59 protein-coding genes and 10 tRNA genes (1 of these 69 running past the window's edge) are annotated in these 55,268 nt (G+C 44.4%); 41 read left to right on the forward strand and 28 right to left on the reverse strand.

Features of this window, described 5'->3' with window-relative positions; translation table 11 throughout:
• Positions 1-322 precede the first annotated feature (322 nt).
• Positions 323-2,362, forward strand: a complete 2,040-nt coding sequence (locus SP90_RS14140; RefSeq protein ID WP_066857684.1) for a methyl-accepting chemotaxis protein — start codon at positions 323-325, stop codon at positions 2,360-2,362.
• 49 nt (positions 2,363-2,411) lie between these two features.
• Here SP90_RS14140 and SP90_RS14145 read toward each other — a convergent pair whose 3' ends face one another.
• The 3 genes from SP90_RS14145 to SP90_RS14155 are packed head-to-tail and all read right to left on the reverse strand — an operon-like array spanning position 2,412 to position 4,311.
• The gene (locus tag SP90_RS14145; protein ID WP_066857686.1) at positions 2,412-2,903 is read right to left on the reverse strand and encodes a phage holin family protein; all 492 of its coding nucleotides are present in this window, start codon (positions 2,901-2,903) and stop codon (positions 2,412-2,414) included.
• Between the two features lie 18 nt (positions 2,904-2,921).
• Positions 2,922-3,233 carry a hypothetical protein gene (locus SP90_RS14150; RefSeq protein ID WP_066857688.1) on the reverse strand — a complete coding sequence of 104 codons (312 nt, stop codon included), beginning with the start codon at positions 3,231-3,233 and terminating at the stop codon, positions 2,922-2,924.
• Between the two features lie 31 nt (positions 3,234-3,264).
• Positions 3,265-4,311: an AI-2E family transporter gene (locus SP90_RS14155; protein ID WP_066857691.1), complete on the reverse strand. Its 1,047-nt coding sequence runs from the start codon at positions 4,309-4,311 to the stop codon at positions 3,265-3,267.
• 287 nt (positions 4,312-4,598) lie between these two features.
• Here SP90_RS14155 and SP90_RS14160 point away from each other — a divergent pair, with 287 nt between their 5' ends.
• The 3 genes from SP90_RS14160 (at position 4,599) to SP90_RS14170 (ending at position 6,971) form a co-directional block, all read left to right on the forward strand.
• The gene (locus SP90_RS14160; RefSeq protein WP_066857694.1) at positions 4,599-5,171 is read left to right on the forward strand and encodes a DNA-3-methyladenine glycosylase I; all 573 of its coding nucleotides are present in this window, start codon (positions 4,599-4,601) and stop codon (positions 5,169-5,171) included.
• Between the two features lie 161 nt (positions 5,172-5,332).
• Positions 5,333-6,523 carry a hypothetical protein gene (locus SP90_RS14165; RefSeq protein WP_066857697.1) on the forward strand — a complete coding sequence of 397 codons (1,191 nt, stop codon included), beginning with the start codon at positions 5,333-5,335 and terminating at the stop codon, positions 6,521-6,523.
• A gap of 1 nt (position 6,524) precedes the next feature.
• The gene (locus SP90_RS14170; RefSeq protein WP_066857700.1) at positions 6,525-6,971 is read left to right on the forward strand and encodes a type III secretion system chaperone; all 447 of its coding nucleotides are present in this window, start codon (positions 6,525-6,527) and stop codon (positions 6,969-6,971) included.
• A 24-nt stretch (positions 6,972-6,995) separates the two neighbouring features.
• Here the strand turns inward: SP90_RS14170 and SP90_RS14175 are convergent, their stop codons facing one another.
• Positions 6,996-7,301 carry a Dabb family protein gene (locus SP90_RS14175; protein WP_066857703.1) on the reverse strand — a complete coding sequence of 102 codons (306 nt, stop codon included), beginning with the start codon at positions 7,299-7,301 and terminating at the stop codon, positions 6,996-6,998.
• A gap of 546 nt (positions 7,302-7,847) precedes the next feature.
• Complete coding sequence (locus SP90_RS14180) at positions 7,848-8,057, reverse strand: helix-turn-helix transcriptional regulator (protein ID WP_066857706.1); 210 nt, start codon at positions 8,055-8,057, stop codon at positions 7,848-7,850.
• 518 nt (positions 8,058-8,575) lie between these two features.
• Here SP90_RS14180 and SP90_RS14185 point away from each other — a divergent pair.
• A complete protein-coding gene (locus SP90_RS14185) occupies positions 8,576-8,827 on the forward strand; it encodes a hypothetical protein (RefSeq protein WP_066857709.1) in 252 nt (83 codons plus the stop codon).
• Between the two features lie 188 nt (positions 8,828-9,015).
• On the opposite strand, the gene SP90_RS14190 is transcribed toward SP90_RS14185, so the two are convergent.
• Positions 9,016-9,273 (reverse strand): hypothetical protein, encoded by a 258-nt coding sequence (locus SP90_RS14190; protein ID WP_157471324.1) that lies wholly within the window; start codon positions 9,271-9,273, stop codon positions 9,016-9,018.
• A 98-nt stretch (positions 9,274-9,371) separates the two neighbouring features.
• Here SP90_RS14190 and SP90_RS14195 point away from each other — a divergent pair, with 98 nt between their 5' ends.
• Positions 9,372-9,656 (forward strand): hypothetical protein, encoded by a 285-nt coding sequence (locus SP90_RS14195; RefSeq protein WP_066857715.1) that lies wholly within the window; start codon positions 9,372-9,374, stop codon positions 9,654-9,656.
• Positions 9,657-9,743: 87 nt separating this feature from the next.
• Here SP90_RS14195 and SP90_RS14200 read toward each other — a convergent pair whose 3' ends face one another.
• On the reverse strand, positions 9,744-10,115 hold the full coding sequence (locus tag SP90_RS14200; RefSeq protein WP_066857718.1) for a DUF6331 family protein: 372 nt from the start codon (positions 10,113-10,115) through the stop codon (positions 9,744-9,746).
• Positions 10,116-10,359: 244 nt separating this feature from the next.
• On the opposite strand from SP90_RS14200, the gene SP90_RS14205 reads away from it, so the two are divergent.
• The 6 genes from SP90_RS14205 to SP90_RS14225 all read left to right on the forward strand — a co-directional run bounded on the left by SP90_RS14205 (position 10,360) and on the right by SP90_RS14225 (position 14,255).
• The gene (locus SP90_RS14205) at positions 10,360-10,701 is read left to right on the forward strand and encodes a hypothetical protein (protein ID WP_066857721.1); all 342 of its coding nucleotides are present in this window, start codon (positions 10,360-10,362) and stop codon (positions 10,699-10,701) included.
• A gap of 157 nt (positions 10,702-10,858) precedes the next feature.
• Complete coding sequence (locus SP90_RS14210; protein ID WP_197498805.1) at positions 10,859-11,200, forward strand: hypothetical protein; 342 nt, start codon at positions 10,859-10,861, stop codon at positions 11,198-11,200.
• A 179-nt stretch (positions 11,201-11,379) separates the two neighbouring features.
• Positions 11,380-12,687 carry a KAP family P-loop NTPase fold protein gene (locus SP90_RS14215; RefSeq protein WP_066857728.1) on the forward strand — a complete coding sequence of 436 codons (1,308 nt, stop codon included), beginning with the start codon at positions 11,380-11,382 and terminating at the stop codon, positions 12,685-12,687.
• 376 nt (positions 12,688-13,063) lie between these two features.
• Positions 13,064-13,273: a hypothetical protein gene (locus SP90_RS14220; RefSeq protein WP_066857731.1), complete on the forward strand. Its 210-nt coding sequence runs from the start codon at positions 13,064-13,066 to the stop codon at positions 13,271-13,273.
• A gap of 282 nt (positions 13,274-13,555) precedes the next feature.
• A complete protein-coding gene (locus SP90_RS16655; protein WP_157471326.1) occupies positions 13,556-13,747 on the forward strand; it encodes a hypothetical protein in 192 nt (63 codons plus the stop codon).
• A complete protein-coding gene (locus tag SP90_RS14225; RefSeq protein WP_066857734.1) occupies positions 13,680-14,255 on the forward strand; it encodes a hypothetical protein in 576 nt (191 codons plus the stop codon). The genes SP90_RS16655 and SP90_RS14225 overlap by 68 nt, the downstream gene beginning before the upstream one ends.
• Positions 14,256-14,315: 60 nt before the next feature.
• Here the strand turns inward: SP90_RS14225 and SP90_RS14230 are convergent, their stop codons facing one another.
• The gene (locus SP90_RS14230; RefSeq protein WP_066857737.1) at positions 14,316-14,957 is read right to left on the reverse strand and encodes a trimeric intracellular cation channel family protein; all 642 of its coding nucleotides are present in this window, start codon (positions 14,955-14,957) and stop codon (positions 14,316-14,318) included.
• A 457-nt stretch (positions 14,958-15,414) separates the two neighbouring features.
• Between SP90_RS14230 and SP90_RS14235 the strand changes: the two genes are divergently transcribed.
• The 3 genes from SP90_RS14235 (at position 15,415) to SP90_RS14245 (ending at position 17,716) form a co-directional block, all read left to right on the forward strand.
• Positions 15,415-15,924, forward strand: a complete 510-nt coding sequence (locus tag SP90_RS14235; protein WP_157471328.1) for a hypothetical protein — start codon at positions 15,415-15,417, stop codon at positions 15,922-15,924.
• Between the two features lie 104 nt (positions 15,925-16,028).
• Positions 16,029-16,373: a hypothetical protein gene (locus SP90_RS14240; RefSeq protein ID WP_157471329.1), complete on the forward strand. Its 345-nt coding sequence runs from the start codon at positions 16,029-16,031 to the stop codon at positions 16,371-16,373.
• 311 nt (positions 16,374-16,684) lie between these two features.
• Positions 16,685-17,716 (forward strand): tetratricopeptide repeat protein, encoded by a 1,032-nt coding sequence (locus SP90_RS14245; RefSeq protein WP_066857746.1) that lies wholly within the window; start codon positions 16,685-16,687, stop codon positions 17,714-17,716.
• 13 nt (positions 17,717-17,729) lie between these two features.
• Here SP90_RS14245 and SP90_RS14250 read toward each other — a convergent pair whose 3' ends face one another.
• The gene (locus SP90_RS14250) at positions 17,730-18,440 is read right to left on the reverse strand and encodes a hypothetical protein (protein ID WP_066857749.1); all 711 of its coding nucleotides are present in this window, start codon (positions 18,438-18,440) and stop codon (positions 17,730-17,732) included.
• The gene (locus tag SP90_RS14255) at positions 18,440-19,432 is read right to left on the reverse strand and encodes a hypothetical protein (protein ID WP_066857752.1); all 993 of its coding nucleotides are present in this window, start codon (positions 19,430-19,432) and stop codon (positions 18,440-18,442) included. Before SP90_RS14255 ends, SP90_RS14250 begins: the two co-directional genes overlap by 1 nt.
• Positions 19,433-19,828: 396 nt before the next feature.
• On the opposite strand from SP90_RS14255, the gene SP90_RS14260 reads away from it, so the two are divergent.
• From SP90_RS14260 to SP90_RS14270, 3 genes are all read left to right on the forward strand, one after another.
• On the forward strand, positions 19,829-20,026 hold the full coding sequence (locus tag SP90_RS14260) for a hypothetical protein (RefSeq protein ID WP_066857755.1): 198 nt from the start codon (positions 19,829-19,831) through the stop codon (positions 20,024-20,026).
• Positions 20,023-20,217 carry a hypothetical protein gene (locus SP90_RS14265; protein WP_066857758.1) on the forward strand — a complete coding sequence of 65 codons (195 nt, stop codon included), beginning with the start codon at positions 20,023-20,025 and terminating at the stop codon, positions 20,215-20,217. The genes SP90_RS14260 and SP90_RS14265 overlap by 4 nt, the downstream gene beginning before the upstream one ends.
• Positions 20,218-20,357: 140 nt before the next feature.
• Positions 20,358-21,374, forward strand: a complete 1,017-nt coding sequence (locus SP90_RS14270; protein ID WP_066857761.1) for a hypothetical protein — start codon at positions 20,358-20,360, stop codon at positions 21,372-21,374.
• 203 nt (positions 21,375-21,577) lie between these two features.
• On the opposite strand, the gene SP90_RS14275 is transcribed toward SP90_RS14270, so the two are convergent.
• From SP90_RS14275 to SP90_RS14285, 3 genes are all read right to left on the reverse strand, one after another.
• Positions 21,578-21,672 (reverse strand) — tRNA-Ser (locus SP90_RS14275).
• 62 nt (positions 21,673-21,734) lie between these two features.
• On the reverse strand, positions 21,735-22,295 hold the full coding sequence (gene tadA, locus SP90_RS14280; protein ID WP_082936469.1) for a tRNA adenosine(34) deaminase TadA: 561 nt from the start codon (positions 22,293-22,295) through the stop codon (positions 21,735-21,737).
• Between the two features lie 3 nt (positions 22,296-22,298).
• Positions 22,299-22,964, reverse strand: a complete 666-nt coding sequence (locus SP90_RS14285) for an LOG family protein (protein WP_066857764.1) — start codon at positions 22,962-22,964, stop codon at positions 22,299-22,301.
• A 195-nt stretch (positions 22,965-23,159) separates the two neighbouring features.
• Between SP90_RS14285 and rsmD the strand changes: the two genes are divergently transcribed.
• The 8 genes from rsmD (at position 23,160) to SP90_RS14325 (ending at position 30,415) form a co-directional block, all read left to right on the forward strand.
• Entirely contained in the window at positions 23,160-23,732 is a 573-nt protein-coding gene (gene rsmD / locus SP90_RS14290; protein WP_066857767.1) for a 16S rRNA (guanine(966)-N(2))-methyltransferase RsmD, read from the forward strand.
• Entirely contained in the window at positions 23,708-24,217 is a 510-nt protein-coding gene (coaD, locus tag SP90_RS14295) for a pantetheine-phosphate adenylyltransferase (protein WP_066857770.1), read from the forward strand. Before rsmD ends, coaD begins: the two co-directional genes overlap by 25 nt.
• Positions 24,218-24,222: 5 nt before the next feature.
• Complete coding sequence (miaA, locus tag SP90_RS14300; RefSeq protein WP_066857773.1) at positions 24,223-25,143, forward strand: tRNA (adenosine(37)-N6)-dimethylallyltransferase MiaA; 921 nt, start codon at positions 24,223-24,225, stop codon at positions 25,141-25,143.
• A 254-nt stretch (positions 25,144-25,397) separates the two neighbouring features.
• On the forward strand, positions 25,398-26,321 hold the full coding sequence (locus SP90_RS14305; RefSeq protein WP_066857776.1) for a hypothetical protein: 924 nt from the start codon (positions 25,398-25,400) through the stop codon (positions 26,319-26,321).
• A gap of 99 nt (positions 26,322-26,420) precedes the next feature.
• Complete coding sequence (locus tag SP90_RS14310) at positions 26,421-27,338, forward strand: hypothetical protein (protein ID WP_157471330.1); 918 nt, start codon at positions 26,421-26,423, stop codon at positions 27,336-27,338.
• Positions 27,339-27,512: 174 nt separating this feature from the next.
• On the forward strand, positions 27,513-28,133 hold the full coding sequence (locus tag SP90_RS14315) for an OmpH family outer membrane protein (protein WP_066857782.1): 621 nt from the start codon (positions 27,513-27,515) through the stop codon (positions 28,131-28,133).
• A gap of 274 nt (positions 28,134-28,407) precedes the next feature.
• Positions 28,408-29,379, forward strand: coding sequence for a class II fructose-bisphosphatase (gene glpX, locus SP90_RS14320; RefSeq protein WP_066857785.1), 972 nt, complete (start codon positions 28,408-28,410; stop codon positions 29,377-29,379).
• Positions 29,380-29,512: 133 nt separating this feature from the next.
• Positions 29,513-30,415, forward strand: a complete 903-nt coding sequence (locus SP90_RS14325) for a DMT family transporter (RefSeq protein ID WP_066857788.1) — start codon at positions 29,513-29,515, stop codon at positions 30,413-30,415.
• A 154-nt stretch (positions 30,416-30,569) separates the two neighbouring features.
• On the opposite strand, the gene SP90_RS14330 is transcribed toward SP90_RS14325, so the two are convergent.
• The 9 genes from SP90_RS14330 to SP90_RS14370 all read right to left on the reverse strand — a co-directional run bounded on the left by SP90_RS14330 (position 30,570) and on the right by SP90_RS14370 (position 33,225).
• Positions 30,570-30,646: transfer RNA gene (locus SP90_RS14330), tRNA-Arg, on the reverse strand.
• Positions 30,647-31,087: 441 nt separating this feature from the next.
• Positions 31,088-31,164, reverse strand: a tRNA-Arg gene (locus SP90_RS14335).
• Between the two features lie 441 nt (positions 31,165-31,605).
• Positions 31,606-31,682, reverse strand: a tRNA-Arg gene (locus tag SP90_RS14340).
• A gap of 206 nt (positions 31,683-31,888) precedes the next feature.
• Positions 31,889-31,965 (reverse strand) — tRNA-Arg (locus SP90_RS14345).
• A gap of 212 nt (positions 31,966-32,177) precedes the next feature.
• Positions 32,178-32,254: transfer RNA gene (locus SP90_RS14350), tRNA-Arg, on the reverse strand.
• Between the two features lie 211 nt (positions 32,255-32,465).
• Positions 32,466-32,542: transfer RNA gene (locus tag SP90_RS14355), tRNA-Arg, on the reverse strand.
• Positions 32,543-32,563: 21 nt separating this feature from the next.
• A tRNA-Arg gene (locus tag SP90_RS14360) sits at positions 32,564-32,640 on the reverse strand.
• A gap of 224 nt (positions 32,641-32,864) precedes the next feature.
• Positions 32,865-32,941 (reverse strand) — tRNA-Arg (locus SP90_RS14365).
• Between the two features lie 207 nt (positions 32,942-33,148).
• Positions 33,149-33,225: transfer RNA gene (locus SP90_RS14370), tRNA-Arg, on the reverse strand.
• Between the two features lie 470 nt (positions 33,226-33,695).
• Between SP90_RS14370 and SP90_RS14375 the strand changes: the two genes are divergently transcribed.
• Positions 33,696-34,361 (forward strand): phosphoadenosine phosphosulfate reductase family protein, encoded by a 666-nt coding sequence (locus SP90_RS14375; RefSeq protein WP_066857791.1) that lies wholly within the window; start codon positions 33,696-33,698, stop codon positions 34,359-34,361.
• On the opposite strand, the gene SP90_RS14380 is transcribed toward SP90_RS14375, so the two are convergent.
• Positions 34,358-34,567: a dual CXXC motif small (seleno)protein gene (locus tag SP90_RS14380; RefSeq protein WP_066857794.1), complete on the reverse strand. Its 210-nt coding sequence runs from the start codon at positions 34,565-34,567 to the stop codon at positions 34,358-34,360. The genes SP90_RS14375 and SP90_RS14380 overlap by 4 nt on opposite strands.
• A gap of 263 nt (positions 34,568-34,830) precedes the next feature.
• On the opposite strand from SP90_RS14380, the gene SP90_RS14385 reads away from it, so the two are divergent.
• Positions 34,831-35,337 (forward strand): ferritin, encoded by a 507-nt coding sequence (locus tag SP90_RS14385; RefSeq protein ID WP_066857797.1) that lies wholly within the window; start codon positions 34,831-34,833, stop codon positions 35,335-35,337.
• 87 nt (positions 35,338-35,424) lie between these two features.
• Here SP90_RS14385 and SP90_RS14390 read toward each other — a convergent pair whose 3' ends face one another.
• Positions 35,425-36,579 (reverse strand): iron-containing alcohol dehydrogenase, encoded by a 1,155-nt coding sequence (locus SP90_RS14390; RefSeq protein ID WP_066857800.1) that lies wholly within the window; start codon positions 36,577-36,579, stop codon positions 35,425-35,427.
• 424 nt (positions 36,580-37,003) lie between these two features.
• Between SP90_RS14390 and SP90_RS14395 the strand changes: the two genes are divergently transcribed.
• The 4 genes from SP90_RS14395 (at position 37,004) to SP90_RS14410 (ending at position 40,866) form a co-directional block, all read left to right on the forward strand.
• Entirely contained in the window at positions 37,004-37,357 is a 354-nt protein-coding gene (locus SP90_RS14395; protein WP_066857803.1) for a winged helix-turn-helix transcriptional regulator, read from the forward strand.
• A 260-nt stretch (positions 37,358-37,617) separates the two neighbouring features.
• On the forward strand, positions 37,618-39,318 hold the full coding sequence (locus SP90_RS14400) for a 2-oxoacid:acceptor oxidoreductase subunit alpha (protein WP_066857806.1): 1,701 nt from the start codon (positions 37,618-37,620) through the stop codon (positions 39,316-39,318).
• The gene (locus SP90_RS14405) at positions 39,311-40,162 is read left to right on the forward strand and encodes a 2-oxoacid:ferredoxin oxidoreductase subunit beta (RefSeq protein ID WP_066857809.1); all 852 of its coding nucleotides are present in this window, start codon (positions 39,311-39,313) and stop codon (positions 40,160-40,162) included. Before SP90_RS14400 ends, SP90_RS14405 begins: the two co-directional genes overlap by 8 nt.
• 212 nt (positions 40,163-40,374) lie before the next feature.
• Positions 40,375-40,866: a nuclear transport factor 2 family protein gene (locus SP90_RS14410; protein ID WP_066857812.1), complete on the forward strand. Its 492-nt coding sequence runs from the start codon at positions 40,375-40,377 to the stop codon at positions 40,864-40,866.
• 872 nt (positions 40,867-41,738) lie between these two features.
• Here SP90_RS14410 and argB read toward each other — a convergent pair.
• The 4 genes from argB to SP90_RS14430 form a co-directional block, all read right to left on the reverse strand.
• Complete coding sequence (gene argB, locus SP90_RS14415) at positions 41,739-42,632, reverse strand: acetylglutamate kinase (RefSeq protein ID WP_066857815.1); 894 nt, start codon at positions 42,630-42,632, stop codon at positions 41,739-41,741.
• 40 nt (positions 42,633-42,672) lie between these two features.
• Entirely contained in the window at positions 42,673-44,028 is a 1,356-nt protein-coding gene (gene hslU / locus SP90_RS14420) for an ATP-dependent protease ATPase subunit HslU (RefSeq protein ID WP_066857817.1), read from the reverse strand.
• 191 nt (positions 44,029-44,219) lie between these two features.
• A complete protein-coding gene (locus SP90_RS14425; RefSeq protein WP_066857821.1) occupies positions 44,220-45,665 on the reverse strand; it encodes a DegQ family serine endoprotease in 1,446 nt (481 codons plus the stop codon).
• Between the two features lie 215 nt (positions 45,666-45,880).
• On the reverse strand, positions 45,881-47,347 hold the full coding sequence (locus SP90_RS14430; RefSeq protein WP_066857824.1) for a 30S ribosomal protein S1: 1,467 nt from the start codon (positions 47,345-47,347) through the stop codon (positions 45,881-45,883).
• Between the two features lie 313 nt (positions 47,348-47,660).
• Here SP90_RS14430 and SP90_RS14435 point away from each other — a divergent pair, with 313 nt between their 5' ends.
• The 9 genes from SP90_RS14435 to SP90_RS14475 all read left to right on the forward strand — a co-directional run.
• Positions 47,661-47,942 carry a peptidylprolyl isomerase gene (locus tag SP90_RS14435; RefSeq protein WP_066857827.1) on the forward strand — a complete coding sequence of 94 codons (282 nt, stop codon included), beginning with the start codon at positions 47,661-47,663 and terminating at the stop codon, positions 47,940-47,942.
• Between the two features lie 262 nt (positions 47,943-48,204).
• Positions 48,205-48,594, forward strand: a complete 390-nt coding sequence (locus SP90_RS14440; protein WP_066857830.1) for a RidA family protein — start codon at positions 48,205-48,207, stop codon at positions 48,592-48,594.
• A 23-nt stretch (positions 48,595-48,617) separates the two neighbouring features.
• Positions 48,618-49,619, forward strand: a complete 1,002-nt coding sequence (gene cuyA, locus SP90_RS14445; RefSeq protein WP_066857833.1) for a D-cysteate sulfo-lyase — start codon at positions 48,618-48,620, stop codon at positions 49,617-49,619.
• An 86-nt stretch (positions 49,620-49,705) separates the two neighbouring features.
• The gene (locus tag SP90_RS14450; protein WP_066857836.1) at positions 49,706-50,698 is read left to right on the forward strand and encodes a TRAP transporter substrate-binding protein; all 993 of its coding nucleotides are present in this window, start codon (positions 49,706-49,708) and stop codon (positions 50,696-50,698) included.
• A gap of 53 nt (positions 50,699-50,751) precedes the next feature.
• Positions 50,752-51,252 (forward strand): TRAP transporter small permease, encoded by a 501-nt coding sequence (locus SP90_RS14455; RefSeq protein ID WP_066857839.1) that lies wholly within the window; start codon positions 50,752-50,754, stop codon positions 51,250-51,252.
• Between the two features lie 11 nt (positions 51,253-51,263).
• The gene (locus SP90_RS14460) at positions 51,264-52,535 is read left to right on the forward strand and encodes a TRAP transporter large permease (RefSeq protein WP_066857842.1); all 1,272 of its coding nucleotides are present in this window, start codon (positions 51,264-51,266) and stop codon (positions 52,533-52,535) included.
• Between the two features lie 57 nt (positions 52,536-52,592).
• Positions 52,593-53,816, forward strand: coding sequence for a hypothetical protein (locus SP90_RS14465; RefSeq protein WP_066857845.1), 1,224 nt, complete (start codon positions 52,593-52,595; stop codon positions 53,814-53,816).
• Between the two features lie 241 nt (positions 53,817-54,057).
• Positions 54,058-54,729 (forward strand): GntR family transcriptional regulator, encoded by a 672-nt coding sequence (locus SP90_RS14470; RefSeq protein ID WP_066857848.1) that lies wholly within the window; start codon positions 54,058-54,060, stop codon positions 54,727-54,729.
• 356 nt (positions 54,730-55,085) lie between these two features.
• Positions 55,086-55,268, forward strand: the start of a protein-coding gene (locus tag SP90_RS14475) for an Hsp20/alpha crystallin family protein (protein WP_066857851.1). 249 nt of this gene lie beyond the right edge of the window; only the first 183 of its 432 coding nucleotides appear in the window; it begins with the start codon at positions 55,086-55,088; the stop codon falls past the right edge of the window.

The raw sequence follows: 55,268 nt of genomic DNA on the forward strand, positions 1-55,268 counted from the left end.
TGAGCAATAAATTAAAAATAAAATTGAAGTTAACAACGTTAATGTTGCATTTGAATAAAAATGTTTTAAAAAAAGTTCATATTCTTAGAGTGTAACTTGAAAAAAATGAAGTACTATCTATTGATGTTTGCAGTTTAACTTTATTTTTTTATACCAAAGTTTAAAGAAAGTGTTGTGTGTCCCGATAAAAGGATATTGGTGCGGTAAATGATTGCTTAATAATGGCATTAAGGAATCATGAAAGTTCAATATTACAATGTGTATTGGTAACTGTATTGTTCGGGGATACGATACTAAATGCATGGGGGAATATGAGGTAAGTATGAAGTGGAATCTACGAAATCGATTTCTTGTTCCAACTGTAGCGGCAATGATTATTGTGTTGGGAGCTGCCACGTATTTATCTTTTACTTTGGCAGAAAATGCATTGACCTTTGCAATGACGAACCAGGCGGAGCAGCTTACAGAAAATGTTACTGCAAAACTGGGTGCATGGTTTGATGACGTTGAAAAAGATGTCAAGGTGATGCAGGACAGGGCTGTGTTTCGGAAGCTCTTTACCGAGGATGGCTCTCGTGAAGAGAATGTTGAAGAAGCTTTACAAGTTTTAAAAATGTTAGAAGATACATATGGGGGATATGAAGGGATAGGTGTCTTTAACGCTGACGGTACTGCGCTTGCGTACTCTGTTCCGGGAACAACGGGGAAGTTGAATATTTCTGGAAGAGAGTATTTTAAAAAAGCAATGCAAGGAAATATTGTAATTTCCGACGCTCTTCTCAGTAAATCTCGTGGCAAGCCAATTGTTGTTGTTGCCATGCCTTACAAGATTGAGGGAGAGATTAAAGGGGTATTTGTTGGGGTGCTGGATTTAAATTCGTTTTCATCTGCTTTTGTAGATTCTGTAAAAGTTGGGGAAACAGGCTATGCATTTGTTATGGCAAAATCCGGCTATCTCTGTGCTCATCCAGATAAGGATAGTATTTTAAAAGTTCGCCTTACTGAAAACGATTGGGCTCGTGAGATGCAAAAGCTTCGCAACGGTACAATTCGATATGAGTGGAGAAATATCCCTAAAATTGTTGTATATCGTACAGAACCGCAATCCGGCTGGGTTGTGGGTGTTTCTGCACCTGAAGAAGATATATTTTCTGCTGTGGTTTCTATTCGCAACAGCAGTGCGTTAGTAGGAATAGCAGGTGTGCTTATTCTTTCTGTAATTGTATTTTTGATTGTACGAAGCATAACCGGAGCACTGGGACAGTGCGTTGTCTTTGCAGAAGAAGTTGCGTCTGGAAATTTAGAGCATAATCTGCATATCGATCGTACCGATGAATTAGGAACGCTTTCTACTGCATTGAATACGATGGTTGCACGTTTGAAAGAGATGATTCTGATGGCTGAGAATAAAACTACACAAGCTGAAGAAGAGTCTGAAAAAGCACAGATTGCAATGCAGGATGCCGAGCAGGCACGATTGCAGGCTGAAAATGCTAAACGCGATGGTATGTTGCAGGCTGCTGGCCAGTTGGAAGGCATTGTTGAAGGCGTAACTGTGGCTAGTGAGGAATTATCCCGCTTGGTTGCGGAAGCGGCAAGTGGATCGCAGATTCAGCGTGAACGAGCCGTAGAATCGGCAACTGCAATTGAAGAGATGAATGCAACTGTACTTGAAGTTGCTAAAAATGCTGGAGAAGCTGCTGAATATGCAACATCAGCACGTGATGAGGCAGAGGGCGGTGCTACTGTTGTTGCGGCGGCAGTGGACGCTATTCATGAAGTAGATGAGCGTGCTGACGTTTTGCAGCAAAGCCTTTCAGATTTGAGTCGACGAGCTGAAGATATCGAATCTGTTATGACCGTGATTACAGATATTGCCGATCAGACAAATCTGCTTGCGTTGAATGCAGCTATTGAAGCTGCACGAGCAGGTGAGGCTGGCAGAGGGTTTGCTGTTGTGGCAGACGAAGTTCGTAAGCTTGCTGAAAAGACCATGCATGCAACAACTGAGGTGGATGAAGCTATTCGTGCAATCCAGACAGCTTCCCGTGAGAATGCTGAGGGAATGGAGCATGCTTCCAACGCGGTTGCGCGTTCAACAGACTATGCGCGACAGTCCGGTGAAGCATTACATTCTATTGTTGGTATTGTTGTGGCTAATGCAGATCAGGTAAGTTCTATTGCGGCAGCAAGTGAAGAACAGTCAGCGGCCTCTGAACAGATTAGTCGTGGTGCGGAAGAGATTAACCGCATTGCCACAGAGACTTCGGAGTCTATGAATCAAGCAGAAACTGCAGTGTCCAGACTGGTAAGTATGACCACTGAATTGCAGGAGCTGATTCATCAGCTTAAGAGTCACTAGGTTGTTTTAGCAAATGAAAGACACCCGGATAATCCGGGTGTCTTTTTTGTTATGATTCTTTTTTTTGCCTGACTGCAGCAGCAATCAGACCGAGTATGGGAGCTACGCTGCTGAGTAGAGAGCTGGAGCCACCAAGAATAGCGGAGAGATTGCTATGTAACTGTTTTACATCATGAGTAACACCGTCGATGCCCGCTTTTACTTTTTCCACATCGGCATGAAGGCTTGTGCAAGCCAGCTCACGAATTTCCCGTACTACTTTTTCCTGTTCGTCATTTTGCTGGATACGACGTGCAATAATCAGAAGGACAAGCGTGATAACAGCTGTAGTGAGTGCCACAGAAAGGGCTGCGCAAGTTGCACCGTATACGTGTTCCAGTGCAACATATTCCGCAAAAATAAGCATGCATAATGTCAGCAGGGCAAACAACGCTGCTGCCAATCTATAACAGGTTTGCCGGGCCGCTCGTCTTGTCTGAATCCGTAATAGTGCCAGTTCTGCCCGCAGGATTATCTGGAGTTTCTGTAGAGAATTGTCCATAGCTTCTCCTCCGTTCTCTTACTTGGAGAGTAACCGGCCGACAACGACTCCAATAATAAATGATCCTGCAATAGTTGCTGTCTGGTTTTTCTTAACTCCTTCACGTACGCCGTGCGCGATGTCACAAAGGTGTTTTTTTATGACTTCAGTATCCGGCATATGCGGGTGCATATGGTTCTTCAAAAACTCCTTATACTCATGAACTGAATGTTCTTTGCCGTGTTCATGCGGTGTTCCGGCGGCTTTTGCTGCGCTGGCATTTTTAGCTTCGCTTATGGCAAGTTGTGTACGCAGGTACTGAATTTCTTGTTGTAATTCTTCGTGTGTCATCGATAAACTCCTTTTGGAAGTTGTTTGTGTATCATTCTTCGCTACTTTCTGTTGTGGCAGGCGCTGAGCTTAGCAGCACTGCCAGCCATCGTGTTTTTTCATTGGTTTCCGCACCGTATTTGATGACCATGGTCAGCGGGACTGAGAGCAGCATTCCTGCCGGCCCCAGCAGCCATCCCCAGAAAAGTAGCGATAAGAAAACTGACAGAGTCGATAAGCCTACCTTTTGTCCCATAATTGCTGGCTCAAGAAAGTTTCCGATAACGATATTAACAGCAAGATATAGGGCAATTACTGTGAGGATCTCAATTGACGAAAGCTGTAGGCAAGCCAGCAGAACAGCAGGGGCAGCTGCTATGACTGAGCCGATGTTGGGGATGAAATTAAGCAGGAAGGCGAGAAAGCCCCAAAGGGATGCAAAGTCTAGCCCGATGATTGTTAAACCCACTGTGACGAGAATCCCCGTAAGAAGGCTGGTGAGTGCTTTGAGAAAGATATATTGTTTTGTGCTTTCAAGAATGTAAGAGCAGTTCTTGAGTAAGGTTCCCTGTTTGCTGTTGTCGATTGAAGAAATTTTAGCAGGCAACTTGTTTGCTTCAAGAAGCATGAAAAGGACGGTGAGCATAATAAGAAGGACATTGCTTAATACGCTCCCGAATCCCGCAAGAAAGTTGTTTGCGAAGCTGAGGACAACATTGGGGTTAAGGATGTCAGAGATTCCTGAGTCAGAAAATTCAATGTGGTGTGCCGCCATCCATTCATTAATGCTGCGCATTATACTGGCTAACTGTTCTTGATATCTAGGTACGGCTCGGCTGAACTGTGCAATGGATTTTCCAAGTAAGAGCGTTAGGAAAAGCTCTAATCCTAATGCTATCAGGATTGAAATGCCGACTGCAAAGGTGTTTGAAACACCGTGCTGTTTAAGCCATCGGAATGGTACAAGAATGATGATAGTAATGAAGATGGAAAGCAGGAACGGAATAACAAGGCTTTGAGCAATGCGCGCAGCAAAGAGAATGATAATGATACCAGCAATGGTGATCACAGAATCACGTAGAGTTGACTGATTGCTCATGGCACTCCCCGATGGTTTTCCTGTTATGGATTTGCGCATTCTATCTGACGCAATACAGAAAAACTATTCCTTGATAGAGACGGGCGGGAAGCATGAAGCGACGCGGTGAGATGTTTTTTTGGAATAAAAATTAATTTTGATGGTGTGTTGCGTATTAACTTACTGTGGCAGTGCCTCATGTGGCCAGAGTTGTATCGCGTGTCTTAATAACAAGGTGGCGATGATAAAAGCGGTCTAGAGTGCGACTTGGTAATCGCGAGCGCATGGAAAGGAAAAAGGAGTAGCAGATGAAACGTTGCAATTGGGTAGAGTCGGATGCAGTGAATATTCCGTATCATGACGAAGAATGGGGTGTTCTGGTTCATGATGACAGGCATCTTTTTGAAATGTTGATCCTTGAAGGGGCACAGGCGGGCTTGAGCTGGACGACAATCTTGAAAAAACGTGAGGCCTATCGTGATGCGTTCGATAATTTTGATGCAGAAAAAATAGCAACATATTCAGATGGGAAGGTTCAGCAGTTACTCCAGAATGCAGGCATTGTGAGAAATAAACTGAAGATTAACGCAGCAATTGTTAATGCAACTTGCTTTCTGGAAGTACAGAAAGAATATGGCAGCTTTGATGCCTATATTTGGTCTTTTGTTGGTGGCAAGCCCATTATGAATGCATGGCAAACTATGGATGAACTTCCGGCAACGTCGCCCGAATCAATTGAAATGAGCAACAGTTTACGCAAAAAAGGATTTAAGTTTGTAGGGCCGACCATCTGTTATGCCTACATGCAGGCAGTTGGTATGGTGAACGATCATCTTGTTTCGTGCTTTCGGTATGAAGCTGTGAAAGCATTACAGACATAATATAGAGATTGATAGTCGTTAGGATGTTTTTGTAAAGCGCAGTGTTGTTCATGGTATTAATTTTGCTCTACCTCTTTATCGTAGTAAGTTTGTGCCAAATACGTTGGCGGTAGAATAGAATAGCATGTTTTCAGTAAGAACTATCTTGCAAGGAATAGAGTATGAAATTTGAAGCGCTTCAAAAGACACTGACGACATTGGGTGTTTATACAGATAACCCAAAAGATTCTCAGATGACGCTTGCTTTGAAAAAAAGTAATTCGCTGCTTTCTTTTAAAAAGAAGCTGACTATTGCCTCATCTGCAGAGCGTAATGAGGCTCCACCGACTTCCAAGGAGTCAAAAGCAGTACGCAAAGAAGTACTTAGTATTTTGAAGGGGCTGGAAAAACATTCTGATAAGATCCATTCTGCAGGTGACTTGCAAAAGATTAACAATCTCAAATCAATTGTGAGTAAGAGTTCCTCACTGTTGCAGAGTCATAAAGATGAGTTGAAAGCGCGGTTTGAAGCACTTGAGCCGGAAAAGCAGCTGCGTATAGATCAGCAATACCTTCGTTGTCGTGAAAGGCGTATGCTTGCGACAAATTCTGATATCACGACTATGAACCATACCCCATATGCGCAGATGATGCAGTACACAACTGAAGGTGCGGGACGAAATCACTCTGAACAAGTTGCTTCAATGTTTTCAACAAAGCAGGACGCTCATATTAAGTCTCAAGTTGAGGTTTTGCAGGAGGTTAAGGCCAAGTTCCAACCGCAAAATGCAGATGAGCAGCGCATGCTGAATTACTTGAACCATCTTGAAAGCGAAGCTGCCAAAGGTAATGAGGTAGCATTGCCAAAGTACTATCATTGTACAAAAGCTGATGGATTACATGCCATTGCTTCTGAGGGAAGAGTTTATGTCCATACTCCGCGAACTGGAACTGGAGCAGGTGGTGCATGGATTTCGACGAATCCTCAAACTGCTTCGTATGGAAAGAATATTGTAGCGTTATCCCACCGAGTTGATTTTACGCATGATTCGGCTATGCGCGGACATTATACTCCCCCGCTTGAGAATGCGAAGGGTGGTATAAATATTGGATTGCAGCAGCATATTTATATTACTCCTCAAGGAGCTTCTGGCGGCAAGACTCCATTGAGTCTGATCGGGATTGATGATGCAGATCCGATGTTTGAAGAAAGGAAAAGTTCATTTCGAGAAATGTTAGGTAGCTCTGTAAGTTTCGCATCCGAGAGCAGAAAAGAGGATGTTGCGATCTTTAAAACGTCTACGGTTCTCAGACTTTATGATGTACTTTCTTCAGTGCAACGCTCTTTAATCCCTAAGCATTTTTGGAAGTAAGATGGATAATTACACAAAGTTATTAACAGAACTGGATCAGCATTACCAAGATAGTATTGTTGTGGTAGATGAGTTCAGCCGAATGGTTCCATGTGCTGAAGAAACGGTACTTTTGCTTGAATATGATACCGTTACCGATGAACTGGTAATTGGAGCCCATGTGCTTGATCTTCCCGTCTCAGTTGATCAGCAGTTTCCGCTGTTGCAGTACGCATTGCGTGCGAATAGTGACTATACAGAAACTCAAGGGCATAGTTTTTCATTGCATGAAGAAGCGTTGTTTCTTCATGCCCGATATAATGCAGCAGTGATGACCATAGAGGACTTATTGAGTGCTATGGGGAACATTACTGCTATTGTTGATCGAACAAAGGAGCAATTGCCAACAGAAAATGTGAGCAGCACTAGTGAGCTTCCAACATCTATGCACACTATGATTAAAATCTAGCATGCAAGGTGTGTGACGAGATTTTTACACCACAAAATCTATAGCCTTTCTTTCATCCCGAACCTTTCTGATGAACTCGCCGATTGCGACATGTTCAGGATGCTCGGCATATGCTTTAAGCCCTTCTTCGTCGTCGTACGTAGCGTACAGTAGTACATGAATTGGCTCTGTCGTGGTTGAAGCAAAGTCTGTTGAAACTTCTAAAGAGCGTAACGAAGGAATTTTGCCTTCAAGGCTTCGGAGCAGCGCTGCTACTTTTTGTGCGTTTTCGTTAGCAGAGGCACCTTCTGCATGTTCTTTCATTGTGAACCATACAATATGCTGAATCATAATTATCCCTTCCGTGCGTTGGGCTTTTGGTGGAAAGCTTTTTTATAAACAAGTACGGCGCTGTTCAACACTCTGTTAACTTCTTGTTGATTTGTCAAATAAGTTAAGATCTTGAATAAAAAAAGGACTGCTTTTGCAGTCCTTTTTTTTGACGAATTCAATGGCTGGAGAATCCTGTCGACAGTGTGAATAACACTCGTAAAAGTGTGCCGATATTTGTTACGTCCTATCGGCTGGACAATGTATCGGTATTGCAGGGTAGGGGGGATGGGATATACGTTGAGCAATACCGATAACTAGTTGTATGAGTAAACAATGTTTATATCAAGCATAAAGTAAGTTTTTACTCATGTATTTTGTAAATAACGTGTGGCTGGTATAGTAATTGAGATGGCTACGGCTTCACTGACTAGTGTTGCAACTGGTATATGCACCATTACTGCTTTTGTGGTTAGCGTAGAGAGCTTAGCCTTTGGTAACAGCTAAAGCCTGTATGAATTTACTCATACAGGCTTTGCATAGGGGTAGCGGTATGCGGAACTGGCGTTACAGTATCAGTTGGCGTACTGCATTTTCGACATCTTCCTTTACCCACAGGGCGCTACGTCCCAGCTTTTTGGGTTTGGGAAGCTTGCCTGCTTGAATGTAACGCCAGATAGTTGATTTGCTGACGGGGAGAATTTCTTGAACCTGAGAGAGTCTGAGCAGCTGAATGGTATATTCAGGTGATGTCGGTGAATCCGTTCGGGCATTCATAGCAGCCTCACTAGGTCAAAAGTGTAGAGGGTAAGTAAGCCCCGCCTAGTCCGCCAGCGGGGCTTATATTGGGTGTTGGCACAGAGTGGCGTTCTATGTGTTAACTGATAGCGAAGATAGGGAATGCCTCCCTATATGTCAATGTCTATTTAGGGAAAAACTCCCGAAGTGTTTGTCGGATTTATGTCAAAAAAATGCACAGTTGCGGCGGGTTGTGTGTCTTGACATATCCTAAGGGTTCTCATAGTTTCAGCGCAGGTGCTTCAAAACGCCTTTACTACTCAGCGATAGCCACTCTCGATAGAAGTGGAATTTTTGTGCCCAATTTTTTTCCTGACATACGTGTATCCAGTGAAAAGAGGGCAGCAAATTTCATATCTATGACCAAATTTGGTCGGGAGTTGGAGGCTATACAATACCCGCAAGGGAAAAACCTCCGGCCGTTCTGAGTACGGTTTTGAAGCTCCCGGCCTTTTTATTTTGAAAAGGTCAATTCAAAGAAAACTCGGAGGTGCCCTATGGCACAAGTTCAATCACACCCGGCTAGTGCAGATACTGTTGCGTGTTTGTATGAGATGTCCGCGCTTATGCGGTTACTGCATGAACATGCAGCGGATGAGTATCCGGAATTAAATTTCATCTGGCGAAGCGTCGGTAGTTCGCTGGAGCAGAGCGCATCATGCCTAGATGAGTTGCTCTCTGAAAAGGATCAATTGCTTTCTGAAAATGAACGGCTGCGGCAGCAACTGGCCGCATGCGCAGAAAATTAAGTATCAAAAAAGCTCGAACCCAAAAGGTTCGAGCTTTTTTTGTATCTACGCTAGCCCGTAACTGGTTTTCGCAAATTGATTTGAATAGACGCATGTATTCGTTTTTAGGACAGGGGAATATTCTCTTGCCTGTAAGGGGCAAGTGTAGCGGGCAGTGCGATTGCCGTGTGTATGTCGTCAGGCTCCCCTTACTTTTGCGAACTGAATTCCTTATCAACTTGCCAGAGCAGTGTAGGCAGATCTGTCCCGAGTACGTGGGCTATGTCGTATGCCTCATGGATTGAAACCTTGCGGGGCTTCTTCTTTCCTTCCACGCCACGGATGCTTCGCCATAGTCTCCCGCCATCCGGCGGGCCGAATGCGCGTCTGCCAAATTCGTTGTGAGAAATATTCATTTCCTCAATTTTCTCACACACTACATCCACAAATTTCTTCTCAAATGCCATGCTGTTCTTCATTTCTGCCTTATATAGGAACTTTTCCCCTATGAGAAGAAGAAAAAACCGCCTTGACCGCTGCGGGGAATATCTCCTAGCTTTGCCATATGAAAACACGAGCTTACGAAAAAAATATTGAGCGTCTCAAGGCAATGTTTGGAACCTACTCCCATGTGGCGCGTTACATGCGGATGGATGTTCGCCACTTTCGCCTCCAGCGACGAACCCCAAACAAATTCGGCATGCACCGCGTTGCTCAGGCTACAAAAATACTGCGCCTTCGCATGCTCCTCCGCGTCTTGAGAGAAGACTACGGTGTTTCCTGTTCCGTTATGGCAAAAGCATTACGTAAGGCAGATGCTCGGATTATGGGAAAGAATTCTATAAAGTGATGTTAGCACAATTTGCTAGCGGTATATCTATTGCGCAACACGGAATTAAGTAATTTTCCTAGGGAAAGTTACTTCGATTTTGGGTGGTTATATTTGAGAATGAACGCATGCTTGAATATGCGACAAGAGAGCCCAGAAGGTCTTTTTGTGTGCGTAGTTGTTTAAACGAGTACTGACAATGGTCGCGGATTCTATGCTTTCGACATCATGAATAGCCTTGGTTAGTGCTGCATGCAGCTCCTGCGGGTTCATTTTAGCCACTGTGGAGGTGATAGCGTCTGGACAGAAATCAAACGCGTCAAAGCCACAACATTCGGCAACGCAATGTAGTTCTAAGGCACCCCAAAGAGGTTCCAAGTTGACCAAAAGTGGATCTACTTCGATTGCCTGTTCATGCGGATCTTCAAGGTCAAGTTTGTCAATCCAGCTGGATTCGCTAATATAAATTTTACCGTCCATTTTGGGGTCTCACTTTGAGTTAGGGAGATGGGGGAGAACAGTGTGGTTAAGAGTCATAATGAATTGTTATCTGCGATACTTGTTACGTAATGCAAAGCCAATTACCTTACTCTTCACCTTTACAACACACTATAAGCCTTTTTCCCCATTTCTTAATATTTCAATTTGCTTATCAATCGTGTAGGAGGAATTCAAGGTCGGTGTGCACTGACTGCCGATTGGAGTTATTTGAAGGGAGGGTGTGATGGAATCGGAATTTACAGGTTCCGCTTATAAAAGTGGAAAGAATGAGTGTATTACTTGTACCTATGGTATCCGTTCTCCAGAATTTCGTGACAAGCTCAGAGAGCGCAGTGGTGTGGTAGGTTCGATAGCGGTTTTGCTCAATGGCATTGAACCAAGTTTTTCTGTGAAGCTGACTGGTGGGTTTTGGCGAAACTGTCCTGAATTAAAAGATGTTAGAATTAGAGAATGGTTGGCTAGCCTTGGTTTTTTAGTATGGAAAAAGGGTAGCCCTCCAAAGTTTAAGCTTATCTTATCTGATGACGGTAAATCAGTAGCTATTTTTCAGCTTGAGGATAATTAGCCGTTGCTTTTCTGGTCGATTGAATAGCGAATTCCCCCGATCTCTTGATGAGTCGGGGATTTTTTTACTTGCAGAAAAAAAGTAAGCACATATTTACAAAATATAGATTATTTTGTAACCCCAAGAAACCTAGAGAAAATTTTAATTGGGGGAAGTTGTGACTAAGTATCAACGTGCGCTCCAGATTTGGAGCATTCTTATTTGTGCTGCAAAAGATCGTAAGACCTATACCTATGGTGGTGTTGCCGACATTTTGGGATTTGAAGGGGCAGGTGTGATGGGAGGTATGCTCGGTCCTATTATGCGTTACTGCGACGAAAATGATTTGCCACCGCTGACCGTGCTTGTTGTTAATCAGGAAACCGGTCTGCCTAGTAGCGGGCTAATTACTGTGACTAAAAAGAACATGCATCAACGCCGTGAAGAAGTTTTTAATTTTGACTGGTTCGGTGAGGAACCACCGCAAACTGAAGATTTTGAAAGAGCAGATAAGGGGTAGGCACTATTAGATGGGAGGGGGAAATGGGTGATGATAAAGCTGTTGCCTAAAACTTCCTCCCCCAATTTAATTAGGTTTTGGGATTTTTTCGTGTTGAAGGACTGTTGCTATGCAAAAAAACTATGTTCACGGGTTGTTGTAGCTTGTTTGAAGTCTAATGAAACTAGTTGGAGATATATATGCGACTTTTTCCACCAGAGCCGGTTATTGGTCTGAATGATGGTTTTAATGAGCACGATATTTTTGGTTATGATAAGTTTGGTGAGCAACTGAAAGATTTTTATGCAAGTTTTGACGATCCGCTTGTTGGTGTGCTTGATGCCCCGTGGGGAAGTGGTAAGAGTACCTTCATTAAGATGTGGTGCGGGTACATGCGGAATGCTGGGTATCCAGTAATTGAGTTTGATGCGTTTAAGAATGATTACACTGATGATGCTTTTATGGCTTTGGCTGGCGAAGTTCTTTTGCTTGCAGAAGATTTAAATGGTGACTCAACAGATGTGCGCAAAAAATTTACAGAAAAAGCTACTGATGTCATTGTAGCTGCAAGTAAAGGTGGGTTAAAAGCTTTTGCAAAAAAAGCTTTTACTGAAGAAGGAGCAGAAGAGGTTGGTGCTGCGTTGGCTGGAGCAGCCGAAGGTGCAGTTGATGGACTTGAAGCCGCTATAAAAGAAAAATTGCAAAGTCGGAGAAAAGAGAAGGCTACATTTGATTCTTTTGCCGAGGCATTCTCAACGTTAAGTGAACAGCTTGGAAGGTCAGAAGGCGGGATTGAGAAGTCTAAGCCGCTCATTTTTGTTATTGATGAGCTAGATCGCTGTAAGCCAACGTTTGCTTTGGCGCTGCTTGAAAAGATCAAACATTTTTTTTCAGTACCTAATGTTCAGTTCCTGCTTGTGACTAACCTTGAGCAGCTTAGTAAAGTTGTTAAGGCAGAGTATGGAACTGAGATTAATGGAGAAATATATCTTCAAAAGTTTTATGATGTATCCTTTTCTTTGCCTAGAAGAAATCGTTCTGGGCATTCTGCAGTAGAAAGAGTTTTTTGTGTGCATGTTGTTGGGAGTTGTAAGACCAATATAAACAGTGAGTTATTTAAAGTTTTGGCAGAAAGTAAGCAAATGTGCTTTAGGACAATATTGAAGGTTCATGCGTATGCAGCTGCTATGATAGGTGCCCACAATGGCATGTATGATGGTTTTGTTGACGTGTATTTAGGACTTGCCTGTATTAAAGTTCAGGCTCCCAATATGTTTAGAAAAGCAATGTCAGGAACATTTTCAAAATCTGATGTAGATGCTTTTTTTGCGGGAGAAGCTTGGGAAATGACATATTGCCATTCGACCTTTCTTTTTCTTTTGGAGGAATTGCCACAAGAGTCTGAGTACTATAATGGCATAGCCCGCAGTTTTGGCTATCGTTTTTCTAAGACCTTGATTCAAGATCAAGCATTAAAAATGGCACAACTTGATTTTCCTCAAAGATAGATAAGTGAGAGAGGGGAACTGGATTTCGTCTCATTTGACACCCCAATAAAAAAACGACATATTTTCACCTAGGTGCTTCAACACACCTAGGTTTTTATTTTTTGTTCAACAGCGGTTCCGCTCCCGTAAGAAGTGGTTTTTTTGTGCCCAACGTCTGGGTTTTCGTGTCCCTAGGATACGTGTATCCGGCGCTCGAGGTGCAGCAAAATTACATTTACCAAAGCTATATTTGGTCGGGAGTATGAGGGCTATACAATACCTGTAAAGGGAAATCCCTCTGGCCGGTTCTGTTGGACGGTTGTTGAAGCTCCCGACTTTTTTGCGCAAACTCAACAATAGCGCATCTTCAACAAATTAATCCAACAGGAGGTGCCTCATGGCACAAAGCCCCGTCTCTCTTACTGTAGACCCCATTGCTCAATTGTACGATGTCGCCAGCACGTTGCGGATGCTGCATGAAAAGCTCGGTGATGAGTATCCGGAGCTGAAGCACACATGGTACTCGCTGGAGCGCTCCCTTAATGACTGCCTTGAGGTTCTGGATGCAGACGCAGTAGACGCTGCGTTGAAGCGGGCAGAATCGTAGGCGTGTACAACAATCGCGTAGCACATTTTATTCTTGCTTTCAGAGTGCTGAGTGAATAAACTTAGCGTGTTCAAGATGTTGCCAGATTGATGAGAACCCCGCACATTGCGGCGTCAGTTCGAAATGGTCAGACGCTGACTTATGGTTTCTATGCGTCGCCCCTGATGTGTTCTCATTCCCTGCACTGCACAGGCTTGTTTCAAGCTGGCAGGTAAGGACTTGGTCAACAGCCTTTTTGTGTTTGTTGAATGCTCTTATTGAACATGTCGTAGTGGAGTTTGTATGCCTACAGTGACTGTTACAAGCGAAAATGTGCGAAGAGCAAATGACCGCGTTTCCGGAAGGGATACTTCCGAGAAAAAGCGTGTGACGTTTGTTCCTTCCTACAAGCTGCCGGAGTTTAAATATGACTCAGAACGGGTTCGCGAAAGCTGGGCAAAAGTGCTCAGAGATCGAAAACAAGCGGCAGTATAATTTCATATATGAAAAGATCGTTACCGAGCCCGATGATGCCATCGGGCTCGTTGCTTATGGTTTGTATAAGCAGAAGAAGATCGAATACATTCAGTCCATCCGCAAAGAGCACGGGCGCGACATTACAGACGAGGAGCGGGCAGACTTCCACAGGGTTTCGTGTCAGCACGTGGAAGGGTATCGGCGCGATGCAGAAGAGCTTATGGCTGCTGTTATTGAAGATGCCTACGGCGATGCGTTGCAAGAGGCCGCTGTCTCTTTCGATAACGAACTGAAGGAGCGCCTTAAAGGAACTCTCAAAACGGGCGTGCTCGCCAGTGTTCTTGGCTCGTTTGTGACTGCGCTTATTATCGCGCTGCTGTATCTTGGTTCCATAGGCTACCGCCTAGGCTGGGCAGGACTCTACAGAGCCGCCATGGTAGACGCAGCTGTGCCGCATCAACAGGCACCGCTGGTTGAGAAGCCGGATTTACAATATGCTGTAAAAGACAACGCCACCTCAGAATAGGGTGGCGTTTTTTTGTGGAATTTTTGGCAGCCGTTAAAGAGAACAGGACGTAGAAGCTTCTTAAGACTCTTCCTCCGCCGTCTTCGTCATCAGCCAGTCGGGGACGGAGAGTTTCCAGTGGAGTGCAGCAGAGCGGATTCCGAAGATGAAGGCGGTGCAGAGTGTTCCCCATGTTGCCCTGTGTTCTGGGGCTATATGGGATAATATGGAAAAGAGTATGCAGCCGAGAAGCACTGGCGTTGCGTAGAGTTCCCGCGTCATGATGAGTGTTTTGCGACCGGCAAGAACGTCTCGTGTTACGCCGCCGCCAATGGCTGTGATAACGCCTAATAAGATTGGCCCCACAGGCATTGCGAACTGTAAGTCCCACACCTTATCCATGCCCTGAATAGCAAAAAGGGAAGCGCCAAATCCGTCAATGTATAGCACCAGCGACTGGATGAGCTTTCTTTTGAAGAACGGGGTAGCAATAAATGTTGCGATGCTCGCGGCAAGTCCCACCCAGATGTAGTTCAAATCAAGTGACCAGAAAACGGGTACATCAAGAATAATGTCCCGAATGGTGCCACCGCCAATGGCGGTGATGATGCCGAGCACACAAGCGCCAAAGAGCGCAATACCCTGCTTGGATGATGCAAGCACGGCCGTAATAGCAAAGGCTACGGTTCCCAGCATGGTTACTGAGTAGCTGAAGATATCCATTTTCGATTCCTAGGTAATATCCAATCTATGTAAACTGAGCATGAACAGCGGGGCAAGGCGGCGCTGTTCATCGTTTTTTTGTTCTACTTTTCGAAAAAACGGGATTCAATCTCGTTCTGTCACTCATGGGCAACATGGGTAACTGTGATTGAAAAGGTCAGCTCGGTTAACAATCCTGCCTTGTTATCGCAAGTATTTTTGGGTGAGTGGCGTAGTTTTTTGTTTGTTGAATTCTGAATTGGTGCATGTACAACGTCGAAGCTGTAATCGTCGCAACGTGCTGTGTGTATGGAGGCTGTAAAGAGCGTGGGTTACTGCGCCGATAAGACCATATGGCAACGTACCGTGATTGATTATAATCTAATAGCTTTCGGATTCTAATCTAATTAGAAAATAAGCGTTTCTTTGGTTTTGTGCGGTGTTGTTAGAACCTTGTTAAGCGATACTTTGGGAGGGCATGATGAGATACCGTGCCGTTTTGCTTGTATTCTTGCTTTGTTTTTGTACTGCCGGATGTGTCAAAAGAGCTAAAATTGTCTCTGCTGACTCCAGTAAAGTCACTTTTCAGTCCATCCCTTTTGAGCTGCAGATTGCGAAACAGCTAAAGTATATTGATGGAGGTGAGCGGGTAGGTAGTAGAGGTGCTGATAAAGTAATACAGAATAGTGGTACGTTTCATGAATGGATTACTGATGACAAACGCGTTTACCTGATGGTGGCGCATCAGCATTTGCCTGCCAAAACCGTCTGGCACAAGCCTGCAAGTGATGAGCGCAGAGTGTTGATTACAGTAAACGGTATCAATCTATGGTATAAGAAAAAGCCAATATATCGACCCAACAACATTTGCTACTGGGAAGAGCTGATGCTCTACCATACCGGTGCAGACAGAGTGTATATCCGCATCTTGTCTCGTTCCGCCAATATACCTTACGAGCCTGTCCAAATTATCCCTACCAATTCGTAGTAAAAAATGTGGTTATTCTGAGCCTTCCTAAAATTGGGGAGGTTCTTGAGTCGCATTGTGATGCCTTTGGTATTCAACGTTAATAACTAAGTGAGTGAAAATGTATGTCAGTTGTAGGTAAGCTGTGGCGAGGTGAGTACCCGTTACATATCACTTTTTGGGGATTCGCTTTTCTTCCTCTTTTATTAGGAGGTAGTGCCACCATATTCATGCTGTCGAGTAGTTATTTAAGCGAAGAAGATTTTATGCTTATTTATCCGTTCTATATAACGCTATTTGGTTTTTATAATTTTGTTTCGTTAGTTGGCTTATGGAAAAGTGCTGGGAAATATAACGGGCGAGAAGTTTGGAAAGCATTGTCGTGGATTTTTGTTGTCATTGGAATGTACTTCGCAGTGACAAGACTTGGATTGGAAATGCTTATATTCATGGGACAAATGGCAACTTAGTTATAGTCCATCAGAGTAATTACCGCTCCATGTGCTGGATGTATGAAGCATTCTACGACAACTATTCGGAGCTAGCTTTTGTCTTTCAGTACATCAAAAGGTGTAGAAGATTGCGTCGTCCATTTCGATGGAATGGAAGAAAAAATAGCAAAAAGAGCTAAAGTATACATCGTCTTTGCTCGAACGTTCTCTTAATGAATGCCTCGAAGTTCTGGATGTAAAAGAAGTAGACACAGCGTTGAAGAAAACAGAATTGTGAGCGAGTAGTGGGTCTACCTGTTAGTTATTCTTTGTCAATAAAAGGAAAAGCCATGGAACAAGATATCAGGATTGAGGAACGTAGTGACTTGTTTGAAAAAGCGAGCGCCTTTTTGAGAGAAGGAGATAGTGAAAAAGCAATAGCGTTGTTGAATCAGTGCGTAGAGCAGGGTAACATTGAAGCAATGTGTTGCTTGGCTGAGCTGTATTCTCAAGGTTTAGTGGTAACAGTTGATCTTGAAAAATCTTTTTCGCTTTATATGGCTGCTGCGAAGCTAGGCGATGCTTTTGCTCAAAATATGCTTGGGCTTTTATACCAACACGGGGATGGAGTAGCGGCTGATTTTGACTTAGCAGTACAGTGGTTTAGGCGAGCTTCGGAAGAAGGTAATGCAGCAGCCATGACTAATTTAGGTATTTGCTATTCCAAGGGGCAGGGGGTTGAAAAGGATATCGAGAAAGCAATGGCTTTGTATAAAGAAGCTGTTGCGTTAGGGTATAGTGGTGCCTATGGAGAGATAGGTGCTGTATATTTTGATGGCTTGGACGATGCTCCTGATTATGTTGCAGCATTACCGTGGCTTGTGAAAGCTGCAGATGAAGGAGATGTAAGCAGCTCCATTAAGCTTGCTGACTGCTATATTGAAGGTCTGGGTGTTGCAAAAGAGCCAGAGAAGGGTATTGAGATACTGGAATACCACGCTGATTTTGGATTCTCAGAGGCATGCCTTAAACTAGGCTACTGTTATTTGTTTGGGTATGGTGTGGAGAAGGACGTTTCTGAGGGCTTTGAACTGATAGAAAGTGCTTCTATGTCTGGAGAACCGTACGGCAGCGCATTGCTCGGTTATTGTTACGAAAATGGTCTAGGTGTCGAAAAGGATTTTGCTCAAGCTTTGGAATTATATTCAGAAGCTGCTAAGGACGACAATGAATATGGGCAATTCTGTCTCGGAAGGGCGCACCAGTTAGGCATCGGAACCTCTGTGAGCAATGAGAAAGCGTATTTCTGGTTTAATAAAGCAGCTGAAAAGAATTATAAACCGGCTTTAAAAGAACTGGTAAAAATGGATAGCAAAAAATAGTGCTAACTTCTTGTTAGAAGCTATGTTCTTTTACGATGGTATCAATATCTTTTTTTAGTTGTTCTAAATAGTCAGGCAAGTCAGAGGGGGTTGCACGTGAAAATTCAAGTCGAGTTTCATTGAATTGTCTTTCCAGATCCTTGTAATGTGGATTGATTTCAAAATCTTCTTTCTCTGTTGGTAAAAGGCCAGCCAGTTCGACATGCTGATCACACGCATCTTGTATGCGTTGGCCTAGTCTAACGAATTTAGAGCACGTTTCTTCAGCAAAGTCGCCTAGCCAGAGTTTGTAAAGGTACCGCTTTGAGTCATAGGCATTTAAACTTTCAGCTTCTTGGTCAAGTAGGGTGAGTCGTGTTTCGCTAGTACGGATAGCATGTTCCAGTCTTGGGTTTTCTGCGTCTTCCTGAGGTGGGTTAACATAGGTAATATAAGGGCTTGTTACTCTTCGGATGGAAAGCATTGCTAGGTAGCCTTTTTCTCCAAAGTCCATTGCAACCTCGAGGCGACGCTTGTTTTTGTATTCGTTGCGCCAGCTATTGATTCCATAAAGTGCAACAATAGTAAGGGTCAGTGTTGCAAGAGTATTCGCCATACTCATCCAATCTTTTACAGTGAAGCCTGAAAAAGAAGAAGAAAGTTTAGCGTCCCAGAACCAATAAAAAAGAAATCCTCCAAGACAGAGGATTTCTGAATGTCGTTTAATAAAATTTAAAAGTGGCATTAATTTCTCGAATAAGGGGAAGAGTGTTTTCTGCTAGGGCGAGGTGATTTGCCTTGTGCGGGTTGGAGTACTTTTAGGGCTTTTGTAACTTCGGTGAGCGTTTCAGCAGCTTCTTTAGTATAACTTGTTTGCTGTTTTGCGCTAAGTGGCTCTGGAGGCCAAGAGATGTCTTCTAAGAAGTTGTCTAAGAGTTTGTGGTATGCATCTTTGTCGTCAGCGTGTTCTTTTATAAGAAGATAGGCTTGCATTTTTCTTTCAAAAATTGAGCGGATTTTAGTGACGTATAACGATGCATCAACATAGGCTCGATGCTGTTTTAAACACCAAGCTGCAAGAGCTTGCATAAAAATGAAGATAAGACTGCATGAAACAATTCCAGCATAATGTCGCGCATCAATCTTATCAGTGAAGAAAAAAAGAATTTGCCATGCAATGATGGAAGAAATTAAAAAAACAACTCCAAAGCTTGCTTTACTAATTCCTTGATCTAGCATCTTTGATGCTTTTTCATCAAACAGTTGAATTTGGCTTGTGAGGTCATCATTAATTTTTATGAACAAATTGTATTGTGATCTGCATTGCTCAACTTTTCTTTCTTTTGGGTGGTCTGCTATTGTAACACTGTTTCCAGTTACAATATTTCGTAGCGCATTTTTTTGGGTAGAAGATGATGATTTGTCTTTTCTTTCTATATCGATGTCTTGAAAACTCGTTTCGTAACGGTCTATATAGATCCTATAGAATAATGCTGCGAATATTCCCAATGAGCCAATGGAGCTTATTAGCAGGTAAGTATTTGTTTGCTCAATAAAGTTTACGAAGGTTAGATAAGAGCTAGGTACAAAAGTAATTGCTAGAAGCAAAGATAAAACAAGTGAGGAGTAGAGCAGGAGAAGAAGGCGGGAACGTTGTGTTTGCCGTGCTTTTCTATATGATATTCTTTCAAGTCGTTTTTTCCTCGAGTCAGGCGGTGGGGGAGGGATGTTGGACATGTTGAGCTCCATCTGGTTTGTTTTATTATACTGTATAGATTTGTAAAAACTCTTTCAACACAGTACATTACGTTTCTTCAAGTTTCTTTTCTGCTTGACCCTTCACTTCAAGTGTTACATACTTCCCCTAGGTGCTCGAAACACCCATATAATTCTCACAGCGGCAACCGCTCCCGTAAGCAGTGGCTTTTTTACGTCCAAAATTCATAGGATAGAAGTATCCAATGGTCAGAGGCGTAATTATTCCATGATGCGATCAATATTTGGTCGGGAGTGCGGAGGCGATGCAATACCTTAACGGGAAAAACCTCCCGCCGTTCTGTGAGACGGTTTCGAGCTCCCGACCTTTTTATATTGAAAGGGTCAACTCGAAAAAACTCACAGAGGAGTTGCCTCATGGCACAATCAATCACCATTCCAACCGGAATGCTTCCAAGCATGGACGAGCTGCGCGACGCAGCTGCAACGCTCCAACAGATTCGGAAAGACACTTCCGCAACAGAAAACAGCATTGCTCTGGACTACCTTGCAGACAAGCTTATCGAATTCGCTGGCCGCATAGATAATGGGGTAGCGCGGAGGGTAGCAGCATGATTGAGCAAGTAGAACATGAACAACCAGATCACGTAATGAATCTGTATGAAATCGCCCGGTCTCTCAGATACATGCACGAGGACTGCGGCGAGAAATATCCAGAGCTTGTATTCATCTTAAAAAGCATGGAAAAATCTGTAGACGATGCTGCCGCCCATTTCGACGGAATGGAAGAAAAGATACCAAAGTAGAAAGACAACAGAATGGAATTACAAAGCCCCCTGCCTTAGTAGGGGGCTTTTTTGTTGTAATAAAAATACGTTGCGTTGACGCAGAGTTGTGACGAGAGTAATGTCTAGGGCTTAAATGAAACATATTATCTGGAGTTTAAATGAAGGGCTTGGTTAAAAAATATGGGTATGTGGTTGGTGGTATAGTAGGCCTTGTACTTTTTTTTGAACATTACGAGGAAACAAAAAAGCTGGCCGCAGGGGTACCCTTACTCAACGATTTAATGGGTAGTCTGCCAGTAATTGCAACGATAATTACTGGCTTTGGTGTGCTGTGGTTTCAGCGAAAGCAGGAAGCTGAAGAACGTGCGAAACGTACCTTACTAGCTACAGCATATCGTCTCGGAGCTCAGTACGGCGCTGTTGTGAGTGTTTTCTGCTTAGCAGTTGAAAAATGGTTGGGTGATAGGAGCGTAACTTTCGGAAAGTTTCCTATAATGGGTGATCGGCACCGAATGGATATATCCGAATTGGCAGCTATAGATGGTCAGAGTAAGGTGTTGACTGAGTTAATTTCAGTAGAAGATGGTTTATCAAGTATGCGGGTGAATATGGAGGGGATAAACCAGCTGATAGACATGGCCAATGTTGCTGCACCAGCTCGAAAGGTTCAGGTTAGAAATGAAATAATCGCAGCTGTTAAGGAGTGTCTGGTGATTGTCATTGATAGATCGAAGGAATTTAAAGACGTCGCAGTTCGTTTTAACAGCGAATTAAAAGAGCGTGGTAAAAACGTTGAGATTGATACAAAGAGTATTGAAGAGTTGATAGGCAAAGCTGAAGGCCTTCGCATGGTGTTTGAACGGGTTCAAATTGATCAAAGCCCATCTTCTGTAAGGGCTGTGCTTATGCTAAGAGAAGACGAAATTGTATACAAACATATAAATGGCGTTCAACAGTCGTGTAATGTTCTTCAGTTACTTGCTGGTGGTGTTGATCAGTTAGTGCAGATTACTTCAGAAGAGTACGGTATTGAAGTCGGAGAGGAGTTGAGGCTGGTGCTACTCAGTTGGTTAGCAGATCAGCAAAGAAAATTGTATATTGAGCTCCAAAAGGAAGCTACGAGAGTTGAGCAGGAAAGGAAAAAGTCTGCACCAGATTTTGATGAAGCTAGTTAAAAAACTCCACCCCTGAATAAAAATCACTCCTCCGCTCCCGCCTTCGAGCTTTTTTTTGCGTTTTTTTTGCAATTAGCGAGGGGTGCAAAACAGGGGGGGGGGGCAGAACCCGCCAGTATTGGGTTTTGTGATGGTTTCGCAATTCCTTAAAAAAGGGTTTCCGAAGAATTTGTGCTCTTCAGAAACCCATTAGAATCGTGATTTGGCGGAGAGAGAGGGATTCGAACCCTCGTTAGGCGGTTAAACCTAAGCACGATTTCGAGTCGTGTGCGTTACGGCCGGACTTCGCTACCTCTCCGTTATTCTTTTTTAAGTAATTTTATATAGCATTGCAAGGTGATGCGTGAAAGATGTCTGTGCCTATGATGCAGGGCAGGGTTTTTGTGCACCTTTTGCAGCTTTAATTTCTTTTCTGCGCTTTTTGAAAAATGCGGAAAGCATGCTGCTGCATTCTTCCTGTAATACTCCGGACGTGTGCCAGATTGCATGGTTGTGCAGTGGAAGCTCACAACTGTTTAGCTGTGAGTCTATTGCACCGGTTTTGTGGTCAGGCGCGCCATATACTATGCCTTTGATGCGGGCATGTACCATAGCGCCGCTGCACATAAGGCAGGGTTCCAGCGTTACTACGAGCACTAAATTTTCAGTTCGGTAGTTTTGCAGTTTTTGTCCTGCTTCGCGAAGAGCAAGAATTTCAGCATGGGCAGTGGGGTCGTGGTCGGTGATTGTTCTATTGTATGCTTTGGCAACAATAGTCCCGTCCGGTGCAACCAGCAGGGCGCCTACTGGAACTTCCCCTATGGCTTCAGCTTTTTTTGCTTCTTCCAAGGCTATGCGCATGAGTGCATCCCAGCTCTCCCATCCTTCGGGCAGAGCGGTGAGTGCGTCGTAGCAATGCTCAAGTTCACGTCTGGTCGTCATGTATTACCCTTGCAGGCTCGGTGAGTGTTCCATGATGTACTGAACTACTTCTTCCGGTGAATCCAGAACAACCATTGCGTCCAGCTCATCTTCACCAATGTAGCCGGAGGAAACCATCTGGTCACGAGTCCAGTCTAATAATCCGTTCCAAAATTCGCTCTTGTAGAGGATAATCGGGAACGGTTTAATTTTGTTTGTCTGGCGCAGGACAAATGCTTCTGTCAGTTCGTCCAGAGTGCCGAAGCCTCCCGGCATTACCACGTATGCAAGTGCATATTTGATGAACATGAGTTTGCGCACAAAAAAGTACTTGAAATTACACTGAACATCTATAAATGGATTAGCACCCTGTTCCATCGGAAGTTGGATACAAAGGCCGACGGATGTGCCGTTTGCTTCCTGAGCACCCTTGTTGCCTGCTTCCATAATGCCGGGGCCGCCGCCTGTGATGACGCCGTAACCTGCCTCGCACAGGAGCCGTGCAATTTCTTCAGCTTCCTGATACATAGGGTGGTCTGACGGGGTACGCGCAGAGCCGAAGATGGATACGCAGTTTGTGATGTCACTCAGGTTTTCGATTCCGTCCACAATCTCAGACATAATGCGGAAAAGTCGCCATGATTCCTGCGTGGACAAGGAATCAATTACATATTGTTTCGCTGTGCTCATTGTCGCTCCGTAAGCTGGTCTGGGGAATAGTCATTCGTCAGACTTGGAAATTGTTATCGCAACGTGTAATCTACGTGAATACGCGCAACCGGTTCTGTATCGGTAAGCAATTGTTGTTTATAGTATGGCAAGAAAGAAAAAGTAAATATACCCTTCTGCTAAGATTTTAGGGTAGTGTAAGGATATTATATAGTTATGCGCATTATCGCAGGTGAGTACCGTGGACGCGTACTCAAAACCACAAGTGCACCGGGATATCGTCCGGCAACTTCAAAGGTGCGTCAGGCATTATTTTCTATGCTGGAAGCACGTGGTGTGTATTGGCCGGAGTGCCGTGTTCTGGACTTATTCGCCGGTAGCGGTTCATTAGCTTTTGAAGCATTGAGTCGCGGTGCTGAAGAAGCATGGTTTGTGGAGATGAACAAGACCGCAGCCAAGCTGATTAACGAAAACGCGCAGAAGATTGGAATTCCGACAAGCCGCTACAGTGTGATGGCAGAGGATTTGTTTAAGATTATCTCCCGCCGTGCTGCTGAGCCGTTTGATCTTATTTTTATTGACCCACCATACGGCAAAAACTTTTTAACTCCTGCCATGAAAGCAGTGCTTAGAAACGGATGGCTTGCGGAAGGCGGTATTATTTGCGCTGAAGTGGAAGCAAAGCTCGATCTTCCGCCGGAAGCTGATCATTCTGAACTCGAACTTATTGCCAACAGGGCATATGGCCAGACAAGGATTCTGCTATGGACAACAGAGGAGAGCGAGTAGCTGTTTATCCCGGCACATTTGATCCTATGACAATGGGACATGTGAGTCTTATTAAGCGCGGCTGCGAGATTTTTGACCATGTAATTGTTGCGGTGGCTAATGACACCCCGAAGACACCGTTGTTTTCAATTACAGAGCGTGTGGCAATGGCGGAAGAAGTATTTAAAGATACTCCGCAGGTTACTGTTGAGCCTTTTTCCGGTCTGCTTGTGGAGTATGCGGAACGCCGCGGTGCACACGTTGTGCTTCGCGGACTGCGTGCGGTTTCTGATTTCGAGTATGAATTTCAGCTTGCTTTAATGAACCGTAAACTCAAGAAGCATATCCAGACTGTCTTTTTGATGACAGACTACCAGTGGCTGTACATCAGCTCCACCATTGTTAAAGCAGCAGGCAAGCTTGGCGGTGATATTAAAGGACTTGTGCCGGACAATGTGTATCGTCAGCTACGCGAAAAATACGGGTACCCGTACCCGCTGAACTAGAGAATATGTCGAAAAAAATTCCTATAGTCTGTCTGGTGGGCCCGACCGGTGCCGGAAAAACTGCCGCATCGTTTAATCTGTGCCGTACGTTTAATGGTGGTGTGATTAATCTGGACTCCAGACAGGTGTACCGTGACTTTCCTATCATCACTGCACAGCCGACAGCAGAAGAACAGCAGGTTTGCCCGCATAAGCTCTACGGTTTTTTGAAAACCGAGGACAAAATTGATGTGGGTAAATTTATGGATATGGCTACTGACGCTATCCATACAACCCGTGAAGAAGGTCTGCTGCCTATGCTTGTGGGCGGTACGGGCTTTTACTTGAAAGCGTTGCTGGAAGGTCTGGCGCAGATTCCGCGAATCGACCAGTCATATACGGACGATACAGAGGCAGAAATGGCGGAACGCGGTTCCGCCCCGATGCATGAGGATTTGATTAAAATTGATCCTGATTATGCTGCTAAAATCCACTTCAACGATAGCCAGCGTATTTGCCGCGCTCTTGCTGTGTACAGGGCTACTGGTAAGACATTTACATGGTGGCATGCGCAGCCAATGACACCGACCCCGTTCCGAGGTGTGCGTTTAGGGATAGATGTAACGCTGGATGAATTAACGCCTTTGCTGGGTAAACGAATCGACCTGATGCTCGAAGCTGGAGCCATTGAAGAAGCCCGTGAAGCGCTGAAACATAATGATGACCCTGAATCGTTCGGGTGGTCGGGAATCGGCTGTGCTGAATTGTATCAGTACATCACCGGCTCAATGTCGCTGGAAGATTGTAAAAAGCTGTGGCTTAAAAATACTCGTGCATATGCAAAACGACAGCTCACATGGTTCAGAAAAGATAAAGAAATCATCTGGGTAAAACCGAAAGATTTTGAAAGAATGAATCAAGAGGTTGCCCGTTTTCTGGCTGAGTAAGCCGGAGCAGACTGCTGCTTGTTTCTGACAGACGAGTTGATGTCGTTTGCAACGAGGCAGCATTTTTGTATTTGAACTACACAAAGAGAGTCGCGATAGATTGTTGAAAGGGTGAACTGTGAAAATGGTTCACCCTTTTTGTATTGTAAACAGGTGTGAACGAGTTGTGCAATAAGTGCAATATGTTGACGGGGCGTTCTTTTTGTGGTGATGAGGTTGCTCAAAATAATATAGCACGTTGTATAGAGGAATGTATGCGTAAGATTACGGTTTTGCTTATAGTGTTACTCTCGTTTTTATGGACTGGTTGCAGTACCGTTCACCAGAAATCACCATCAGATTTACTTACAGCATCACGCATGTCAGAAGCTCCATCTCAAGCTTTTACAGTGCGTTTTCCTCATGTTTTTATTGATAATACTCCTGTTACAAAGAAGCATATTAAAGATGCTGTGTTTGCTTCCCTCGAAACCAAGTTGAATGCGCAAAATCGAACTGACGTAGAAGGGGATTGGTGCATTTTTACCTTCTCCCGTTTGGAGTGGGTAAGCGAGAACGTATTGAAAATAGAAAAAAAGCGTTCTCTGCGAGCAGATGCAAAAGAGATCGGATCGCTTGTGCGGACATACTCTATGAAGTTATACATCGCTCATGATGCAGAAAAGAATGAGTTTGAAGTACGGCTGGTTCCAGAGAATATTGTCTCGGAAAATGCAACGGAAGGTTACTCTTCGCAGCTGACAGGCGATGTTTATGCACCTTCACAATATGACAATGCGCAGCTGCCAGCGTTCACGTCGGGCGGTCAGGACGCGCAAGTAGTTGATGTAGTTTCTGCGACTGCTCAGGACTTGGTGGATTACAATAAGAACCTCATCCATTACACAAAACAAAAGAAAGAGACCTTTTCAACAACGCTTGATGGTGACCCGATTTTGCTGCGAAAGCTGTTTGCAGACTATCTTGAGGATCATGAATCAGGCGCAGTTGTTACAGAAAAGGGTGTCTATTACGCAGGAAAGCAGCTTGTCTGCATTGTTGAGTCAGACAATGCCATTACGTACCTGTGCGATCTGGATATTCCCGAAGAAGTTGGACTGCAAGGGACAGGGCATAGGCAGGCAGGTGCAGAGTGGTATATTCTGTCGCTTGTTAAGCGTTATCTGACTCTTTCGTAATCAGTTTGTTTTGTTCATTCCATAATAGCCAACGAGAATTCAATGAAGAATAGTCTTTGCGTACTCTGTTGTATTTTCATTTTGTGCGTATCATCCAGTATGGCATCTGCTTCTGAAGGGCGCGTTTCTTATCGAATGTTACAACATAATGTTGGTGCAACAACGTTTTATGCTGCAACTACCTTTGAGGATGGAACTTCTGTTTCTAAGCAAATGCTAAAAGAAGCCTTTGCCCGCATGATGGCATGGAAGTATGTAAATAGTAATATAGTATCAAAGTATGAAACGTATTCTATTTTTAAAGAAGTGTTTTCAACATGGGCAGAAGATAATAGTGCCACAGTAACTCTTGCTCAATATTTATACAAAAATGGAAAAGTTCTTGATATGATCAAGACTACATATATTTTTGATGTACAATATGCGTATGATACAGAAAAACAAAAGCATAAAATACATTGTATTGTAAATGATATGGCTGTAGAGAATAGTTCTCACAAAATGCAGCGTATTGTTAGTAGATACGGCGGATATCAGTTTTGGCCGCCTTTAGCGAAAGCACAGGATAAATTTGTGTTACAGGCGTTTAATAAAGAGGCATCAACTCTTTTGAATACGTTTGTACAGTATAAAAAAATGGAAAAGTATCATTACGAAACCATAACCAGTCTTGATATACAATTTATCCGGCAGATGCTGCGACAGCAATTGCCAGAAAAACGTACTGCTCTGCGCGTGACAGACGATGGCGTCTTTTGGGGAGATACCCCTATAGTCACCGTGACAGAAACGGATGGCGGGCATCGTATAACAATTGATTTCGATGTGCACTACACCGTTACGCATCGTGGGCGAAAGGTGGCATTGCGTGATTCTGTACCATTCAATTACCTGCGTGAAACGGTTGCCAAGTCATTGTCGCGCGGTACGTATAAGCAGGTTGATGTGCAGGCAATTAATAAATATTCAATGCAGGAATATTTAGAGCATATTTCCGGTGTTCCGTTTCATGAATAGCGGGAAATGTGCCAGTAGAGCTACGTTGGATTATTTTCTCGGTAACTGGCCGTTAAAATGCAATTAAATCCTTGGGAAAATTCGTAAGGTACTCTATTTTTACATTGCGGTGCTAATTTTGTTCTTTGTTTACTAGTAAATAACATGTGGTATCAATACCCTCCGGAGATCTCGATGAAAAAGATTATTTTATTATGTGCAGCTGTTATGTGTGTAGCCCTCATTGGGTGTACTCAGGATACGACTACAGGTTCCTCTGACGCGGATGGTTCTCCAAAGATCGCTGTTGTTGATCCCGCAAAAGTTTTTCAGGATAGCAAGCCGGGGAAAGACGGTATGGCATACTTGGAAAAAGTAAGTGCTGAAGTTCAGAAAGAGTTTCAGGATCTCCAGCAGAAAGCAGCACAGGGTAAAGGTCAGAGCCCGGAAAGCGTGAATGATATTCAGGCAAAAGTTGCTAAAATTCAGGAACGTGTGACTGCAGAACAGCAGATGGTTGTGAATAAGTTGAATGAGCTGTTCCAGAAAGTGCTTGAAAAGTACCGTAATGAAAAAGGTGTTGCGGTGGTAATCCCTGCTGAGCAAGCTCTCAGTTATGATGCTTCTGCTGATGCAACTGCTGATATCGTCGCAATGATGGATAAAGAAGATGTAACTTTTGAAACACCGATGCCTGCTCTTGAAAAAGAAAATCCGGGTGCTGTGAAACAGGGTGAGACAAAAGCGGACGACGCCAAGAAAGATGCGGCTAAGCCGGAAGCCGCACCAGAAAAGAAATCTGACGCTAAACAATAAGTTTTTGTAAAAACCCTACTGGTATTTGCCGTAGGTTAATAGTATACGACTGGGAGATCGCTGGGATGCGGTCTCCCTTTTTTATTCAAGCGGTAAAAGCTTGATGACGCGTGCCTCCTAGGGTAAACAATCCGCTGACAGGCAGTTGCCTGCAGGCGCGCTGCGTTTTTTATTTTTTGCAGTTTCAAGCGTAGTGATGTTTCACACGCTTAGCTAATAATCCGCCACACATATATTTTATGTGTATCAGCAACTTATATTTGGAGGAGACCTGATGGAAGCCGCCCATAGAAACCTTGCTTTAGACCTTGTCCGCGTTACAGAAGCAGCAGCATTGGCATCCGGCCGCTGGCTCGGCAAGGGAAAGAAGAACGAGGGCGACGGTGCAGCCGTTGATGCAATGCGTTTAGCCTTTAATAATCTGTACCTTTCCGGCACAGTTATTATCGGAGAGGGTGAGAAAGATGACGCACCTATGCTGTACAATGGTGAAACACTCGGTATGGGCAAAGGCCCGCAGGTAGACGTTGCTGTTGACCCTGTAGAAGGGACTAATCTGCTTGCATACGGTCGTCCTAATGCAATCTCCGTTGTTGGTACTGCTCCGGCAGGCACTATGTACAACCCTGGCCCAAGCTACTACATGCAGAAGCTCGTAGTACCGCCAGCAGCAAAAGATGTTGTAGATATTGATGCTCCTGTTAAGGAGAACCTGAATAATATTGCAAAAGCTCTCGGCAAAGATGTTGATGACCTTGTAGTATTTGTTTTGGATAAACCGCGTCATGAGCAGCTTATTACGAAAATTCGTGAAGCAGGTGCTCGTATTCAGCTGCATACAGACGGCGACGTTGCAGGTGCGCTCATGGCTGTCGACCCACGAAGCGAAGTAGACGTGATGATGGGTACCGGTGGTACACCGGAAGGTGTAATTGCAGCCTGTGCGATCAAAGGTGTTGGCGGACAGATTTTCGCTCGCCTCGATCCTCAGTCATATGTTGAAAAAGAAGCAATTCTTGAAGCTGGTATCGACCTTCGTGAAATCCATACTGTGAATACACTTGTACGCAGTGATGAAGTGTATTTTGCAGCTACCGGTATTTCCGGTGGAACATTCCTCCGTGGTGTTCAGTACACTGGTAACGGCGCAGTAACTCACTCTATGGTTATTAAGGGCCATAGCGGGTCTATCCGTTACCTCGAAAGCATCCATAACTGGGATCGCGTTCGTCCGGAAGGTTTATAAGTTATTTTTGTGTTTCAAAAAGGCTGCTTGAATAAAGCAGCCTTTTTTTTGTGCTACGTTTTTATGGTAGGCTGTCAATTTGAGCTATAGAGTAACCAAGCCCGTTAACTAGATAGTTTGGAAAGGTATACGAATGCAGATTCTTAAGGCGCATGGATTGGTTTTACTCGCAACACTGTTAATCGCAGGTTCTTTTTTAGCGTCCGCGAATGTTACAGGGCAGGTGCATCCTGTTTCTCTCAATCTGCTTCGTTTTGTTATCGCAACCAGTTGCGTTTTGCCTGTTGTGTTGATGAATAAAAATTATCGAAAGCAGATCCCTTTAGTATTCCCACGATCTTTTGTGATCAGCTTTTTTTATTGCGGGTATTTTGTATGTCTGTTTGCAGCGCTATTAACCACAACTGTACTTAATACCGGTACGCTGTATACATTAACCCCGTTTGTGACAGCCGTGTTCAGCTTTGTTTTATTAAAACAACCGATCGGGTTGAGTCGTATTTTTGCGTATACTCTCGGGGCGGCAGGAACCTTGTGGGTGATATTCGAAGGGAATATTGAAGCGTTTCAGAGATTGACTCTTAACGCAGGCGATCTCATTTTTATGCTCGGAGTGCTTTCAATGTGCGGCTACACGATTTCTATGAAATTGCTGTATAAGCAGGATAGCGTTGCTGTGTTGACTTGCTGCACGCTTATTGGGGGAACCCTTTGGATGGCACTAGCAGTGCTCATGTTAGGAATTCCATTGCAGTGGAATTTACTTACGACCGGTGAATATGCAAGTATGATATATCTTGCCATTGGTACAACGCTGGTCACCTCATACTTGTATCAGAAGGCTGCAACTGTTTTGTCACCTAACAATTTAACGGCGTATATTTATCTTAGTCCAGCATTTGTTGCGCTGCTTAACTGGGGTGTTAACGGTAAAACAGTATCAAATACAGTAATGCTAGGTGTCGCATTGTCAGTTATTGCAACGTTATTTTTGCAAGTGATGAGCTTTGCAAAGAATAAAACAGTAGGGCGCTAGAGTGCGCTATATGAATGGTAAAGTAAAACGCCCCTGATGATATCTTTCATCAGGGGCGTTTTTGAATGGCTAGATTGCAGTGCTCTTGAAGGATAGCTTGCTTGTTTCGAATAAAAAAAAGCTGTCAGTTAAAACTGACAGCTTTTATATGCAGTGGCGGGGATGGGAAGATTCGAACTCCCGACCAACTGGTTCGTAGCCAGGTACTCTATCCAACTGAGCTACATCCCCGCAAGGTTTGTGCTGATTTCCTCAGCGCGAGAAGAGATATATGCCTCTAAGCCCCGATCGTCAAGCACTTTATGAAAAAAGTGTTACAAAGAATTGGTATGTTGTTGACGGTAGACTGTTGGTCAGTATCGCCTGTCAGGGTGCTTTTCGTAATGATTACCTCTGGTGATTTTCAGGGGGACGTTACGAAAATAATGAGGAAGAGAAGTAGGAAAAATACAAAATCTTATCTAAGCCGTTCTAGCCTTGCTCTGGGTTAAGAAGTCTATTGGGGCATGGTTCTGTGTGGAATTGTGTTTTTATTCTTTTATACTAAGAACCTGAAGTACGTTGAGAAGGTGGTTTTTGCGAAAAAATTGCAGTGGGTGATACGAGGCGTGAAATAGATGAAGCGCACAGCAAAAAAAAGACTGTCAGTATGACTGACAGCCTTGCTTACCATGGCGGGGATGGGAAGATTCGAACTCCCGACCAACTGGTTCGTAGCCAGGTACTCTATCCAACTGAGCTACATCCCCGCAAGGTTTGTGCTGATTTCCTCAGCGCGAGAAGAGATATATGCCTCTAAGCCCCGATCGTCAAGCACTTTATGAAAAAAGTGTTACAAAGAATTGGTATGTTGTTGACGGTAGACTGTTGGTCAGTATCGCCTGTCAGGGTGCTTTTCGTAATGATTACCTCTGGTGATTTTCAGGGGGACGTTACGAAAATAATGAGGAAGAGAAGTAGGAAAAATACAAAATCTTATCTAAGCCGTTCTAGCCTTGCTCTGGGTTAAGAAGTCTATTGGGGCATGGTTCTGTGTGGAATTGTGTTTTTATTCTTTTATACTAAGAACCTGAAGTACGTTGAGAAGGTGGTTTTTGCGAAAAAATTGCAGTGGGTGATACGAGGCGTGAAATAGATGAAGCGCACAGCAAAAAAAAGACTGTCAGTATGACTGACAGCCTTGCTTACCATGGCGGGGATGGGAAGATTCGAACTCCCGACCAACTGGTTCGTAGCCAGGTACTCTATCCAACTGAGCTACATCCCCGTCTCGATCATGCTACTTCCGCGCATTGCTGCGTTACTTCAAAAACGTCACCCTCTCACATATGTAGTATATGCTTCGATCTTGCCGTTTTTTCGTGCCTTGCACTGCACGAAATTATCATAATCGTATATATAATGATGTTTCCATCATTTGGGGAGGGCATATTACCCTCAAAAAGCGTCTGCGTAGCAGTCGCATATAATCAATGGCGGGGATGGGAAGATTCGAACTCCCGACCAACTGGTTCGTAGCCAGGTACTCTATCCAACTGAGCTACATCCCCGCATGAAGTTGACCCAAATTAGCACATTGCTGCGTTACTTCGTTGTTTTATAATCCTCACATATGTTGAATATGCTGCGGTTTATAAAACAACTCGTGCCTTGCGCTGCACCAATTTGTTTCAATTCACTATATATAATGATGTCTCCATCATTTGGGGAGGGCATATTACCCTCAGAAAAAGCGTCTGCATAGCAGTCGCGTATAATCAAATGGCGGGGATGGGAAGATTCGAACTCCCGACCAACTGGTTCGTAGCCAGGTACTCTATCCAACTGAGCTACATCCCCGCATGAAGTTGACCCAAATTAGCACATTGCTGCATCACTTCGTTGTTTTATAATACTCACATATGTTGAATATGCTGCGATTTATAAAACAACTCGTGCCTTGCACTGCACCAATTTGTTTCAATTCACTATATGTAATGATGTCTCCATCATTTGGGGAGGGCATATTACCCTCAAAAAAGCGTCTGCATAGCAGTCGCATATAATCGAATGGCGGGGATGGGAAGATTCGAACTCCCGACCAACTGGTTCGTAGCCAGGTACTCTATCCAACTGAGCTACATCCCCGCATGAAGTTGACCCAAATTNTGGCGGGGATGGGAAGATTCGAACTCCCGACCAACTGGTTCGTAGCCAGGTACTCTATCCAACTGAGCTACATCCCCGCATGATCCCTGAAAGACAGCAATGTTTTGAATCAATCAGGTTTCTGGAAATTTGTTTGTGACCTTCCGTCACAGCGAGAGGGGGTATATGTCCAACCCTCATCAAGGTCAAGCAGTTTTTCAAAAAAACTTTTGAGTAAACTCATGTAGTGCGCTAGCTGTGATTACTTTCTCTTTGGAAGAAAAACGCCTGTCAGAAAAACTGACAGGCAGAATAATCTAAATGGCGGGGATGGGAAGATTCGAACTCCCGACCAACTGGTTCGTAGCCAGGTACTCTATCCAACTGAGCTACATCCCCGCACTCGATCATGCTACTTCCGCGCATTGCTGCGTTACTTCAAAAACGTCACCCTCTCACATATGTAGTATATGCTTCGATCTTGCCGTTTTTTCGTGCCTTGCACTGCACGAAATTATCATAATCGTATATATAATGATGTTTCCATCATTTGGGGAGGGCATATTACCCTCAAAAAGCGTCTGCGTAGCAGTCGCATATAATCAATGGCGGGGATGGGAAGATTCGAACTCCCGACCAACTGGTTCGTAGCCAGGTACTCTATCCAACTGAGCTACATCCCCGCAATAGGTACGTCGCTAGCAACGTGAGGAGGGTTATATGCAGCATCCTTCAGTCCGTCAAGCCGAAATTGAAAAAAACTTGAATGTTCCCTGAATAGTGAGATGCCCTTCGGGGACTATATAATGATAGAAGATTGGATAAGGCCAGATCGCTTGTTTTTGTCGCATTGGTAATTAGCACTTTTTGGCTATTGCCTACAGTGAAATAAGCAGGTAGGTGAGCACTGCCTTTGTTGTGCTTGTGGCACAACAGGTTATAGAGACATTGTTGTAAAAAAATACACAATATTGATTCTCTATATCTGTATATAATCACTCTTGATTTTGGGTAACATCAGTCTGATAAAAAAGAATAAAACCACTTTCTATCTCAGTTTGGTATCAAGTTCTTGGTCTCTTATAAATGTGAGCAAGGTTGGTATAGTGGCATGCTGATGTTAACCATTATGAGCTATTAACTAGAGAACATTATGCTCGAAAAGAAAATAGAAGCTGCACGCAATGAACTCAGGCAAATTGCTGCAGAATACGGAGCTGACAATATTTCCGTGGCATGGACCGCAGGAAAGGATTCAACGGTTACCCTGCATCTGTGGAAGGAAGTGTTAGCCGAAATGGGTGTAGAGCGCGTTACGGCTCTTAATATCGACACTGGTTGTAAGTTCCCGGAAATACTGAATCAGCGCGACATGTTGGCGCAAGCATGGGGTATTGATTTAACCATTGTCCGCCCTGAGGTGGATATGGCACAGTACCCTGTAGCACAGGATAAAGTGTCATGCTGCGCTGATCTTAAAGTTGAACCGTTGAGCAGGGGCGTAAAACAGCAGGACATTGAAGTGCTGCTAACAGGTATTCGTAAAGATGAGCATCCTGACAGGGACCGTCCTATGCGTGAGCAAAGAGACCGGCCTGCCTGTCTTATGATGCATCCAGTACTGGACTTTAGTGAAATGGATATCTGGGCGTATACTATGCAATTTAATCTGCCTTATTGCCCATTGTATGATGCCGGATATCGTTCTTTGGGATGCATGCCATGCACAGCTCCTTGTGAAGAAGGAAGTGAACGTTCCGGTCGTGATGGAGATAAAGAGGCAAAGATGGATATGCTCCGCAGCCTTGGATATTTTTAGACTCTGTCGCAGTAAACGCCTTCCATAAAAGCTTCCAGAGCGTCATCCATTTCACGCAGGTATGCCGCAATATCGCTTTTTTTACCGCAATGGCTGCATTCCATATATACGTGCTGGCAGCTGCGCTTAACCGTGAGAGGCTTTTTGCACTCTTTGCATGGAATGGTCGTTTGAGCGCTGCGCTTCCAGCTTGAAGAACCCCACATATGATAACTCCATTCAGGCTGCTAAAACCTTAGAGCCTGAGTCGTTGATGGTTGAGTGTGAACCACGCTGATACAGCATTATGTTTTCCTCTGCAAATCGCTTTTGCCTATCTATAAACGCGTGATTTGAGCTGGTTGCTTTTTGCACGGCATCGTGCCAAATACTGTTTCTGCCCTTTTGATGCCAAGACTGCTTTGCACATCGGACTTGTTCATCAAAATATGCTATAGTTGTACTACCTGTTATTATAAGGAGATTTCTGATGTTGTCTGAAAAAATGAATCAAGCATTAAATGATCAAGTAAAATGGGAAATGTTCTCCAGCTACCTGTACCTCTCCATGTCCGCTTACTTTGCAGATAAAGGTATGGGCGGTTTTGCGCAGTGGATGCGCGCGCAGGCTCAGGAAGAGCTTTTCCATGCAACAAAATTTTATGACTACATCAACGAGCGTGGCGGGCGTGTAATCCTTCAGCCTATCGAAGCGCCTGAAAATGATTGGGCAAACACCATCGAAGTGTTCGAGGAAACTCTTAAGCACGAGCAGCTTGTTACTTCCCGTATCAATGACCTCGTGAACCTCGCAATCGATGAACGTGATCATGCAACTAACATTTTCCTTCAGTGGTTTGTTTCTGAGCAGGTTGAAGAAGAAGATTCAGTAAATGATGTTCTTGGTCAGCTCAAAATGATTGGCGGAGAAGGACAGGGCATGCTTATGCTCGACAGAGAACTCGGCCAGCGCGTGTTTACACCGCCTGTTAAGTAAGTTTTTCTAATATAAAAGTCCCCATACCAATTGTGGTTATGGGGACTTTTTTTATGCATCTTGCTGCGTTTTAGAAATTAATCAGACCTAGTTTCCATAGTATACTGTCAGGAACAGTTCTTTCATTTGCTCAACTGAGATTGCTCTAGGGTTCGTGCTGGTGCATGGATCAGCAACAGCTCCTCGAGCAATGACATCAAGATTCTTAAGGAATTCTGTTTCCGGCACTCCAAATTCCTGGAGAGAGGCAGGAATTTGAAGTGCACGGTTCAGGCCTTCAACGAACTCAATGAGCGCAGAAACGCGTTCTTCGGTAGTGGTTCCTTTGAGTCCGAGACGGCTGGCAATGTCGGCGTATTTTTCTCCGGCTTCTTCTGCATTAAAGCGAATTGCAGCAGGCAGATATATTGCGTTAGCACAACCATGAGGGATTGCGAACATTTTCCCTGTGTTATGTGCCATGCTGTGGACAATTCCTAAGATAGCATTGGAGAAAGACATTCCAGCAAGGCACTGTGAAAGATGCATTTTTGATCGCGCATTGGTATCGCCGTTGAATGATGCAACAAGATGTTCCTGAATCATCTCAATAGATTTCATAGCCAAAGCGTCTGTCAGTTCGTTTGCCATAATAGAAACATATGCTTCTAATGAATGCGTCAACGCGTCCATGCCAGTGTGTGCCACAAGGGGGGCTGGCATAGATTGAGCAAGGTTGGTGTCGACAATTGCCATGTCAGGCGTGATGTTGAAGTCGGCAATTGGATATTTAAGCTCTGTTTCCTTGTTTGTGATAATAGAAAAAGCAGTCACCTCTGTGCCGGTTCCACTGGTTGTCGGAATAGCAATAAAACGTGCTTTATTACGAAGTTGCGGAAGATTGAAAGGAATGGCTGCTTGCTCGAATGTATATTCAGGGTCTTCATAGAAAATCCACATTGCTTTTGCCGCATCAATGGGGGAGCCGCCTCCGATACCGATGATGATGTCCGGCTGGAATTCATTCATTGCAACAACACCTTTCATGACAGTTTCATCAGAAGGATCTGCTTCGACACCTTCAAACAGGTAAGTTTCAATACCAGCTTTGGCTAGGTGAGCTTCAATATTAGCAAGGCTTCCATTTCGTTTGATAGATCCTCCGCTTATAACGAGAAAAGCTTTGTTGCCTTTGACATTTGCGAGTTCTTCAATGGTGTTTTCACCAAAGTAAACATCTCTTGGAATAGTAAAACGAGCCATGCGTGGTACTCCTATTGATATATAAGTAATTTTGCTTTTAAGGTCTGGTGTGCTGACCTCACATTGTGTCAGGATAGTCCGTTATAACTGTGTTTGATGTCACTTTTGATAAGTAGTGACAATGACGTTAATAGCGGTAGAGGTGACAACACACTGAGACCGTCTTCCAAGTGCAGAAAGCACAGTCGAGTGTGTGTAAACAATATTTACTTTATCCTGTAAAGTACGCACTTTTCGGTACTGTAGTGTGAAATTGGTGACTAGTTTACAAATGGTAACTACCTAAAAAAGAATTCAAGGGTTCCAAAAAATGAATAAACTGGTAATGCTGAGACTGGTATGCTGAGGAGTGGTTTGCGTATTTTAGAAATCAAGTCACAGCATCCGTAATGTGCTTCTATGAATATTTATGAAGAGGTTTTGAATGCCGGAAGATAGAACAAATAAAATTAGCTGCAATAGCTATACATATGAACTTGAAATTGCCTTTGAAATTCTTTCTGGTAAATGGGTGCCACAGATAATCTGGCATCTGGCAAAAGGTGAAAAGCGATTTGGTCAGTTGCGAAAGCTCATGCCAAAGGTGACGCAAAAAATGTTAACCCAGCAGCTGAGAAGTCTCGAGAAAAATGGAATAATAAACCGAAAGGCGTACCCTGAAGTTCCGCCTGTTGTTGAATATTCTCTCACAGAAATTGGCAAATCACTGATTCCTTCCTTTAATAGTCTTAACGAATGGGCTGTGACGTACTTAAAGAGCAGGGAGGATCAGAGCTAGCCAGTCTGGTTTCATTAATCTGCTCATGTAAATGTGTGCAACCAAGAGCAGCAGGGGAGGCCATGACAAGTGAGAATACTTTGTGTAGATGAGCATGATTGTTAATAGAAACTTGGATAGGACAATACGCCCTTTTCTTTTGGGTTGCTGGTAAATAGTGACAATCGACCTCTTTCATAATTTCTTTTGCTAAAAGTAGTTCTCTGCTATTGTGAGCGTACTCTTTTCTACAACCTCATTTTTTCTGTATTGGAGGTTTTGTGGCTACTTTTGACAGAACTATAATTATTGCGGGTGCCGCCGGACAGGGACTTGTTACGGTAGGTGAGTTACTTGGCAAAATATTAACCCGCGCAGGATACGAAGTTTTTGCAACGCAGTACTATATGTCTCGCATTCGTGGGGGACATAACTCTTTTCGATTGCGGATAAGTGATGAGCCGCAGTTTTCCTCTGCTGACTCATGTGATATTTTATTTGCATTTGATCAGGACGCAGTTTCCCAGCATTTTGAAATGTTACATGACAACGGCACGATAATTTTGAGTGATAAACTCAATGCCATGAATAAGCAGTGTGTCAGCATTCCTTTTAGCGAATTAGCTTCAAAACCATTATATGAGAACGTTGTGGCACTTGGTGTGCTATGTGCGTTGCTCGGATTGGACAGCACATTGCCAAAAAAGCTCCTTTCTGAGCGCTTCGCCCCTAAAGGCGAGCAGGTTATTCAAGAAAATATCCAGACGCTTTCTGCTGCGTATGAGTGGAGTCAGCAGTACTCAGAAAAGTGCTCTCAGCTTCCTAAGGTTAGTACTCATTCTGAAAGGATGCTTGTGAATGGCAATACTAGTATTGCACTTGGTGCGATGGCAGCCGGAGTAAAATTCTGTTCATTCTATCCGATGACCCCGGGGTCATCTGTTGCACAGACATTGATAAACCATTCTCAAGAGATGGGCGTGGTGGTTGAGCAAGTTGAAGATGAAATTGCGGCTCTGAATATGGCGTTGGGAGCTTCATACGCAGGTGCACCAGCGATAGTTCCTACCTCAGGCGGTGGTTTTGCGCTGATGACGGAGGCGGTAAGTCTTGCCGGAATTATGGAACAACCAGTGGTGCTTGTTCTTGCTCAACGTCCGGGGCCGGCTACAGGCATGCCGACACGTACAGAACAAGGTGACCTTTTGTTTTCTATGTTTGGCGGGCACGGAGAGTTTCCGCGGATTATTTATGCACCGAGTTCTATAGAAGAGTGTTTTGAGATGGGGCATCGGGCAATTTGCTCTGCAGAAAAGTTCCAAACACCAGTCATTATTCTTACAGATCAGTTTTTAGCAGATGCTCAGCAAAGTCTTGAGCCATATGATATGCACCAGCTGTGTCAGGTGTATACGCCTGACTATTCAGACACGCATCCCGAGGCATACAAACGCTATTTGTTGACAGAAGACGGTATCTCTCCCCGCCGTTTGCCCGGATTCGGGAAGTCGATTGTTCTTGCTGACAGTCATGCGCATAACGAACGAGGGAATATTACAGAGAATAAGCAGTTACGTAATGTCATGGTGGAAAAAATGCTGTTAAAAGAGGAAAGCATCCGTTCAGAGGTAATTCCTCCAAGGTATTTTGGTAGTCCGGAACCTGATACATTACTTATATGCTGGGGCTCTGTCGAAGGTGCTGTTCGAGAAGCTGCTGAAACTCTAGCAGAACAGGGTGAAGATGTCGCTGTTCTTAGTTTTTCACAGGTCTGGCCTCTGGATGTGTCCCAGTTCACGCACCTGCTTGAAAATGCCAAAGTACGGGTGTGCATTGAAGGTAATTCAAATTCGCAGTTTGCATGGTTGCTAAAAGGGCTGACCTGTATTCCTATTCAAAAAAACATCGGAAGGTATGATGGCCGCCCGATTACTGCAGGGTATATACTAAGCAAAATGAACGGGGAGCAACGTCATGCCTGATATTAATGATTATGGTCACTATAATGAAGCGTGGTGCCCCGGTTGCGGCAATTTTGATATTTTGAAAGCGTTGAAGCAAACATTGGCTGAACTGGATATACCGCCATATAAAGCAGCTATTGTTTCCGGTATCGGGCAGGCTGCAAAAGTGCCGCACTATATTACAGCCAATGGTTTTAACGGACTTCACGGAAGGGCACTACCTCCCGCGCAAGCTGTTAAGATTGTGAATCCGGAACTGACTGTTATTGCAACAAGTGGCGATGGCTGTTCATATGGTGAAGGTGGTAACCATTTTCTTGCAGCCATAAGGCGTAATGTCGATATGGTTGCTCTGGTGCATGATAATCAGGTTTATGGTCTCACAAAGGGGCAAGCCAGTCCGACCACCCTTGAAGGGCAAATTACCAAAACGCAGCCGATGGGTGTTACCAACGCACCGTTTAATCCGGTAGAGGTTGCTATTTCAATGCGGGCTAATTTTGTAGCGCGAGCTTTTTCCGGCAATGTCCCGCATCTTGTGGAGATGTTGAAAGCCGCGATAGCACATCCGGGTTTTGCTTTAATTGATGTATTTCAGCCGTGTGTCTCTTTCAACAAGATCAATACGTTTGGGTGGTATAAAAAGCGTTGCTATGAGCTTGATGAAGGGCATGATCCTACAGATTGGGATGCGGCTATTCAGAAAGCGAATGAATTTGGTGACCGGATTCCTGTTGGAGTGTTGTATACCAATGATCGTCCTGCTTTTGGAGGACATTTACCCAAAGACCTTGTGTACCCGTTGGGGACAGAGAAGGTTGATAGCACAGCCTTCAGAAAAATTGTCAAAAAGTATTGCTAATAACTTGTAGAGATGCTGATAAAAACTGCCATTTTCATATGAATGGCAGTTTTTTTTGTTTTTATTACGGGCAAGCTATTTTGATTCCGCGTGAAATTATCAGCCATTGGTCAACGGGGAATATATCCATTCTTTATGTGTATCGATCAGGTATACTGCAAACGGAACAGATACCGATCGTAATGTGCAATATAAGAAAGGATGGATAGGCTATGCTTACCTATATAGAACGCAGAGAAAAGATAGACATAGCGTTGATTGAAACTCTTGTGGAAAGCATGGGAGTTTTGCCGGATTTACGGCTGTTTACTGCATTGGAAGAACAGTTGGATGAAGAGGTTGTCGTTGACTACACATCGCTTATGGGAGGAGAACCACACTCTGCAGTGCCTAAGGATATCGTTCGGCGCTGGAAAGAGTCGTTATGTGGATTTGATGCAACACGACATCAGTTGAAGAACATTGCTATTGAGTTGAAGGGACAGACTGCAAAAGTGACGGCCGATGCTACCGCGACATATTTTTTGCACGAGCATATATGGGAAGGGAAGGGCAGGTATGCATTCGGATGTAGGTTCACAGCAAAAGGTTGGAAGGTAAACAGGTTGGAATTTACTTTTGAAAGCGAAAAAGGAACTCGGGACATACTGGAGAAAGCTCGTGAATTAGTAGATAAAAAAGGCAAATGTAATATGCATGAATAGGCTGTAATAAGGAAGAGATCGGGGCTGGTTCACATGATGTGAACTAGCCTTTTTTCATTGCGAAGCGAAAGGGAGGCTATCACGTGAAGCTTGCTATTTAGTTTTAGCCCACATTGGTTACTCAACAAGTTATGAAAAAATATTTAACCACGTACCTTATGACATTAGATAATTAAGAGGTGAAAGTAGGAAATATTAATAAAGTTTTAGTTAGGCCTGACGATTGCTTATTTAGGGGATGGGCTTGGTGTCATTGTTAATAGATTTGGTGTGTTATAGGGAGCTCTAGGATATGCAAGGAGTATCGCCATGTCGATTCAGGCTACTGCCAGCAATCCAGGTAGAGTGAATGATTACACTGCAAAACAAAGGGTTCTTAATGCACGGGGAGCTGCCTCGCCAGTTAGAACTGCCACTTAAGTAGTAACGAGAAGCTTGCTTCTGTAGATACACCCTATGTATTGGAACTATCATCGCAGGCAAAAGAGTTATCCGAGCAAGCGTTGGAAAAGCATTTTGTAGAAAAAACAAATCAAAATATTAATGACCAAGTTGTTGGCTTTAAACAATTGCCTGCTGGAGAAGCCATTCATAAGGCTACCGAAGAGTAGAATACGGTAATATTTTGGCTGACCAGTTTTTTAAATTTGAACACAATCCTTGTGTTGAGACTACTGTCTTGAGTACGAGAAATAATATTAGACGCTCGCAACTGGCTACAGGGGACACAATGTCAGCATGAGCAATAGAAAAAGCGTGAGCCTAGGCTCACGCTTTTGTGTGTATTGAATAATCCGACAAATCACATTGAATAGTGGTTGTCTGCAGCTGGATATAGCATGAATAATCGTATCTGCTGTTCAGGTTGTAGGCTAACGTGTGCCAAGAATCTGTGTGCCGATGCCACTGTCAGTAAACAGTTCCAGCAGGACAGAGTGTTCAACACGACCATCAAGGATGGTTGCACGTCCTACACCGTCACCAATGGCCTCCAGACAGCATTTAACCTTTGGAATCATGCCGCCCTGCAGCGTTCCATCGTCAAAAAGTTCTAGTGTCTCTTTGATCGTGAGTTCTTCCAACAGGTTCTTGTCTGCGTCTAGAATGCCGGCAACATCGGTAAGCAGGAGCAGGCGTTTGGCGCGAAGAGCACCAGCCACTGCGCCGGCTACAGAGTCTGCGTTGATGTTGTAAGTATTGCCTTCCATATCGACACCGACCGGAGCAATAACAGGGGTGTATCCTTCTGCAAGCAGGCCGCGTAAGAGGCTGGTTTCTACCCCGATAACTTCTCCAACCTTACCTAGATCGATGATTTCAGGAGCTTTGTCTGCGGAATCCACAACCATCTGCAGTTTTCTAGCACGGATTAGTGTTCCGTCTTTGCCGGAAAGTCCAACTGCTTTGCAGTCGGCGAGATTCAATTTATTAACGATCTCTTTGTTCACTTTACCAACGAGCACCATTTCTACCACGTCCATGGTCGCATCATCAGTTACTCGCTGGCCTTCGCGGAATTGACAGGTGATGTTGAGCGCATCAAGCATTTTGCCAATTTGAGGGCCACCGCCGTGTACGATTACCGGCTTTAATCCTACGTACTTTAAGAGAGCAATGTTCTGGGCAAATGCACGACCAAGCTCTTCGTCTTTCATTGCGTGGCCACCATATTTGATGACAACAATTTCACCATGAAACTGCTTAATGTACGGAAGAGATTCAATAAGAATGCGTGATGTAAGCTGTGCTTTAGCGTAGTCTTTCATGTACGTAGTTCCTGCTGCGGGGGGATGCCCCGTAAATCTATTAGAGAATGTAACGACTTAAGTCTCTATCCTCGCGAACATCTTCTAAGTGCTGTTCTACAAATGCTCGATCAATGACGATTTCTTCTCCTGAGCGATCTGGAGCTTCAAAAGAAATGTCACTCAGAATTTTTTCCATGATCGTATAGAGACGGCGCGCACCGATATTTTCGGTTTCCTGATTTGTCATTTCTGCAAAGGCTGCAATTTCATCAAGTCCGTCTTCGGCAAATGTAATAGTTACACCTTCAGTTGCCAGAAGAGCAGAGTACTGTACTGTAAGGGCATTACGAGGTTCCTTGAGGATTCGTAAGAACTCGTCTTTACCCAATGCAGTAAGCTCCGCACGAAGCGGGAAGCGGCCCTGCAATTCAGGAATAAGATCAGACGGTTTGGAATGATGGAATGCACCCGCACCGATGAACAGAATATGGTCTGTTTTGATCATGCCATATTTTGTGTTTACAACGCTGCCTTCAACAATTGGGAGCAAGTCACGCTGAACTCCTTCTCGGGAAATATCTGCGGATTTACCACCGTGCTGTGAACTGGCTACTTTATCGATTTCATCGATGAAAATGATACCGGACTGTTCGACACGTTCTTTTGCCAGTTCTGTGACTTTTTCTTCATCAATCAGGCGCATTGCCTCTTCTTCAATAAGCAGAGGAAGTGCGTCGCCGATTTTCATGCGTTTTTTCTTTTTCTTGGAAGGAAACGCCTTGCTGAAGAGATCCTTAAACTGACTGCCCATTTCTTCCATGCCCGGCATGGTCATGACTTCAATGCCCTGTGGTGCAACTTCAAGTTCCATTTCCACTTCACGGTCATTAAGCTTACCATCGCGGAACATTTTGCGCATTTTTTCGCGGGTAGAGTTCGCTGAATCAGTTTCAGGCGCAGGAGAGTCAAAAGTGGTTACTGGGTCAGCTATCGGCTTAGGAGCAGAGCCAGGGAGCAGCAGGTCGAGAAGTCGCTCTTCTGCATTGGTCTCAGCTTGAGCACGAACACGTGTTGCTTCTTCGTCACGTACAAGTGCAACACTCAGCTCCATCAGATCGCGAACCATGGATTCAACGTCACGGCCAACGTATCCGACTTCTGTAAATTTAGTAGCTTCTACTTTCACAAATGGAGAAGCAGAAAGCTTAGCCAGACGACGTGCAATTTCTGTTTTACCAACGCCGGTAGGTCCCATCATAATAATATTTTTAGGTGCAATTTCGTCACGAAGGGACGGATCAATTTGCTGGCGGCGCCAGCGGTTACGCATGGCAACGGCGACCATGCGTTTAGCACCATGTTGTCCAATAATGTATTTATCCAGTTCGGATACAATTTCACGTGGTGTAAGCACGTTATAATCTCCTGATTAGTGTGTGTGCAATAACAGGGCATAGTAACAAGCCACTGGTTGATTGCCAATATCAAATTAGATACTGCATCCGGCTTCTGTACTTTTCAGTACATTTTATCAGAGCGCTTTTGCTTCCAGCTGATGCAACAAAAAAGGGGCACCGCAAGGCGCCCCTTTGGTATCAATCGTTGTTATTTTTCCAGACTCATTGTGCGGAACATTGTCTGTTGCTGACGGACAATTTTAAGGAGCACGGCTCCACGTTTTTTGCCCTGTGTTTTGATAATGTTCATGAACTCCTTAATGGAATTCACCGGAGTCAGGTTGGCTTCAAGAATTACGTCGCCCGGACGGAGTTCGGCGCTGGCTGCAATGCCTTCGTCAAGAACGTTGGTGATGAGTAAGCCACGAACATCTTTTAAACCGAGTGCCTGTGCTTCTTTTGCGCTTAATGGGCTTAAGCTGAAGCCTAAGGCATCAATATCCTGCTCACTGCCTTTTGGAGCTTTTTGACTAGGCTGTGTCTTTTGGCCTGAGTCACGCTCTCCAAGCTTAACCTTAACGGTAATGAATTTGTCTTTGCGGTACACAGTGAATGATGCTGTGCTGCCAGGGTTAAGAGAGGATACGGTACGGATTAGTTCTGAAGCATCTGCAATCGGCTGATCATTCACTTTGGTAATGATATCACCCTCAAGCAATCCTGCGGCTGCGGCGGGTTGTCCCGGTACAACCTGAGCGATAAATGCGCCTTCTGCCTCTTTAAGTCCCAGTGCTTGCGCCATGTTCGGATCAACATCAGTAATGGAAACACCGAGCCAGCCGCGACGTATTTTTTTGTCGGTTTTAAGCTTAGTGATGATATCTTTTACTGTGGAGCTAGGAATAGCAAACCCGATGCCTTGACCGCGGGCGATGATAGCTGTGTTGATGCCGATTACTTCACCTTTAAGGTTGAGAAGCGGGCCGCCGGAGTTACCCGGGTTGATGGATGCATCTGTCTGCAGGAAATTGTCGTAAGGGTTATTGCTGATGTTTCGACCAAGCGCGCTGACAATGCCGCTGGTTACAGTGTGATCAAGGCCGAATGGGTTACCGATGGCAAGAACCCACTGGCCGACTTCGACTTTGGAGAAGTCAGCGAGTTTGAGTGTCGGTAAATCACGCTTGGCATCAATTTTTAAAAGCGCAAGGTCGGTTAACGGGTCAGTACCGATGATTTTGGCATCGTATGACTCGTAATCACCTTTTTCATCAAGGATATTAACATTAATTTTATCTGCGCCCTCTACAACATGGTTGTTGGTGGCGATGAATCCGTCAGGTGAAATGATAAAACCTGAACCAAGGGAGCGTTGAGGTTCGGGACGTGCTCTTCTGTCACCGAAATATCTTTCGAACTGTTTGAAAAAATCATCAAGAGGAGTTCGAGGGTTATCTTTAAAAAACTTTTCCATCCCCGGTTGGTTTCTAGGGGCAACTTCCACTTTTTTTTGTGTGCTGATGTTAACAACAGCAGGGCCTGCTTTTTTTGCTAACTCTGTAAAGTTAGGTAATTCCGCCATTGCAGGGAGCGTCGTCAGTGAAAAAATAAATACAAAAATAGGAAGTAGTAAAAGCCTGTTACGAGGTGTCATTATGTGTATTCTCCTAAATTCTCAGGTGGACACTCTATCCGTAGGGTATGTGTAGCACACACCCGCCACTTATTTAAGGACTATTTTACGATTGTAAACCAAAAAAAGTATAAAGTATGGTGTTTTTTTATCAGACAGGCTTTTAGTGGAGAAATAGCATAAAAAAAAGGATCAGCATTTGCTGATCCTTTAACGTAGCGATGTGCATCAACTAGTTATTTTTTCTTGTTGAGCGCGTCCTGCAGCAGGGAACCTAAAGAGCCGAAGCTGTTCTGCGGTTCTGCTTTAGCAGTTTGTGTTTTACGATGCGCTTTCCAGGAATTGTCTTCTGAGGCTGCAACGCCTTTAGGAGCAAGAGTAATCTTGCGCTCTGCAGTGCGGAGCTGAGATACAGTTACTTCAACTTTGTCACCGGAGTTAACGGCATCAAGGTTTGCTGCTTTATCAGCTTTTGCCATCATAGATTTCGGCATAAGACCGGTAATGCCCGGAGCAATGTTGATAAACAAGCCAAAATCAGAAGAAGACTCTACAGTACCTTCAATTTCAGAGCCTGCTGGGAAACGCTCTTCAACGTCAGCCCAAGGATCGCCTTCAGCATCACGCATGCTGAGGGAGATGCGACGGGAGCTCAAGTCGATGGACTTGATTTTTACAGAAACGGTGTCACCAACAGCAACAACGTCTTCAGGCTTATGAATGCGCTTAGTGTAAGACATTTCAGAAATGTGCACCAAGCCGTCAATGCCAGGGAGTACTTCAACAAAAGCACCGAATGGAGTCAGGCGAACAACTTTGCCGTCGCGAACTTCACCGGCTGTCAGATCTGCTTCAACACGTGTCCAAGGGTTTTCTTGAACCTGTTTTGCAGAAAGAGAAATACGAAGCTGACCTTTTTTGTCGGTATCTACGCTGAGCAGCTTAACGCGCAGTTTATCACCAACGGAAACTGCTTCGTCTGCCTGAGCAATGCGGGTCCATGAGAGTTCGGAAACGTGAATAAGACCTTCAACGCCTTCTGCAAGTTCTGCAAATGCACCGAAGTTAGTAAGGCGGGTGATGGTAGCATCAATAAGATCGCCATCATTCACGTTTTTGAGGAACTCATCACGTGCAGCCTGCTGTTCCTGCTCAAGCAGAGCGCGTCGGGAAACAACAATGTTGCGGCCGCGCTGTTCGAACTTGATGATTATGAAGGAGAATGTCTTGCCGACATATTCTTCTGCATTTTCCACAAAGCGGGTGTCGATCTGGCTTACTGGGCAGAATACGCGACGCTTGGAAACTTCAACATCAAAGCCGCCCTTGCGGGTAGCCAGTACTTTACCTTCAACAGGAAGTTTTGCGTTGAATGCTTCTTCAAGCACTGCGGCGCCTGCAGGGCCGCTGATTGCTTTGGAAAGAAGGATTGCGTCAGCTTTAACAGCAGTAACATACAGTTCTACGGTATCGCCTTCAGCAACGGTAAGTTCGCCTTCGTCATTGAGGAACTCAGCACGGTCAGCAAGACCGTCAATTTTTGCTCCAACATCAACGAAAAGGTTATCGCCGGACATGCCGATGATTGGGCCGGAAACTTTATCGCCCACTGACAGTGCTTTATCTGCACCAGTGTAAGCTTCCAGCATTTCTTCAAAATTTTCCATTGTGCCGTTCTGACGGCTATCTTCGGAACCGGTCATCCAGTTCTCCTTGAAAGAGGGGGTTAGATGGTTGATGCACAATACGCTTTCGGCGCTATATCTTTCATTTGTTTTATATACAAGTCCGAAAATGCAAAGAATGCTGTTAAAAATATGTATGTAAAAAGCAATATAAAGTTTGTGTGTTGAAAATATTCAATTTTATGCTGAAGCGGGGGAAATGTCGGTGTAGTGTGTAATCAGATTTTTTTACCTGAAGCTGTTGACTTTGGAAGTGATTATTTACTCAGTTGATTCATTTTGTATCATCTGGCATTATATATTTTCGTATACCATATATAGGAGTTTTACCATGGCAAAAGCTAAAGCACGTCATATTCTCGTTGATTCTGAGGATACATGTAACGAATTGAAGGCACGTATCGTTGGCGGGGAAGATTTCGCTGCGATTGCAAAAGAGTACTCAAAGTGCCCATCCGGACGCCGTGGCGGAGAACTCGGAGAATTCTTCCCTGGTCAAATGGTACCAGAATTTGACACTGTTTGCTTTAATGAAGAAGTAGGCGTAGTGCACGGCCCGGTTCAGACTCAGTTCGGTTACCATCTTGTGGAAGTAACAGAGCGTCAGGACTAGATTCTGTTTTACAGACAGTGATACATAGTATCGCATACTACAGAATGCTCTAGTTTGATTATTCTGTGTATTTTTACCCTGTTATGTTTTCGAGCATAACAGGGTTTTTTTGAGGTTAAAAAAGAAACCTCAAAAGTTCGAAAAATGTATTTGACAAGCTCTGTAAATTCTTTTTAAGACGAAATCACGCCGTGTGAAATGTCGACATTTTACATGTCGTAAAGCAGCAAATATAATTCCAACCAGTGAAACTGGAGACAACATGTCTACAAAAAAACCAATTTTTTCTGAGAAAGCGCCTGCAGCTGTAGGTCCTTACTCCCAAGCCATTGAGTCTGACGGCTTTGTGTTCGCATCCGGCATGCTGCCGATCGACCCTGCAACCGGTAACATGCGTGAAGGCACTATCGCTGACAGAGCGCATCAGGCTCTCACAAATCTTAAGGCTGTAGCAGAGTCTGCTGGCTGCACACTTGAAGATGCTGTGAAAACCACCGTATTTCTCACCGACGTTAATGATGGCAAAGAAGTTAACGCGGTATATGCAGAATATTTCAGCGAACCGTTTCCGGCTCGCAGTGCGTTTCAGGTAGCTGCTCTTCCGCTTGGAGCAGACATCGAAATTGAAGTTATTTTCCGTAAAAAAAACTAACTGTCTTTTAGAAGAGAAAAATTATGAATCTCGCAAAATTTCCTCGTCGTGGCTATGTTTCTACCCCAACTCCGCTTGAAGCAGCTCCAGCTTTCTCTGAAGCTCTCGGCGGAAAAGTAAACATCTTCATCAAGCGTGATGACCTTCTTCCAGGTACTTCCGGTGGTAACAAAACCCGTAAGCTTGACTTCAGCATGGCTGACGCAATCGAGCAGGGTGCAGACACTATCATTACATGTGGTGCTGTTCAGTCTAACCACTGCCGTCTTACCCTTGCATGGGCTGTTAAAGAAGGCATGGATTGTCACCTCGTTCTTGAAGAGCGCGTAAAAGGCAGCTACAAGCCAGAAGGTTCCGGTAACAACTTCCTCTTCAACCTCCTCGGTGTTAAGAGCACTAAAGTTGTTCCTGGTGGTTCTGACATGATGGCTGAAATGGAAAAAGTAGCTGAAGCTCTTCGTGCAGAAGGCAAAAAGCCTTACATCGTACCTGGTGGCGCTTCTAACTCCATTGGCGCACTTGGCTACGTTTCTTGTGCACAGGAAATGCAGCAGCAGTTCTTCGACATGAAGCTCAAAGTTGATCACGTTGTTGTTCCTTCCGGTAGCGCTGGTACCCACGCAGGTATGGCAATCGGTATGTACGCAACCAATTCCGGTATCCCAGTATCCGGTATTAACGTGAGCCGTACTAAAGATGTGCAGGAAGCACATGTTTACAAACTCGTTGAAGAAACTGTAGAGCTCATCGGCGATATCAAAGGTGGCGTACCAAGCGAAGCAGTAGAGTGCTTTGACTCTTACGTTGGACCTGGTTACTCCCTCCCGACTGATTCTATGATTGAAGCAGTTAAATTGCTTGCACAGACTGAAGGTATCCTTCTTGACCCTGTATACTCCGGTAAAGCAATGGCTGGTCTTATCGACCTCGTACGTAAAGGCCATTTCCCAGAAGGCTCTAACGTAGTATTCTTGCATACCGGCGGTTCTCCTGCTCTGTATGCATACCTCGACACTTTCCAATAGAAAGTAGCTGAATATATGCCGTGCGGAGAACGTGGACTCCGCACGGCATTTTATAAAACAACCGAACCTTGTGATAGGAGAGAAGTATGAGAAATGTTAGAATTATGATTCTTGCGCTCGTTGCTGTTCTTATGATTGGCGCAACTTCAGCATTCGCTGCACCAAAGGTTATCAAGCTTGCTCACCCTAACGTGCCTCAGCACCCGATGGGAATGGCTTTTGAAAAGTTTAAAGAGCTTGTTGAAGAGCGCTCTAATGGCAGATACAAAGTTGATATTTACGATAGCTCTAAATTCGGTAACTTCGATAGCGTAGTACAGGGTCTGCAGCTTAACATGCTTCAGATGGGTTCTGCATCTACCCCTAACCTTGCTCCGTTCTCTGACGAGTTCCTTATCTTTGACCTTCCGTTCCTGTTCCCTTCCTACGAAGCAGCAGATAAAATTACAGATGGTCCTATTGGTATGAACGCAACTAAAGCTCTTGAGCCTTCCGGCATCATTGGTCTCGGCTACATCGAGATCGGTTTCCGTAACCTCTGGAACAACCAGAAGCCGGTAAAAACCCTTGAAGATGCTAAAAACCTCAAAATCCGTTCTACCCCTTCAAAAGCACACATCGCTACATTGCGTGCTCTTGGTATGAACCCAACTCCAGTATCCTGGGGTGAAGTATACACAGCACTTCAGCAGAAAACTGTTGATGGTATCGACATTGACCTTAACCTCGCATGGCACAACAACTTCCCAGAGGTTAACAACAACCTGACTATCGTTAACAGCCTTTACAGCCCTCACCTCGTGATGATGTCTAAGCGCTTCCTCGACAGCCTTAGCGATGAAGATAAGGTTATGATCCTTACTGCATTCGAAGAAATCAAACTTTACGAGCGTAAGCTTGTTCGTGACGGCGAAAAAGAAATTCTTACCAAACTCGCTGATAAAGGTGTTACTGTTGTAAAACTCACTCCTGAAGAGCGCGCTCGCTGGGCTGCTGCATCTGCAGGTGTTTACAAAGAGTTTGAAGACCGCATCGGTAAAGACCTTATCGAAAAAGCAAAAGCAACTGTAGCAGAATAATTGTATTGAGTTCTGCCGGCCGCCTCAGCGGCCGGCAGGCTTAAGGAGAATGCATGTCTCAAAAAGGTAAATCGTATTTGGCACGTTTTGAGGAAATCTTCTCATCGTCTTGTCTTGTTGTAATGACAATTCTCATCGCGGTGCAGGTTTTCTCACGATACGTTCTTGAATATTCTTTCGAATGGTCTGAAGAGTTAGCCCGCTACTTATTCATCTGGGCTGTTTATGTAGGCTGTAGCTATGCAACCAAAGAAGACAAACACCTTGAGGTGACAATCTTCCGTACCATTTGCGGCGGTCGTTTAGCTAAACCGGTTACGTTGCTTTCCTATGTATTTACTGCAATCTTTTGTTTTGCATGTACATGGTGGGGTGTGGAAATGCTTCAGTTCCTCATTAAAACCGGTCAGAAAACTCCAGCATTGGAAATCAAAATGTACTGGGTTTTCCTTAGCCTTCCATTTGGCATGTTCCTGATGGGACTGCGTACAGTAGAAAGAATTATCGGCGTGGCAACTGGTAAAATTGATCCAGTTCCTTCCGCGGAAGTATAGAGGCTTATCTCATGGAATTTACAATTTTAATTATTTTTGCATCCCTTGCATTCTTCCTGTTACTCAGTGTGCCTATCGGCATTGCAATCGGGCTTTGTGTAGCAGTCGGGATTGTCTTCGGTGACATGCTTCCGCCGGCTTTCCTTGTTCAAAAAATGATCACATCCCTTGATGTTTTCCCTCTTATGGCTGTGCCATTCTTTATTATGGCAGGGGAAATCATGCAGAAAGGGAGTATGGCTCAGCGCTTACTTAAAGTTTCCCACAGCTTTGTAGGACATGTTACCGGTGGTATGGCACATATCTCTGTTTTAACAAGCATGTTCTATGGTGCTCTTTCCGGTTCTTCTCCGGCAACTGTTGCTGCTGTTGGTGGCATCATGGTTCCTGCTATGGTTAAAGAAGGCTACAGCCGTCGCTTTGCTGCTGCGGTTAACACTTCTGCAGGTTGCCTTGGTGTTATGATTCCACCTAGTGTACCTCTTATTATTTACGGCACAACAGCTGGTGTTTCTGTAGGTGACCTCTTTATCGCAGGTGTAGTTCCGGGTATTTTTGTTGGTGTCTGTCTCATGGCTTGCAGCTACGTTATTGCCAAACGCCACGGCTATGGTGGTGGTGAGCGTGCGACATTTATGGAACGTATCACAGCTCTTCGTGAAGCAGTTGTAGCACTCATGGTTCCGCTTATCGTACTCGGCGGTATTTACGGTGGTCTTACAACTCCGACAGAAGCTGGTGTTATTGCAGTAGTATATGCATTCATTGCAGAGGGGCTCGTTCTTCGTACCCTGAGCTGGCAGAAAGTATGGGATATCTTCCGTAACACAGCTATTACTTCAGCATCCATCTTTATCGTAGTAGCAACAGCAACTGCGCTTGGTCAGATTCTTTTATTCTATAATGTACCTGACATGCTCGTTGAAGTGCTCGTAGGAATCTCTGACAATAAATATGTTCTGATTCCAATCATTCTGGTATTCCTTCTTATTATGGGTACCTTCATGGACGCGCTGGCTAACATCCTTATTCTGACACCGCTGCTTCTGCCTGTTATGAAGCACCTCGGAATGGATCCAATCCACTTCGGTATTGTTATGATCGTAGCTGCGTCTATGGGCTTCTTGACTCCGCCTGTTGGTGTTAACCTCTTCGTCGGTTGCAGCATCAGTAACTTGAGTATCGAGAAACTCAGTGTAGCGGTACTGCCGTTCCTGTTCACAATGTGTATTGCACTTCTGGCAATCACCTTTATTCCGTGGCTTTCTTTGGGACTTCTCTAGAATACGCCGCAATGAATACATACGGGGGGGATATTGTCCTCCCCGTTTTTGAGGATTATGCAAGAATATTCAATAAGCAAAAGTTCCGAAGCCGTAGGGTTGTTCGGTATTATGGGGCACGCTGGTGCGGGGCATGTGCATAGTCATTCCGGCTTTATTCAAGATGATACAGCCGGTTTTGCTGTTACTGTAACCCTTATGGCGCAGGCATATCCTGTTGATTTGACCATTGCATCAGTGACTGTACAAGGTGACTGGTTTACCGTGACAACGGTAGACGGCGGTATTGGCAAAGCTTATGCTCGCAGGGGCATTACTCCTTACGAAGCTGATATTGCAAACCGCGTAGTTGGTACTGATGCTGTCTATAACCAGCTGTCTGTTTTGACTGCGTTTGGCAGGATTTACGGGCAGGGGGTAACAGAAGTACCTGTTGCTTTACAGACCGCTATTTGTCATGCGGTAATGAATACTTTCGTAACGCAGTATCCTGATGAATTTTTCTATGAAGTCGAGGGACTGAAAGGTACCTGTGGCGGTTGCCTCGGAACTGTCCTCGCAATCAACGATACACCTGTGTCTGTTGTAGCAACGCTGAATGCTGCAGCAGGTGGAACAGGGCCGATCGAAGATGCTGAAGGCAACCTTGCCTATGGTGGCAAACAGGTTGTTATGAAACGCCTTCGTCTGGAGGAATTGCCTACCATTATTCTGGAAAGTAAAGCCTATGTTCCTGCTGTCTGTAGTGATTTAAGCTCGGACGTTATGTGGGTTCGCTATAATGAAGAAGTTGATAATCCTGAAGTTGGGAAGGCTCTTTGTTGTGGTGGGCATGATGCAAAGGTGACGACTATGTCTTCCAATGCTGCGTATGTGCGAAATGCAACTGAATTGGAAGCTATGACGCAGCAGACAGGCAAGCGTATCGCTGAACTTGGTAACGCATTAGCAGCGTCACAGTCTTCAGAAGAAAAGGTTGCTATCGTCAGCAAGCTTGCAGAGCTTGTGAGCCAGGATGCTGGTGGTGTAACTTTTATGAGCAACACACTGCATGCGCTTGTCGGAGGCGGTGGATTGCAACCGGGAATGACTGCTGTTCTTTCCATGGCAGTTTGTGGTGAAAATATTAGACGCGATTGTATTCCTGCTGTCTCATCTTCTGATGTTGAGGCTTACCTGAAGGTGGTAGTTGCGGCCACACCGCATTTGATTGCAGCGCTTGATGAGGCTTTGCAGTTGGTTCGTGTTCGTAAGGTTGAACTGCCGCAGGGCACTGTATAATTTTCGTAACTGTTTTTTTCTGCTGCAGGCTGAGCAGCATGCTGACGATATCTTGTATTGAATAAATATTAGAAGATATTTGCATAGGTATACTAACTTTATTATAAGAAACTGCCCCTTAACAAGGGACAAAACCATATAGCGTGGTGTCGGATGCAAGCTGTATTTAGTTGTGGGAACTAATGCTGTATTCGTTCCATAATATAATAATCTCGAGAGTGAGCTTGGTAGAAGGAAGAATATGTCCGCCGTAAAAACTTATAGCGAACAAATTATTGTTTACATTAAAGACGCCATCCTTACCGGAAAATTGCATCCAGGGGATAAGGTGAATGAAGTTGTCGTGGCTACAGAGTTGTCGATTAGCCGCGCCCCAGTGCGTGAAGCGCTGCAGATGCTGGTAAAAGAAGGTCTTATTACCTCTATTCCCCAGCGTGGTAAATTTATTACTGCGCTCACTGCCAAACAGATTAAGGACAGCTATTTTACAGGCGGAGTTCTTGAAGGCGCGGCAGTAGCATCCACCATAGACAAATTCACAGTACAGGATTTTCAGAAACTCGAAGCCGTTGTCGGCGAGATGAAGAAGGTTGCGGACTGTGGAGAGAACGGTACATCAATGGCCGAACTTGATGACCGTTTTCACGATATCTTGTTCTCCAAGAATGAAAATGAGCTTATTGGTGAGCTTGCACGTCGGTCTTGTCAGGGCATCTCTAAATTCCTGCTCTTCCGTTACTGGAAAAAACTGTTCACTTTGCAGGGAATTTATGAACGTCACAAAATGTTGCTTGATGTTTTGCTTACCAAAGACTGTGTGGCAATTGAAAAAACTCTGCGTGAACACTATATCGAATCCGGAGACCGAATGGCACGGTACGGTGTAGATGTTCTGGAGGATGAAGACGCTTAGCGTCTTATATGTATTTGCTATTTCATCGCACCGTTCAATCTAGTTGAAAATTGATACAATTGTTGTGTCGAGTAATTTCAGTGTCCACCCGTATGTTCTTTGTTGAACGGTGTGATGTGTAAAGCCCCTCTTTCGAGGGGCTTTAATTTTTGGTTATTCCGGTTATCAGAAGTAGTCCGTCAGCGTGTGTTCTATTAGCTGAATGTATTTATGCCCCTTTAATTGAGGGGCTTGTTTATTTTGAATCTGCGATGTTGTATAACAGGCTAGAATCATATCTACAAAAGAGGGGATGCGGTACAAACGTAGGAGCGAGTAGTAATCGATGAACGCGCGTGAGCGCAGGAGGTCTGTCAATGTCCAATCTAAAATCATGGAGAAACCAGCAACTGCAGCGCCTTAAGCTCGACAGCGATCGGATGTTCAACCAGATTTGTTCTGAGTTCGGATTACCTTCTGTATGCCAGCCGTTGATGGATACGGAATTGCGACTGGTTGAAACAGATGAAGGGTATCAGATCGAGGCAGAGCTTCCCGGT

It is taken from the genome of Halodesulfovibrio spirochaetisodalis (assembly GCF_001672295.1).
GTDB classification, from domain to species: domain Bacteria; phylum Desulfobacterota; class Desulfovibrionia; order Desulfovibrionales; family Desulfovibrionaceae; genus Halodesulfovibrio; species Halodesulfovibrio spirochaetisodalis.

Bases quoted from the DNA above. Each gene is read 5' to 3' on its own strand.
- SP90_RS14140 (WP_066857684.1), top strand. From the start codon at position 323: ATGAAGTGGAATCTACGAAATCGATTTCTTGTTCCAACTGTAGCGGCA.
- SP90_RS14145 (WP_066857686.1), bottom strand. From the start codon at position 2,903: ATGGACAATTCTCTACAGAAACTCCAGATAATCCTGCGGGCAGAACTG.
- SP90_RS14150 (WP_066857688.1), bottom strand. From the start codon at position 3,233: ATGACACACGAAGAATTACAACAAGAAATTCAGTACCTGCGTACACAA.
- SP90_RS14155 (WP_066857691.1), bottom strand. From the start codon at position 4,311: ATGAGCAATCAGTCAACTCTACGTGATTCTGTGATCACCATTGCTGGT.
- SP90_RS14160 (WP_066857694.1), top strand. From the start codon at position 4,599: ATGAAACGTTGCAATTGGGTAGAGTCGGATGCAGTGAATATTCCGTAT.
- SP90_RS14165 (WP_066857697.1), top strand. From the start codon at position 5,333: ATGAAATTTGAAGCGCTTCAAAAGACACTGACGACATTGGGTGTTTAT.
- SP90_RS14170 (WP_066857700.1), top strand. From the start codon at position 6,525: ATGGATAATTACACAAAGTTATTAACAGAACTGGATCAGCATTACCAA.
- SP90_RS14175 (WP_066857703.1), bottom strand. From the start codon at position 7,301: ATGATTCAGCATATTGTATGGTTCACAATGAAAGAACATGCAGAAGGT.
- SP90_RS14180 (WP_066857706.1), bottom strand. From the start codon at position 8,057: ATGAATGCCCGAACGGATTCACCGACATCACCTGAATATACCATTCAG.
- SP90_RS14185 (WP_066857709.1), top strand. From the start codon at position 8,576: ATGGCACAAGTTCAATCACACCCGGCTAGTGCAGATACTGTTGCGTGT.
- SP90_RS14190 (WP_157471324.1), bottom strand. From the start codon at position 9,273: ATGGCATTTGAGAAGAAATTTGTGGATGTAGTGTGTGAGAAAATTGAG.
- SP90_RS14195 (WP_066857715.1), top strand. From the start codon at position 9,372: ATGAAAACACGAGCTTACGAAAAAAATATTGAGCGTCTCAAGGCAATG.
- SP90_RS14200 (WP_066857718.1), bottom strand. From the start codon at position 10,115: ATGGACGGTAAAATTTATATTAGCGAATCCAGCTGGATTGACAAACTT.
- SP90_RS14205 (WP_066857721.1), top strand. From the start codon at position 10,360: ATGGAATCGGAATTTACAGGTTCCGCTTATAAAAGTGGAAAGAATGAG.
- SP90_RS14215 (WP_066857728.1), top strand. From the start codon at position 11,380: ATGCGACTTTTTCCACCAGAGCCGGTTATTGGTCTGAATGATGGTTTT.
- SP90_RS14220 (WP_066857731.1), top strand. From the start codon at position 13,064: ATGGCACAAAGCCCCGTCTCTCTTACTGTAGACCCCATTGCTCAATTG.
- SP90_RS16655 (WP_157471326.1), top strand. From the start codon at position 13,556: ATGCCTACAGTGACTGTTACAAGCGAAAATGTGCGAAGAGCAAATGAC.
- SP90_RS14225 (WP_066857734.1), top strand. From the start codon at position 13,680: ATGACTCAGAACGGGTTCGCGAAAGCTGGGCAAAAGTGCTCAGAGATC.
- SP90_RS14230 (WP_066857737.1), bottom strand. From the start codon at position 14,957: ATGGATATCTTCAGCTACTCAGTAACCATGCTGGGAACCGTAGCCTTT.
- SP90_RS14235 (WP_157471328.1), top strand. From the start codon at position 15,415: ATGATGAGATACCGTGCCGTTTTGCTTGTATTCTTGCTTTGTTTTTGT.
- SP90_RS14240 (WP_157471329.1), top strand. From the start codon at position 16,029: ATGTCAGTTGTAGGTAAGCTGTGGCGAGGTGAGTACCCGTTACATATC.
- SP90_RS14245 (WP_066857746.1), top strand. From the start codon at position 16,685: ATGGAACAAGATATCAGGATTGAGGAACGTAGTGACTTGTTTGAAAAA.
- SP90_RS14250 (WP_066857749.1), bottom strand. From the start codon at position 18,440: ATGCCACTTTTAAATTTTATTAAACGACATTCAGAAATCCTCTGTCTT.
- SP90_RS14255 (WP_066857752.1), bottom strand. From the start codon at position 19,432: ATGTCCAACATCCCTCCCCCACCGCCTGACTCGAGGAAAAAACGACTT.
- SP90_RS14260 (WP_066857755.1), top strand. From the start codon at position 19,829: ATGGCACAATCAATCACCATTCCAACCGGAATGCTTCCAAGCATGGAC.
- SP90_RS14265 (WP_066857758.1), top strand. From the start codon at position 20,023: ATGATTGAGCAAGTAGAACATGAACAACCAGATCACGTAATGAATCTG.
- SP90_RS14270 (WP_066857761.1), top strand. From the start codon at position 20,358: ATGAAGGGCTTGGTTAAAAAATATGGGTATGTGGTTGGTGGTATAGTA.
- tadA (WP_082936469.1), bottom strand. From the start codon at position 22,295: ATGACGACCAGACGTGAACTTGAGCATTGCTACGACGCACTCACCGCT.
- SP90_RS14285 (WP_066857764.1), bottom strand. From the start codon at position 22,964: ATGAGCACAGCGAAACAATATGTAATTGATTCCTTGTCCACGCAGGAA.
- rsmD (WP_066857767.1), top strand. From the start codon at position 23,160: ATGCGCATTATCGCAGGTGAGTACCGTGGACGCGTACTCAAAACCACA.
- coaD (WP_066857770.1), top strand. From the start codon at position 23,708: ATGGACAACAGAGGAGAGCGAGTAGCTGTTTATCCCGGCACATTTGAT.
- miaA (WP_066857773.1), top strand. From the start codon at position 24,223: ATGTCGAAAAAAATTCCTATAGTCTGTCTGGTGGGCCCGACCGGTGCC.
- SP90_RS14305 (WP_066857776.1), top strand. From the start codon at position 25,398: ATGCGTAAGATTACGGTTTTGCTTATAGTGTTACTCTCGTTTTTATGG.
- SP90_RS14310 (WP_157471330.1), top strand. From the start codon at position 26,421: ATGGCATCTGCTTCTGAAGGGCGCGTTTCTTATCGAATGTTACAACAT.
- SP90_RS14315 (WP_066857782.1), top strand. From the start codon at position 27,513: ATGAAAAAGATTATTTTATTATGTGCAGCTGTTATGTGTGTAGCCCTC.
- glpX (WP_066857785.1), top strand. From the start codon at position 28,408: ATGGAAGCCGCCCATAGAAACCTTGCTTTAGACCTTGTCCGCGTTACA.
- SP90_RS14325 (WP_066857788.1), top strand. From the start codon at position 29,513: ATGCAGATTCTTAAGGCGCATGGATTGGTTTTACTCGCAACACTGTTA.
- SP90_RS14375 (WP_066857791.1), top strand. From the start codon at position 33,696: ATGCTCGAAAAGAAAATAGAAGCTGCACGCAATGAACTCAGGCAAATT.
- SP90_RS14380 (WP_066857794.1), bottom strand. From the start codon at position 34,567: ATGTGGGGTTCTTCAAGCTGGAAGCGCAGCGCTCAAACGACCATTCCA.
- SP90_RS14385 (WP_066857797.1), top strand. From the start codon at position 34,831: ATGTTGTCTGAAAAAATGAATCAAGCATTAAATGATCAAGTAAAATGG.
- SP90_RS14390 (WP_066857800.1), bottom strand. From the start codon at position 36,579: ATGGCTCGTTTTACTATTCCAAGAGATGTTTACTTTGGTGAAAACACC.
- SP90_RS14395 (WP_066857803.1), top strand. From the start codon at position 37,004: ATGCCGGAAGATAGAACAAATAAAATTAGCTGCAATAGCTATACATAT.
- SP90_RS14405 (WP_066857809.1), top strand. From the start codon at position 39,311: ATGCCTGATATTAATGATTATGGTCACTATAATGAAGCGTGGTGCCCC.
- SP90_RS14410 (WP_066857812.1), top strand. From the start codon at position 40,375: ATGCTTACCTATATAGAACGCAGAGAAAAGATAGACATAGCGTTGATT.
- argB (WP_066857815.1), bottom strand. From the start codon at position 42,632: ATGAAAGACTACGCTAAAGCACAGCTTACATCACGCATTCTTATTGAA.
- SP90_RS14425 (WP_066857821.1), bottom strand. From the start codon at position 45,665: ATGACACCTCGTAACAGGCTTTTACTACTTCCTATTTTTGTATTTATT.
- SP90_RS14430 (WP_066857824.1), bottom strand. From the start codon at position 47,347: ATGACCGGTTCCGAAGATAGCCGTCAGAACGGCACAATGGAAAATTTT.
- SP90_RS14435 (WP_066857827.1), top strand. From the start codon at position 47,661: ATGGCAAAAGCTAAAGCACGTCATATTCTCGTTGATTCTGAGGATACA.
- SP90_RS14440 (WP_066857830.1), top strand. From the start codon at position 48,205: ATGTCTACAAAAAAACCAATTTTTTCTGAGAAAGCGCCTGCAGCTGTA.
- cuyA (WP_066857833.1), top strand. From the start codon at position 48,618: ATGAATCTCGCAAAATTTCCTCGTCGTGGCTATGTTTCTACCCCAACT.
- SP90_RS14450 (WP_066857836.1), top strand. From the start codon at position 49,706: ATGAGAAATGTTAGAATTATGATTCTTGCGCTCGTTGCTGTTCTTATG.
- SP90_RS14455 (WP_066857839.1), top strand. From the start codon at position 50,752: ATGTCTCAAAAAGGTAAATCGTATTTGGCACGTTTTGAGGAAATCTTC.
- SP90_RS14460 (WP_066857842.1), top strand. From the start codon at position 51,264: ATGGAATTTACAATTTTAATTATTTTTGCATCCCTTGCATTCTTCCTG.
- SP90_RS14465 (WP_066857845.1), top strand. From the start codon at position 52,593: ATGCAAGAATATTCAATAAGCAAAAGTTCCGAAGCCGTAGGGTTGTTC.
- SP90_RS14470 (WP_066857848.1), top strand. From the start codon at position 54,058: ATGTCCGCCGTAAAAACTTATAGCGAACAAATTATTGTTTACATTAAA.